Genomic DNA, 57,671 nt, shown 5'->3' on the forward strand with positions numbered 1-57,671 from the left:
AGGAACGCAAGAAGGCAGGACTGTTGTCCGCTCCGGCGATAGCGCTGGAAGACAGCAAACCAAAGAACTGACCCACAAGGTCAGACAGGTGGGGAATTTTCACCCGCGCCCAATTGGGGATTTTTCAGGCGCCGTTGACAAGGGTGCAGTAGCATCCGATTCGATATGGGCCGTATGGGTTAACTGCGGCCGTCAGCCTCCCTCGTAGAGCACGGCAGTTCTAATGGCGGTTACTATGGTCCACCACGTAGACGCGATGGGGCCAACTGGCCCCTTTTTTGTGCTCAGAGAGCACCGATCCGCCGGTTCTAGTGCGTCAAATTCACGTTCCAGCGCCGGGTAGCTTTCCTCGATCTGTGTAAGGAGCCCACTGGTGACAATTGTCAGCTGGCCCTCCTGTAGAATGTAGCTCGCCCCTAGTTTTTGCGCCAGTTGGCGTTTGGTTCTAGCGTCACTGTGGGGCAAACGAGCGTGTGCGGTTGCGGCGAACTCCAGTGTGTCGGCAACCACGCGCCAACTTGACCGTACTGAAGCATTCACATCGCGCTCTTTCGCTTGCAAGCCCTCCAGTTCGCGGTCGAGGTACTCCTTTTTCATTTGGTATTCGTTGTCGTCTATTAGTCCGGCCAAGCGCAGATCGAGCAATCGTTCCATTTGCTGCCGAACCCGGTTTCCTGCCGCGCGCAAAGTGGCTCGGCGAGTCTCGGACTCGGTTTCATCGGCCGCAGCCAAGCAATCGATCTCGTTCTTGGCGAACTCCACGAACTCCGGCCGCACTGTGATACCGCGGAGCCTGTCCGCTATCTGTCCTTCGAGTGTCTGCTCGGTGATGCTATTCTTCGACCTTCCGGTGCACTCGCTGTTGGTGCAGTAGTAATAAACATAGTCCCGCATACCCCCAATGCTACGCACCAGCTTTGACTTACGCGTACCGCAAATGTACCGGCCGCAGGCCCCGCAGCGTACGGTGAGACTATAGGCGAACTCCTGTGTACGGGGCGCGGGCTTCCTCAATCCGAGCAATTCAAGCACTCGTTCGTGCTCATCCCAGGTTATCACCGCCGGGTGCTTCCCTTCATACAGCCTGCCACAGTAGCGGAAGTAGCCTGAATAGAACGGATTCTTCAGTATCTTGTAAAAGCCGGCGCGGGACAGTTTGCCGGCGGGCGTACGTCGGCCCGGCTTCGTGCGGTAGCCCCATTCATCATTCAGGCGGATCAGTAGTTTTGGGACCGACGTTTGCCCGGCCAACGCGTCCTTGAACAGACGGGTTATGAGCGGGAGTCGCTCGGGGTCGGCGACCACCTCTCCGCCCACGTTTCGGTAGCCTTCGGGCGCCATATGCGAGCACCACCCCCGTTCAGCGCGGCTCTGCATGCCGCGATTGACATTTTGGACCAGTTCACGGATGTACTGGTTAGCCTGCCCAGTCTCGATGGAGAACAGCAGAGCATTGTCGCCTGGTAGAAAGACCCGGTCCACCGTGCGAATCTCCTTGATAGCCTCCTTCTGCAGTAGCCACTGGATTTGACCGCTGTCGACGGGGTTTCGCGAAAGCCGATTCACATTCCAGCACAGTAGCGCGTCAGCCTCTCCTCGCTCGAACATCCGAAGCATCTCTGCGAAGACCGGACGTTTCCCAGGTTCTTTTGCTGACATCGATTCTGTGAGTTCAGTGATCAGATCCATACCAAATCGGCTGGCGATGTCGCGCATCACCGAAATCTGATCGTCAAGCGATTGAACTTGGCGATCTTCACGGTCGGTCGACTTCCGGGCATACAGCAGGTAACGTAGGGGCATAGCACGTTAGGTGAACAAAATGAAGTAGATCGGTGCAGAGGGCGAGGGCATCCTTGCTGCTTAGTCGCACACCGAAACGCGACTCGTACAGGTCCCGAAATCTCTCGACGGCCTGAGCACTTGGCACTGGCAGTTCCATTTCTTTCCCTTCGCTTAGTGGTATCAAGCAAAGCATGTAACGCCAGGCATTGGCGCGCAACCACGGTCGCGGGCATGCAACGAACGTTGCCAGTATGCAACCATCTGAATTCACCGGCCGCGCGGGCTTAGCGGCTAAGCAAATGACTTTGTGCCATTTCCATGTCTGACATGGACTTTCCGCAGTGTCAAGGTTTTGGATTACTTGATTTCATGACTTAGTCATGATTTCGTGCTTTGCTGAAAGAGAGAAGGCGAACGAACTCATGTGTTTGGAGTTGTTCGGCTGCAACGCCTTTTGCACGGTCCGGTGATTCCCGCCATTTTTGTAGGGAACATTCGTAACCTAAAGGAGGGGCATGACGCATACGTTCCCACGTTTGCTATACAATCGAATCTGGGCGGTGATGCAGCACACCGCCCGCTACAGCTTTGAGGGCCAGGCTCGGCTAGCAGTCGACGCCGGCGTCTCCAAGTCCGCAATAAGCCGATTGCTGTCCGGTGAGTCGGTTACGTCTTATCCGGTCATTTTGGCGGTGGTGAGCTCGTTGGAGAGGCATCTGGGCCGGAAGCTCGATCTGCGCGAGGTCATCTCGACCGATGACACCTATCCGACGTTTTCGGTATGCCGACTGGTCGGCTGCAAGGGCTGTCTGCCGGAAGAGGCCTACGACGATGAGGGAAATCGTACGGCGGCGTTTGCCGGCGTGAAGCCTGGGGAATGGCGCACGACCAAACCGTTGAACGGGGAGGCACAGTGAGGGCCAGTGTCTCGCTGGAGCCTGAGCTGCGGGAACGGCTGCTCGACCTCAGCTACCATGGTTTTGAAGAATGCGTGCGCGAACTGCTCCTGGCGCTTGGCTACCAGGACGCGCGCCTGATGCGCCGGACCCACTGGCGCCAACGCACCACAAACGGCGGCTTCGATGTCGCCGCCTGGTGCGTGAGCGGAGTCACCACAGCCACAGTACTGGTCCAAGTCAAGCAGTACGCGCGCCCCGTCAGCCGTCGCTTTGTCGACGAGCTTCGCGGGACCTTGCTGCGGTCCCATGCCCAGCATGGACTGATCGTGACCCTGTCTACCTTCGCCCGCCCCGCACGGGAAGCCGCGGGCCGCGATATGGTCGCGCCGATCCGTCTTGTAGACGGCGCTGAACTCATCGAACTGCTTGTCCGGCACCGGATTGGGGTCCGCGAAGACGATACCGGTGATGTTGGGATTGATACCGATTATTTCAATCGTCTGGCCGCCGAGTACCCGGCGCGTCCAAAGAACGGCCGCCTACCCGCGAACCATCCCGCCCGCGCGCTGCCGGTATGGCAGTGGAGCGGGTGGCGGCCGACGGGAGGCGGAATGATGTTTCGCACCCACGCCCTGGTCGCCGTGAGTTCGTTATGGTTGCTCCAGACGGTGCCGCCAGGCATCACCGCCGAGAACGTCGGATACCTGTCTGTAATCGCCGTCTTTGGCGCGATGCTTCCCGATCTTGATGCCGCCGAATCCACGATCCGCTCGCTTAGCATGGGCGGGATCCGACCCTTTGCCTTGCTGTCCACGATCGTCCACCGTACGTTCGGCCACCGCGGCCTGCTTCATTCGCTCGTCGCCGTCGCTGCAATCGGCGTTGCGGCCATTTTTCTGGCGCGCTGGTGGGGCTGGCAGCCGTCGGCCGCGCTGTGGCTCGGATACGCCAGCCATCTGACCGCTGATGCATGTACGCGAAGCGGGATTCCCCTGATTCCAGGGCGTGCCCAGCGCCTCCATTTGTTGCCCGCCACCCTTCGCTTCGTGACCGGTTCGGTGGCTGAAGACGTGCTCCTTCCGTTTCTGGCTGCCGCCGTTCTACTCCTACTGTTAACCCGCGCACCCGGTGCCTGATGCTCCGGAATGGCCGCCGACGCGGGCGCCTCCGTGCACTGCGTTAGCGGCTAACCATGCCCGTCTGTAACCATGTTTGAATGCCCGAACCAACAAACCAATCCGACAGGGATCCTTCGTCTGTGTTGTCGTCGGAGCGCGAGGCGAATCCTTTCGTCGTGCTGATGCGTAAGGACAACCAACAACGCGACGGCAGCTTTCGGCCGGTGGCATCGCTGGCTGTAACGAGCGCGTTGCGGACCTCGGGCCTTTGGCGTGCGCTTCCGCCGGAGGAATTCAAGAATTTGATCTTGCTGCTCACATACCTGTCGCCAAACGGCGACTGCCTGGCAGCGGTGACGCACCTTGCCGAGGCGATGGATGTCTCAGAATTCAAGGCGCGCGTCCGCCTCAGCCGACTGGCCAGATTCTCTTGGCACGATCAGCCGCTTGTTATCCAGATCCCCCGTGGGGGTAGCCTGGACGCCTTCGCACCAGCACCATTTCTAGTCCGCCACGAGGAAGCTCCGGCCGTCGCTTCGACAGCCACCGAGACCGCCGAAGAGTTTCCTGGACGTGAAGCGGTTATACGTCACTCGCGAGAGACGTATGCCAGGCCGCGGGCGGAAGTCGAACGGGAGATCGCAGAGGCCAACGGCTGGATCGAGCGGAAGGATGATGGCGAAGCAAGAGCCGCGTTGGTTCGCCTGGGTTTCAGTAACGAAGGCAGCGCCGCGCTCGTAAGCCGGTACGGATCAGCGCGGGTACTTAAGCAGGTCGAATGGCTGCCCTACAGGCACGCCAAAGACCCGATCAGGTTTCTGATCGCCGCCATCGAGCACGGCTACGAGGCGCCGCGAGGCCTTGCCCCACATGTAGAACGCCCGGATACCAGCCAGCCGAAATCTGCGTTGCCATGATCGGCGATCCCTTCGTCCAACTTCCCTCCAGACTCATCGATCGGGTGATGCCTAACGTCACTGACACCGAGTGGCGGGTTTTGTGCGTAGTGGCGCGCGCAACGCTCGGGTGGCGCAACCCTGACGGAACCAAGAAGAGCAGGGACTGGCTGACGCAGAGTCAACTGAAGCGTAGGACGGGCCGGGCTAGCGCAGCGGTAAGTAAAGCGATCGCGGGTCTTGTCGAACGAGGCTTGCTGCGCGTGAGCAGTGAAGATGGACGCAATTTGGATAGCCGCGAAGAACGCCAGCGCAACCACGGTCGAGTCTTCTATGAGTTATCCACAGACGTTCAGCACGATATCGACCGACCATGAGAAGGACCGCTTGGTTGTGTATCATTAAAGCGAACACAGAAATCCAAACACAACAAAATATAGAGATAACAATAGACAATAAGGCGTGGGGATATGTGGATAACTCACCGCACCGCACCGCTTCGCTTGGAATCGCTCGCAAATTAGAGACCAATCGCACGGCAGACCTCCGTGCCTAATCACTGATGAACGCCCTGCGAACAACCGTTTGCCTAATAGCAGGTCTTCGTGTCAGGATGTCTTGCAGAGGCCACAATGGACTCAAGTTGGTGGCAACGAAGGATACTGAGTTTGACCGTTCTAGACTGAAGAGTGGCTATCGGACTCGTAGATGGAGGGTGGATATATATGTCAAGGCGCGCAGTCGTACTGCTTAGCGGCGGGCTGGATTCTACAACGACGCTTGCGATCGCGAAGAACGAGGGGTTCGAGCCGTACGCTCTGACGTTTCGGTACGGGCAGCGCCACGCGTGTGAGATTGACGCGGCGCGACGCATCGCCGTGCAGTTGGGTGCGGCACAACATGTTGTCGCAGAAATCGATCTGCGCGAATTCGGTGGATCCGCCCTCACCGACGATATCGACGTGCCCAAGGGGCGTGATACCGCCGCGATGGCGGACGGCATCCCGATCACGTACGTGCCGGCCCGCAACACCGTGTTTCTCTCCTTTGCGCTGGCCTGGGCGGAGGTCCTTGGGGCCTCGGACATCTTCATCGGGGTGAACGCGTTGGACTACTCCGGTTACCCTGACTGCCGACCCGAGTTCATCGAGGCGTATCAGGCGATGGCGAACCTTGCCACGCGCGCAGGTGTCAAGGGGGGCTCGCGGCTGACCATCCATACACCCCTTATCCAGATGAGCAAGGCGGATATCATCCGCACCGGCCTTTCACTAGGTGTGGACTACGCGGGTACCAGCTCATGCTATGACCCATCCCCAGATGGCGCCGCCTGTGGAGAGTGTGACTCGTGTCTGCTCCGCAAGAAGGGGTTCACGGAGGCCGGACTTCCAGACCCGACGCGTTACAGCAGCGGTGAGGACGAATGAGTTACACCGTCAAGGAGATCTTCTACACCCTCCAGGGAGAGGGGGCTAATACCGGACGCCCGGCCGTGTTCTGTCGCTTCGCCGGATGTAATCTGTGGACCGGGCGCGAAGCCGATCGATCGTCTGCCGTGTGCAAATTCTGTGACACAGATTTCATTGGCACTGACGGGCCGGGCGGTGGGCAGTTCGCGACGGCCGATGAACTGGCCGGAGCTGTAGCGGCGAACTGGCCCTCAGGCAGTGACCGTGCTGGCCCGCTGGTGGTATGCACCGGTGGTGAACCCCTCCTGCAGCTGGACGAGGCCGCCGTTGCCGCCTTTCACCGCGCCGAATTCGAAGTGGCCGTGGAGACGAACGGGACTAGACCCGCCCCCGAGGGAATTGACTGGCTGTGCGTTAGCCCCAAGCACGGTGCCGACCTTGTACTAATATGCGGACAGGAACTAAAGCTTGTGTACCCCCAGTTCGGCGCTGAACCGGAACGCTTCTCTCACTTGCAGTTCGACCACTATTACCTGCAGCCGATGGACGGGCCTCTGCGGGAACGCAATACGCAGTTGGCCCTGGCATACTGTCTCGCGCATCCGCTGTGGCGACTGAGCCTGCAGATGCATAAGTTCGTGGGGATCCCGTGATGACAGTTTTCAAAGAATTCGGGTTCGAGGCGGCGCACCGGCTCCCGAATGTGCCGGAAGGTCACAAGTGCGCCCGATTGCACGGGCACTCGTTCAAGGTCGCCATTCACGTGGCCGGACCTGTGGGTGAGACGACGGGCTGGGTGGTGGACTTCGCCGAGATCAAGGCCGCGTTCAAGCCACTCCTCGACCGCCTGGACCACTACTATCTTAACGAGATCGACGGGCTAGAAAATCCGACAAGCGAGAACCTCGCGCGGTGGATCTGGGTCCGCCTCGCGCCCAATCTTCCGGGCCTCTCACGGATCGTGGTGAACGAGACCTGCACTTCGGGCTGCGCGTACGAAGGGTACGATTCCAGATGATCCTCGAGGACGTCCAGAACCACACCGATACGCGGGCGATCGACCTAGATCAGGTCGGGGTCTCGGACCTTCGATATCCCATTGTCGTTCTCGATCGGAAACAAGGCGAGCAACCCACGGTTGCTACGCTCACAATGTCGGTGAGCCTGCCCCATCACTTTAAGGGCACTCACATGAGCCGCTTCCTGGAAGTGCTCAACGAGCATCGCGGGGAGATTACGGTTCGTACCGTGCCGATGCTCCTGCGAGACCTGAAGACCCGGCTGGAAGCGGAAAGGGCCAGGATCGAGGTACGATTCCCGTATTTCCTCGAGCGAGCGGCCCCGGTAACCGGGGCGACGGCGCTCATGGACTTCGAGTGCGCTTTCATCGGCGAATCGAACGCCACCGATGACTTTCTGCTGCAAGTTCGCGTCCCCGTTACCAGCCTCTGCCCGTGCAGCAAGGCTATTAGCGAGTATGGCGCCCATAACCAACGTGGATACGTAACAATCGAGGTGCGGAGCGTCCTTGCGAATGACGGTCACCCCGAGATCGTCTGGATCGAGGAGTTGATTGATATCGCGGAACGGTCGGCCTCCGCGCCGGTCTATCCGCTACTTAAGCGACCCGACGAACGGCACGTCACAATGCAAGCCTACGACAACCCGGTGTTTGTAGAGGATATCGTACGCAATGCAGCCGTCGCGCTACAGGGTGACCATCGGGTCGCGTGGTTCCGCGTGCATGTTCTGAATCAGGAGAGCATCCACAACCATGCGGCGTTTGCCGAAGTCTCGTGGTCTCGCCCTGAACGATCGGACGATCAGTGAAACCCAACACGCGCCTCCTCAACATCACATCGTGTACGGGCGAGAATGCGGCTACCAGCGATCATGTCACTCACGCTGGAAGTCTACGACTACGGACACCAAACGCTTCGCAGAACGGCGTCCTCTGAACAACAGACGCTCACGCAACCGGTCGGTGGTACTTAGGCGGCATTCGTTAGTTCCATTTGGCTTCTTGCGTACTCTTTGAGCTTCGCCAGTATGGACGAAGAGCCCCTTCCGTCGGGCAGGAGAAGAGGGAGGTTCTTGGGCCTGTTGTCACGGATACAGTCCGTCGCCGGATGTTTGGCGCTGTCGGTTGCCATAACGAAAAGATCCGCCCCTACTGCAAGGGCTTTCAACGAGGCGGTGCATACCTTGTCTCTGTTCGTCCTGATCTTGCAGTTTTTGTTGTACTGGCGGATAGTGTCCACTGCCGATCGGGCGGCACCGTCCGTCAATGTGTAGAGGACTATTGTACCAGACAGGCGGGAGATCACCGCAAGGCTGTCTTCCGCCCTCTCGTCCAAAGCGGCTTCGTCCGGTCGCCGGAAATACTCAGCTAACCCACATGCCTTGGCTAATGAGCGTAGCACCGCCGCGTCCTCGTCGATCAGCCACCCTTGCTCTTGGTATCCCCGCGCATCGGTGAGGACAGCCTGAACACATTCTGTCCGGGCCTCTTCGTCACGGCATGTGTTGTATGTAAGAGCCTGCAGGCAATCCAAGATAGACGAGATCGCGTTTGGCGCTTTGTTCACAGACCAGAGTCTTTGTATGTCCGACACCAGACCGCGGTAGTCCCCTCGGTTCACGTTCAACTGGAGAATGGCATCGACTAGCGTACCATAGAGAGAAAGGTACTGCTCAGGTGGACGCGTGTCGATGTCTGTCGATACTACGTCCAGTGTCGTCAGAAGTATTCGGTAGATGGTGCCGAACTCGCGGCGCGGAAACTCCTCTTCCGCCGCAAAACACCGGATAAGGTATGGTAGTGCTGAGAGGAACTGCGGATTCATGGCATCTGCATTCGCCATGAGCTGTTCGAGTTCCTCGAGTTCCTTGGTGTGGAGAACAAATGTGTGGTCCACTCCGCGTGCAGCGATGTCCTGGGCGATCTCAGCAGCACGCAGCCATGTGGGATCGCGCTGTAAACGTCGGAACCAGCCAGGCCAGTCGCCAGGCATCGCTTCAGGCACGACTCCAATCGCCTGCTCCGACGCGCTGATCCGCTGGTACATCTCGAGGAAGGTGGCGTCCATGAGCAGTTCATCAAGATCATCATTCGCCAGAGCCTCCACGGCACTAGCGGCGAGACGCTCGACATCTGGGCTTCGTAGCGTCGACGCGCAGATAAGCAGGAGGCGCGTTCGATCTATTGATGGAGTCGCGCTAAGGGCACATGCCGTCGCCCCGTCCAGATTGAACTCACCCAGTGCGATGCGAGCTTCAGCAAGTGAGTCGAAGGGTACAGGGCTTCTCTCCTGAACGAGAGCAGCGATGGAACGAAGATAACCATCGTCGGGCAGAGATAACCCGGGTGCCTCGAGCAGTTGGTCGCGAAGGTCCAGCCGAGGGGGCTCGGTACCGACGGCAAGGAGCATAAATGACTTGACCGTCTCGGGAGCGGGAAGGCGCCCCCAGGTCTCGAACAATGCCGGTGCCCTAGGCAAGACATGCTCATGGAAGTGTCGCACCGCGCCTTGTGGGTCTGCTTGCTGCTCGAAGGGCTGCAACTCGACTTTGTACCACGCCTGGATCAGGGCTCGGGTCACGGCCACGGGACGCTGGATATTCAACAGGTCATGGCGGCGCGAGCAGTCAAGCACCTCAGGCCATAGCCCGAGTGTGCTATAGAGCTGGACCTCCAGAAAAGCGAGATTCAGGTGACCGAGTTGTCCTTGTGCCGCGATGGTGGACAGGGCGGAATCGGCGGCGGGCCGGTTGTTGTCCGCAAGCGCCATCTCGAAGTGCCGCAGGAGTCGGCCTTCAGCGATGTGGATGGCGGCCACCCTTCGGTTTTCGGTCCGGCGCACATTCCACATTAGCTCCAAGGCTCTCAGTAAGCGGTGACTCTGTGGATCGGCCGGATCCCGACGGAACTTGTAAGCCGTGAGGTCCAGTTGGAGCAACGCACTTTCCAGAGGGTCATTGGGGTCCAGTTCCGCAGGTACGCCACGGAACGTGGAGAACGACGGTCCGACGAACGCCAACAACTCCTCACGCAGTTCACGCATTTGTCTCGCCGACTCAGCCACAGCGTACCACTGCAGTCGGCCTTCGGCGCTCCTTGGCAGAACCATAGGGAAGCCCAGTTTGCGGAAATCGTCAATCCATGCCCTCGTAGGGCTGGCAATCGGGCTAGTATAACTATCTAGCCTATCCCACTCGATGTCGTTGCCTGGCCCGAAGAAGCGCTGGAGGAAACCAATTCGTCCCGCCTGCTCCATCATCATGGATCGAGTTCCTCCCAGTGTTGCTCTAGCGACAGTCGGTGCTCTGCGATCCTCCCCGACTCCGTGATGAAGGTCGCGCGCTCCTTGAGAACGGCAATGCCGTTGTGCGTGAAGTTGAATGAGCCGAAGAGGTAATACCGGTCGCCTAGCAACCCCTTTTCGTGCAGCGACGGCGTACACTTGATATGGATCTGCGCCGGAAGACGATCCTGTGCATCTGTCATTCGGTCGAGGAACGCCTGGTTCCGGTAATCCTTGCGTGCCAGGACGAGAACTTCGGATCCGGTTTCCGCGAGGCGAATGAGCGCCCTAGACAGGCGGATGGGGACTCGGTCCCAGTCGGGTACTAGGGAGCTGAATTGGCCCGCCGTATTATCGAGGACAGGGATATCGGTAATCCACGGCGAGATGAGGAAGATACGCCGACTAGGCGCGAGCAACTCGGCCGCGAAAACCGATTGAAGGAGTCGCGCGATCTCCCGCGTTCCGTTCCACATGCGGATGTCACGGCTGGATTCCGTCACTGCAGGACCTCCCTTAGGTGTAGGGTGGCCGACCGACCGCCGTGGATACGCTCGGCGCGGACAACGTACGGAAAGAGGCGGAGGAAATGCAACTCGATCGGGTTTACGACCATTCGGAGAATCGCCACTTGAAGAACGTCGCTGTGGGTAGCACCGGCGAAGAGACGGACGCTTCCTCGTGTCGCCAGGGCCTCGCGCGCCACTTCTTCCCAGTCTGGGACGGCTGGATCATCGACAGGCACGTACAGAAGGCATGCCCTCAACTCGGTGAAGAGGAGAAGCGGGTCAGGCCTGGGGAAGTTCGCGTAAGGGTTGTAGACCTCGAGGGATTTCTCCCGCACCACGCTGCCTCGAGGCCAGAGCAATGCGTAGAGGATGGAGGCGCTCTCCTGCGAGGAATCGCCGCCGCCACCGACCGAACTTAGGATACGTGATACGTCATCCGCGATCTCCGGGTTCCGACTGGCACAGTAGCAGAAAACCCGGGCATCAATTTCGACACCAAGGCGCTCCTCTTCCGCAGCCCATGAGTCCAACAGACTCGACAAGAGGGCGTCCGTGTCTGGACCGGTACCCGGGCGCAGCACGCGAGCATTGAGCGCCGTCATGACTGGGCGGGTCACTAGGACCCCCAATTCGTTCAGTACGTTTGTTAGGATGCCACGCGCTACGTCTAACTCGTGATTGTTTTCGGCCCGCCGCACTTGTGCAAATGCCTCCTGGAGAGCGCTGCTTGACTGACTCAGACGCGCCGCATTCGTGAGTTCCTCGTCCACTACCTCGTGGTCGGACGGGCTCAGGGCCATTTCAGCGAGCAGGTAGAAGTAGCGCGGGTCCGACCGATACTGCTGATAGATCTCCTCGACCACGCCGGTTCCGCCGAGGACGGTCTCCGTTATCCAGATCGCCGCGAGACCTTCTGGCAACTCCTCTCCACCAGAAGGAGGTGGACCGGGATCTATGTCCAGGCACAATTCGCCTGCCTGATTTTGCGGGGTAAGAGCATAGCACGCCTGCTGAAATGCGGCGCCCAATGTGAGCGTGAAGCGTTGCCGAATCCACTGCTTGTCAATCGCTACCGCCCCGTGCAGGACCATCGCTAGGCGGAGGAGGCGGTCGCGTACGTTAGTATCCTGGAATAACGACAGCAATCGTTGCTGCAGCTTGCCAGTTGGTATCTCCTCAATGCCCTCGAATCCTTCATCCTCTTCGTCATTCACGGGCAAGGTCTGGAAGATGCTGCTCAACGCCTCCGATACGGACCGATCCCACTCTGGCGTATCGGAATAGTGAGAGATGGCTTCCCGTAGCGTGACTTGGGATCTGCCGGCCCTGGCCAAGAGCATCGAAAGGAACACCAGTGCCAGCCAGTCGAGTAGGAAAGCGTTCTGCTGTGTCGCTTTCCGCAATTCATCGTCATTAGTCACGCTATCTCGGAAATACGCTGTCCGTGATGATCGAAGCACTTCGGGGTTGCTGAGGGCCCTCCCGATCGCATCGTCGGAGATCCGACACAGGAATCGGATGCCATCTACGCACTGTTCGAACCCGACGGCCGCTTGCGCTCCGGGTTCGCCCCGATCTTCTGGCTCCGTAAACCGGATGGTAATGCTCCGGTCTGCCTTGCCCCTGCGGCGAACGTCAGCGCGGGAACCCAGGGAGAACCTCCGCACGACGGACGGACGAGAGAGGTTGTGGGTGCAGAACCGCACGTCCTGGATGAAGCTATCGAAGCCGCACTCCGATGGAACGCCCTCGTTTTCCCCGATATCATCCGCGAACACCTGTGAACGCCATTCCATTCGTGCGTTCGAGGAGGCGAGGACATTGTCAGGCTTTCCCATCGGACAGAGGGCGGTCTTGATCGCCCACGGACGGACGCACATGACATCATTAACGCTGCCTCCTAGTCGCACCTGAAATGTGCCGACGGACTCGTAGGGCGGCGCGCAGTAGGCGTCCACCATCATCTCCTGTAGGTCCGGGCCATCCAGTTCGGGTGGGGCGACCCAATGGGCGTCCTTGGCATGTCGCACGCCAAAACGGCGGGTCACCCGCCCGGGAGGGAGCGTCCGCAGCGCCTGCCCAAGGTCTACGGCCCACTCTCCCGCGTCGCCGTTACCAAAGGCGGGGGTCGTGACGACCACGTCCGGGACATTCAGATCGCTGAAGAGATTATCCGGGATAAACTCGTGCAGAGGCACGGAAGGGCGGTAGTACTCCTGGGCCGATTCGTCGGGCCGGGTGCGGACGTAATTCCACTGGCTGGAGAGTCTGCGCCAAACGGTCGGCAGAACCGCTAGAAGCAGCGGCCGAGGTGGCTCCCAGAACAGCGCGCTGACCTCGTCTTCGGTCAAGCCCAAGGCTGCCGACAAATGCATTGCGAGCGCGTCGCGCTTGGGTCCGCCTTGGAGGACGTCGAGCACGACGCCACAAATCCAATCTTGCCGCTGGCGTTGTCTCGCGTCCTTCGCCGGCTTGACGAGGTCGTCCCACACGCTCCCCGACACTCCCATGGGGAGTAGCCGCGCCAGCCATTCCATGAAGGCATACGTGGCCTGGATGCGCAGCACGTAGCGGTTACGAATGGGAAGGGCGCGGCGCTCGATCACCGGGTCGAAGAGCTGGTCGTAAGCCTGGTAAGCAAGGCGGTCGCGCCCGTAGTCCGACAGAACGACCACCGTCCAGGGCCGCATTTCCCGCGATCGGCCGGCGCGCCCGCGCCGCTGAAGAAAGGACGCGGGATCCCGTGGCGCCTTGTGCTGGAGCACTGCGCCCACACCCTGGTCATTGTATCCGACCTCGAGCGAAGGCGTCGCGATAATGACGTTGCACGCTTCCTGCACACCCGGGTCTTGGGAACTCGTGCGTCCGACTTTGAGACGGTTGTCCCTGCCGAGGTCGTGCCCTATGTACTCGCAGATGTCCCAACACTGCCCCGCATCGAATCTGAGTGCCTTCTCCGGCAGTTGCGCGGCACGAAAGGATGCGAGCGACTGCTTCGAGGTGTATGGCTGGCCGAAGCTATTGCGTCCTTCCGCGTCCAGCAGATCGTGGAAGAAACGGTTCGTCACATCAAGGTCATCCGTGAAGGCGAAGACCTTGTGTCCATAGATCCCACCGCTGATTCCCTGTCCTGGGACGTCTAACACCCTTGGGAGCAGCATGGCCGTCTGGATCGATGTGGCAAGCAGGGATGTCTGCGAGACGGGGTCGCCCCGAAGAACGAGATGATACTCACGTCCCTCCGGGAGCAGTTCTTCGCCGGCATCCAACACCTCAACGGCATCGTGCGGAACGCCAAGCATGTCCGAGAAGAAACCCTGAGGGTCCGCCAGCGTCGCGGACAACCCGACGAACTGCACATTCTGCCCCACTAGATGGCGCCAACGCCGGATTAGGAGACTGACCTGCGCGCCATGTACATCGTGATATGTGTGAACCTCATCGAGCAATAACATGGACGGGGAGCGATGTGAAGGACGGTTGATGCCGAAAAGCCTCCAAGCCCACGTGTTGCTCATCTCACGGTTCAGCATTTCCGTTGTAGTGAATAGAATATCTGGCGGGGTCTTCTCCATCCGGGAGCGGGTAAGAATCACTTCTTCATGACACACTCGGCCCTCGCACCCGGGCCGGGTGCATCGCAACTCCTCTACGCCGGCGAGACGTTGCTCATCGCGCCACACCATGTCGGCGTCACAAGGTTCCGTCTTGCCTGCCACAGGATCGGTGACGCGCATGGCGGGGCAACGAAGATATGGGCATACGCGGCCGGTCTTCGCGGGGTCTGGCTGCCATCCGAAATCCCATTCGGCACGGGTCGGCGTATCGCCAAAATAGGCACCAAGGATGACCTTTCGTCTGGCGGGAGAAGAAATAGCTACGGTATCCGTCCGCCGGGCCTCCCGATAGGCCTCGGTGAACTGGTCCTTCAGTAGTTCCCGGCGGGGGTAGACTGCCAGGGCCTGCGTCCAGGACTCGGTGGCATCCAGACCACGGACCACAGACATCAGGCATGGCAGATAGAATGCCAAGGTCTTTCCAGTACCAGTCCCCGCACAGACGATCATCGCCTTTGTGGGGCCGCCGATGGACCCGAGGAGACGGGCTGCCGCGCGAACTTGAAACCGGGAAAAGCGGAACGGGCCAGAACCGCGGTGAGCAAGCAGAGCCTCGTACGTGCGCTCTTCAATCGGACTAAGCCGGCGGCGCTGGTTGATGAGGTCTAGAGCTGCCTCCGGCAGAACGTCACGAGGCGGGTACAGGCGGGGCCGGATCGCTACCCTGTAATCCGAAACGAGGTTGGGGGCGGTGCGCCAATCGTTCCATGGTAGAATCTGCTTCAGCCGAACGATGAGGCGAACCGATTCTGCAAAGCGTGTACGGTTGATGCGCCGGGTGTCACGCCGTATATCAAAAAGCGATCGGCGCTTGCGCAACCACGCTATCAGATCCTCGGGAGAGGAAGTTGAAGGGAATGCCTGGGCTGCTTCGATTAGGTCGTCGTCCGTGAACCCACCGTCCAGGAAACCCCACGTTAGCAGTTTCCACTCGTCAGCCTCAAGACGATCGAGGAGTGCAAGTGCTGAGCGCTCAAGTTGTTCTTCGTATTGTGACATGGAAAGTGTTCGACAGAGAATGGGCCTTCAGCCACTCTTGGACCTTGTCGGTCAGGATATTGAGTGCGGCTCCGCCGGAGGCAGCAGCACGTAGGAACTTCAGCACATCGTCAGGCAGACTATCACCCGAAAGACGATCCCACTCAATCGCTAATTGGTCCACGGCATTCCGAAAACGGGTGAACTCATCCTGTCGACGAGGGTAACGCACTCCAGCCTGTCCTACGTCGCGCTGAAGCCGGCGGATGTTCGCAATGTCCGACTGGAATCGCGGGAAGCGCTCCAAGGTATCTAGTACAAGAGGATCCATTGAGACGTTATGAAGACCATTGTAGGAGCGCCATGCGTCCGAAAGGTTCTCTGTGAGCTTGGCGGTGAACTCGCCAAGCTCTCGAAAGAAATCGCGATTTCCAGACAGATCGCCGTAAGCCAGAGTATCTTCATGCACCGCCGCACGAATCTCACGAGTTCTTGCTAGAATCCGGCGAGCCCAATCATCAGGTACCTGGACAGGAACGTCATTGCTCTGTAGAACATGAAGGGAGTTGGCGGCGGAGCGTAGGCCGGCCACAGCATCATCGACCTGTCCCCGACGGGTTTGCATTTGCTCGATAAGCCGACGGTCCTGGCGCAGGGCTTGGAGTCTGTTCATGTTCTGTTCCAACCTGCCACAGAGTTCAAGAAGCATGTGCATCCTCCTGAGCAATCATTGAGCAGAGATCAACCAGTGTGTCGAATCCTGTCCGGATAGCGGCCTCCTCGCCACCCAACGTCGCGCCACCCGAAGTATGTTGTATGTCCTGAATGACGCGATCCTCAGTTGCCGTCAGTACTCTTCCTAAGAGATCCAGGAATCTGCGCGTTTTCTCCATGGGGATATGCAAGTCATCGCGACCCAATATGTCCAACCATTCGTTGAGCTGACTGGTTGATGAAAGGGAATTCATCGCTTCGAGAGTGGGACCTAACGGAATGGCCGCGAATTCCTTTGCCGAGTCGATCAGCGCCCGTGGTTCTGGCATGCCACCAAGGGCCGGTACGACACCCATGCCGGAGGCCGTGTGCAGTACCTTCTCCACAGCGGAAGCGAGTGCCGTCTGAGAAGTCCCCTCGGACACGTTTCGACGCAGTGTGTCGCGCCATTCGAAATATCGAGCGCGTTCCTGAACCACGGCGGTCTCTAAAGCATCATCGACCTTCTTTCGAAGGCGCTCGATGTCGCTGTACTCAGACGGCAGTGGAGATGGAATGCACGTCGACGGCAGAGCCAAACGAACAGTCTTCTTCAGGAGCGATAGCAAGGGGCCGGCATCTACTATTTGGGCCGGCAGTGCACCGCCCTTAGTGCAACTAGCGCGGGCCTTAACGATCCTGCTGACTTTGTCACCCAATTCCACGAAATCGCGCAAGAGTGCTTTCCAGACTGGTGAGCGAAAATCCGGGATAGACTCGCCTTCCCAAGGCGCGAACAGGCTGTCTATCTGCTTCTCAGGTTCGGATGTTGATGTGATCCGGCCGCGTAGGCGGGCCCCAATGGCAAGCAGTTCGACTGCAGAGGACAATGGGTCCCATCCGGAACCGGTAGGGAGATCACGGATTTGGCTGAGCACGTGCTTTGATATGTCAGACAGGAGTCGAGCGTAGGCGCGTTGGTAGCGTGCTCCTTCCTCAAACTGCCAGTGACGGTGCAACTGATGTTGGACAAGCCCTTGGAGAGCGATCGCCGTCTGAGTGTTGTCCCAACCAGCGAGAGGCAATATGACGGAAATAGTGGCTTGGCTGACTTGGGTCGATTGCCGTTGGATATTGATGCACAGCCGCTTGAACAGGCGTCCGTCTCCTACAAACGCATCTTGCGCCAACATCTCTGCGTCCCAATCGATGTATGCCACAGTGGCTTCGAAGAGGGTTGTTCGAAGATCCTTGCTAAGGTCGGGTGACAGATGTCCGCCGTTGGCCCACGCATCGAGTTCCTTTACCCCTGGTAACGGTTCTCGCTGACCGTGAATGGGTTTGTCACGCTCGACTACAGTAGGCTCTGGATCCCGCTCAGTTGCGCTGTAACTTGGTGCCTCTCCGGGATTATCCTCGAGTGGTTTCAGGCCAAAGCCACGAAAGACGCCATCAGGTACGCCTCCCAACTGCTCCGGGTTGCCCCAAAGTTCGTAGACGGTACGATACCGACCTAACATGTCAGCAGGGACCCTTCTCTTGAGCTGATCTTCCTTACTGGCAGGCATGCGTCCCCGGCCGAAGTGCGTGAGCAAAGCGGTGGGAGGGAAACGCCCTTCTCGCAACGCCTCGGTATCATGGGCCAAGACGTGTTTCAGCACATGATCTATCAGCACGCGGGGGCTGAAATAGTCGGCATGCTCACGACTCTCAACGGCGCGCCGGAACATCTCATCCAGCGCGGATTCCGTGAAGGGGTATACCCCATACTCTTTACCGTTACCAAATGTACGATGGCACACCTCTTGGTGTGGGCAGCGCAGACAAGCATTGGGCGGTGAAGAAGGCGGCTCGGCCTGTTGGGAGCCGACGGCCCACTCCTTCAATTCACCCTGGTTTACTCTTACGGCATTCAGGTACCGGGCGGCAAAGGCCGCGAGATCCCCCCGAGTGATAACACGGTGGACACCAACACCTTCCAGGTCGAGGTTCACCGCGAGGTCGACCCGGTCCCGTACGTTCTCTTTGAGCACGGCGTAGAAACCCGGCGTGACGGCCATCGCCGTGCGCAGAACGCAAAGCCGGCGGTCACCCTGAACTGGGCGCACGAGAACGGCTTCAAGCAACGGTTGGTCGATTCCCTGCAAACGGGCGAAGTCCTCGATAAGCAGGACCAACTCTCGTCCTTGCGTCGCCAACGTTTCCCGTACCTGGAACAAGAGGTCATTCACGTCTTCTCGTCCCAGGTTGAGCATCTGTCGCAACGCGGCATCGAGGTTGCGGTTCATCCAGTCGACAACGGTCTGTCGATAGGTTTCGGATCGCAGGCTGCCGTAAACGTTTCTAGCCTTCTTGCCAAGGTCGGCGATGTTGAGTTGCCATCGGTCCAACGCCAGGTCCGTTGTCGTGAACTGACGACGGCTCTCTTGCCGTTCCGCATCCGTGCGTCCGACGGCGTGGCGTGCTAGTTGATCGACGATGCTACCCTCGGCGAGAAATGGTCGCCGAAATGCCGCATCGTTTAGCAGGGCCGGCAGTTCTTCGACGAGTTCCTCGCGGGCCTCGGCCGCTTCGCCAGTTAGTTGTTCGTCCCCGGACCGGGGCCCGTTCGGCCCAACGGCAATGGCAAGGTGGCTCAACAGCAATTCACGCGCAAGTGCGGGGCTAAGATCGTTGGATGTCTGCCGAAGTCTGTCGCGGAGGGCGTCAAAGGTCGCGCCTTCCATGCCCTCCAAGATAAGCTCGACAACCTTTTTTAGGTTTGTGTTCGCTCTAGGAACGAGCACAATGTGACGGTCTGCTGTGCGGGGTGTCGTGACCGAAAGCCATCGTATAAGATGGGACTTTCCGGATCCTGGCCAACCTTGAACCATAGCAAGCACGTGGTTTTTGTCTGCATCTAGGAATGCAGAACGAAATCCCTCCTGAGTCAGGATGGGGCCGCCCGTCTCCCCAGCGATGACGTTCGCCTGACGCATCCGCATCGGGGAATGGACGGCGAGAAAGACGTCATCCTCTACTTGAAGCGCCTCAGTATCCATCACGCGCGGGATTCGTTCCGTTTTCCAGCACACATGGTTCTCAAAACTAGTGCTTTGTCCATCCGTCATAGCACAGACCCTCCTGTGTAGCGGACGTGCGTGATGCGGTTCGTGCTTCGTCCCTCCCGAAACACCACACCGCCTGCGTCAGCAAGATGCAGTAACTCCACCTCGGCTCGCTCTTGTAGGGACAAGAACGCGTTGGCCACCGTCGGAGCCAGTGTTTCATCAAATACTGCTGGCTGCTCCCAGGGCTCATCGCGTCCAAACGACCCGCCTGGTAAAACGGGGCAAAGATCGGCAAGCCTATCACAAAACGGAATGATAGGTAGCGCATCATCGTTGACGCCCGAGAAAAGGGTCGGCAATAGGGTGCTGATGGTGGTCGACGGATCGGGAACCAGCGCCTTGCCTACGCCGGGAGAACTGTGCTTCCACGCAAAGCCCAAGTACACGGCCCAGAATCCAAAATTGCCATAGCGTACGCCGCTCATTAGGCCCATGCGATTATCTCCAGTCTGTTCCCGCAAGGCCTTGTCGAGTCCGTTCTCCGTCCCCACGATAACAGAGGGCTCCTGCGCCATGAACCATGCAAGCAGTTTGGCCAGGTCATGATTCTCCGCGTTCTCCGGTGAAAAAATCAGCTGTCGTAGGACCGCACGTAGTCCGTCGGTAGTGAAGTGACCATTGGGAAAAGCGGCTCGGACGGACGGTGTCAACACATACCGGCCCTCAACCAACGTTACGAGACCCAGTTTTGCCGCTTCAGTCAACGTCTGCTTAATCATCTCAGGTTCGCTGGAGTCGAGCAACGACGGTGGTGACATCAGAGCGATAAGCCGAGTTCTGTTTTCGCCTTCAAGGGATGCGGTCAGGAGGTAACGTACCACACCGGCGAGGCGACTCGGTGTGGGAGCTGTGGTATTCAAGACGCTCAAAGCACTTCCCTTTCTTCGAACTCCTCCAAATGAAAATGGGGACAGGATAGAAGGTCGCGGAGGAGGCAGTCCGGCTTTTCCGGGTCTCGCGCGTTCTCTGGGAGAACTAGAATAGTTGGTGCCCGGCGAGTTTCCGAGGAGCGAAGTGGATACCGTGGGATCACTGCGTTGCTGGCATGGAAAACGACCGTCGGAACGCGAGGTAGATCTAGCGAATATTCAGTGGCGCAGAAGATGGGGCGCCGGGCCAATTCCGGGCGTTCTTCCAGCAAGCTGTCCCAAATACCCGATGGAGCGACGACACATTGCACACCCTCGCCGATACACCATCGGAGCAGTCGTGACATACGTCGACTATGGTGGTCCCGTGATTCTGTAACAGGGTAGAAGAGTCCTAACCAAGGGGTACTCGCGCAGATCGTGGCAAGGCGTGGGCCGCAAGACTGGCTTGGTGCCCACGGGGGAGGAGGTGTAGGAGGAGAGATGATAACGGTGCCGTTGGCAACCTTGCGGCAAAACGGACACCCACCGCAACAGAGGGAAACTGAAACTTCGGGCCGCCGGGGTTCACTACGTCGAGCAGGTATATCATATGCCCGCTGCAGTATCTCTCCGATGCAGCAATGCGGGTGGAGCACGTTTGTCATGAACTCCCATTCCAAGTTACCGCGGCGTTGTGCGTCCTCCCTCAGCGGTTTGACCCTTCGCTCCCAAGCTTCTTCGCGGAGGTGGTCCGGAGCTAGAACCCGCACAACGCGCCAACGACCTTCAGGCGTTGCTCCTTCCGATTCTGGCGACGGGATCGGCGGTGGATCATCGTCCAATTCCAGCATCCCGGCGCGAGACATTAGCGTCAGGGTGCGGATGTTCCAGTCCTCATTCAACTCACTTTGCATGTCGATGTCCTCTACTGTATACCCCGGTGGGACATCAACCGGCACTCTAAAACGGTCCGGGTCTTCGGTTCTCTCTTTGTTGTCAAACATCTGGGCCCAACGCTGCAGCCCTCGCTCCAGGCCAATCAAGCGCCTTTGGCCCATGCTGTGCCCGGTCTTGACGTCTTTTCCTGTGTACGCCATTAACGAGATCGATGCGCGGCCATCGCGCCCGCCACGCCCGACCTCTTGGTAAAAGCGATCTAGCGTCTCTGGAACGCATGCGTGTACGACCGCACGCACGTCATCTTTGTCCACACCAAGCCCGAACGCTGAGGTAGCTACCACAATGTCCAGTTTCGCGGCGGCCCACTCGCGGATGATCCGCTCCCGTTCATCGCGATGACTCTTGCCGGTCATCACGGCGAACCGCCGGTAACCGGCGCTTGCCAGGAGTTCCCCCCAGCTTTTCGCATCATTCACTCTGGTCGTGTAGAGAATAAGCGGGCGTGGGAGGTGGCGGAGTGCCTCCATCAGCCGTTCCTGCTTTACGGATTCCGATTGACACGACGCCAGCCAATAGGCCGGCTCTGGGCGCACTTGGGCAGCCGAAACCATGGCGAATGGACCTGGCGTGCCGAACAGGCCCTCAAGCATGTCAAGCGTCGTTTCGGTGAGTGTTGCAGAGAGCAATGTGGTGGTGAATGGCGAGCCTGCGCACTCGCGTAGTAGACGGCGGCGAAGTCCTGCCATTTCCTGGAATGGCGAACGGAAATCGTCGCCCCACTGGTCAACCATGTGGGTTTCGTCCACGACAAACGCCCGAATATATCCCTGTCTGGCCGCCCTGTAGAGAACCGGCTTCAGGCTGCCAATCACACTCTCGGGGGAGGTAAACACAATGCCTTGCGTCCCATCAGCAATTCGTTGCCGAATTCCGAGATTGCGAAGCTTGCTCTCATCGTCAGAACCGGCGAAATACGCCGTAGGATGAGGAAAGTGCGGCGCCAAGGTCCGAGCTTGGTCGAGGCACAGCGCGGTGGTGGGAACAACCACCACAACGACTCCTCCCCCATGGCCAGGCATACTTGGTACCAAACTCTGGATGTGCGCGCAAAGGCTCTTCCCGCTGCCTGTTGGCAGGTTTACGACGAGTGTGGACCCGGGTGGCGCCGAAAGGACAGCGCGCACCGCCTGTCGTTGCCCCGGACTAAGGTAGGTGCTCCGTCCGAGTATCTGGAGAAACGGATCACCTGTCACTCGCTGGTCTTCGCGTCGCGTTTTCTCTCCACAAGCCGCGGCGTCAAGCCCTTCATCTGGAATGTGACGTAGCCAATCGGGTCGCCAGGGCCTCGCCCGGAGCTGCAAAAAGCCCGACGCGGTCGCAAACGCATCTACACCGTGGAGTGCCCAAAGGTCCTTGTCTGGCCATCTGTCCTCAACCGGCACCGTCAAGACAGCTCCGGCACCATGCGGTCGGGTGGATTCGTGGCGGATCACCTGACGAACCAGAGCTGCGCGGTCTGCCGCCGAAGTGCGCTCAGATCGGAGCGCAGAAAGCAGACGCCGGTAGCATCGTGTTTGGCAAAGGGTCGGGTCCCCAATTTGGTGCCCACTTAAGACATCCCGCACGTAGGAGAATTCGTCAAGTTGCGTTGTTGGCATCATTTTGAAATGGGTTTCGCCCCGACAGGACGACAAGACCGATTGCGTCAACGACGGTCATGGGCCGGCTCAGCCCCTCGATTAGGGCCGTATATACACTTCGCTCCGATTCGATTCGCTCCTCCTGAGCGCTGAACGTAGCACTCGATATATCACGTTGGAGTCGTATCGCCTGCCTCAACTGCTCCGTTCGGCGCTCTAGTTCTTGGGATGCTCGTTCGCTAGCCGCACGACACTGGTCCTTGAAGCCGCCGTGATTACGTATGCGAGCTTCCGCAATGTCGCGCACTTCCACGCATTGCGCTTTCCATCGGTCCGACGAGAGTATTTCATCGACGGCCCAAAGACGGCTTGGGCGAAGGTTGTAATCGCTACCACCCTTATCGTGGGCTAGGTAGGGGCGTCGTAAGGCGTTTATTACCACTTCGCGTTGTTCTACACGCATGCTGCTATTGATGAACAGAACCTGGCGGGAAGGTGGGAACCAGGCGTCCGCTTGTCGCAACAGCGGCTTTTCCGCACTCATGGGCCAGTTCGCGTTGGCCAACGCCTTGCGCAAAGGTACGGGATCCGCGCTGACAAGATAGTCTACTTCGAAGAACGTGGCTACGAAATCCTCGCCCAAGCCGTTGAGGTGGCGCCACATAGCATAGGCCCGCCCTCTGTCGTCCCACTGAACCAACCGGGCGACCGCATCGATGAAAGGGTCACCCAAGCGGAATAACTGGAGATCATGTGACTCGCACGCCAAGGATCGATCAAAGGTTCCGTTTCCGGGTTGAAGATCCTCCAGGGTTGAGGTCATGGCGGTTGGCAACAACGTGTTAGGGTGACAGTAATAGTGGACGACGGCCCCTTCACGCCCGGCATGGGGCAACGCGCGCCGCCCGAAGTTCAGTCGGTGGACCAGCCACGCCTCTAAAGCCGCTTGCATCATACGATCCTGCTGGTCCTGAACAATGAGAGTTGGCCAGGACGCCGTTCCCTCTCGGTTAAAGGCATCGATCTCGTCAAGGGCGGACTGTTCGCGCAATGAGTACCGCTCCTGGTCAATGCCCTCCCGGACTTCGGGTATCAGATTGAGAAGGCCCGTCGCCCCCTCCATAAGCGCCATCTCGCGGACCCTTGGCATTACGATATCGCAGTAGAACTGCAGGTCCGCGGCTGATCGCCGAAAGATACCGAAACCTTGGTCTAGAAGTTGGAACCAGGCATCTTGTAACGAGAGAGCGTGGTCGCTGCCGACGAATACGCGGGCCGGGACGCTCGTATTGCGCCCAATCCGGTCAAGGCGGCCGATGCGCTGCTCCAGGCGGTTGGGATCCCACGGAAGATCGAAATGGACAAGCAGGTCGGCAAACTGCAGATTGATACCTTCCTCGCCGGATCGGTCACACACAAGCGTCGCTGTGCCAGTTGCCGCCTCAAATTCGCGCAAACGCTTGTGGTTTTCCGCGGGAGACGCGTCCCAGGTATGGGCGAACACCGTGGCGGGACTCGTACCTGCGCGCAACCGGTCCGCAATCTCATGCGCCGCCTGTGTGAAGGAGGTGAAAACCACGCTGGTCCGGTGCCCGCTTTCACGCGACAACTTGACAGCGCTCACAACGGCATCAACCTGGTCCCAGGCGTCCGGTTCTTGATCAAGCGCATCCAGGAGACTACACAGGAGGTCATCTTCACCCGGAAACGTCACCGGAAGGGACACATCCTCGGCTGCCCACACCCCCAGAATGTCCTCAAAACGCGCCTGATGGCGTACCGTCGCCCTGCGGCAGTGAATGGCCTTTTCCAGCAGGTATAGATACGTACCAGAGCACTCGAGCAAACACCGGAAGATGCGAGAAAGGCTCGCTCGGTAGCCAGTGTCATCGCGTCGGTCCAAAACCGCCGCGGCTGCGCCTTCACGCCACTCCTCCAAGAGGTCCTGGATGCGGGTGCATCTGATATCGACATCGTATTCAGGGGTGACGGGTGAAGAGCCGTCCTCCGGCGCACGATTTCCGAGGGCCTCCCGCGCTTGACTAGATCGCGAAGTTCGGATCATCCGCCGGAAAACGCGATGGGTTTCGCATATGTGAACTCGGACCGAGCGAATGAGCGCGTCCACCCGGTCACGGTCCAGTTCAATCGCGTCGCAACACTCCTGAAGATCGATAGAACGTGCCAGTACCCAGTCATCACTCGCGAGGAGGTCCCGTAGTTCTACCAAGGCCAGACGCAACCTGAGCCGGCTCATCCCCTCGTAGAATGCCAGCAGGAACTCGCCGATCCGCTGGCGATCACAGATGCGCTTCTGGAAGGATGCCACGTCGTCGAGTCTGTAACTCTCGGGTTCGAGCAGATGAAGCATTCCAAGGAAGTCACGCTCGTGATGAAGGGCAGGAGTTGCCGATAACAGCAGCAAGCGAGGGGCCGCGTGTGATAGGAGGCGGCATTTCTCGTAGAGCCACGCTCGGCGTGGATCCCGAAGTGCTGCAGCCACGTGTTGAGCTTCATCGATAACTACTAGATCGAATTGACCCAGACTGGCGTCTAGCAACTCGTCTGTGGCCCGAATGACGATCTGGGGGCTGTCAGGGTTCAGACGGATCTTGTCGCGGAGTTCCGACCGCCATTGCGCTTCCAGTAGTGGCGGTACGATGACTAGAACGCGAGCCTTGGGATCATCCAAGAGGAGTTGGCGAATGATCACGCCGGCCTCAATCGTCTTCCCGAGTCCGACCTCGTCGGCGAGTAGATACCGTTGAACAGGATCTTCCAGTACTCGCCGTGTAACTTCCAACTGGTGAGGGTACAGGCGGATGCGGGAGGAAACAACGCCCGTCAAGCCCCTGACGGCCGCCCGCTGTTCGACAAGGGACTGCTGGAAAGCAGACCGAGCTGAGTGGAAGAACGGTGTCTCGTGAGCCCGGTAGATGAGGGTTTCCACAGGATCGCCGGCAAGTTCCAAACAACGAACGTAAACGCCGGTCTCAGGTATCAGTTCACCCTTCTTCTCCGGAAAACTGACTTCGAATTCAATATCCTTCGTCTGCGGGTCGGTTGCCACATCAGTGATTCGGCCCATACGCCAGTTGCGTTCGTCTCCATCTGCCGGGACATAGCACCGTGTCTGCGCCGTGGGTAGCCCACGGCGCAGAGAGCTTACGGGGACCGTCTCGACATCACGCCGCGATACCGAGATAAACCACTCAATCGTTGCGATCGAACCATGCGTCGACAGGAGTTTCGCGAATCCCCTCGCGTCTTCCTCAACGGTGACGAAACATCCAGGACGTAATGTTAGGAACGAGGGCATAGTTGGGTACTCTGCTGCTGTTGAACGGTAGGAGATGCGGTAGCGACCATCGATTCAGTTGCGTGTCATAGGCATGGTGCGTTTGGATGGCCTCTGGTGTCAACGGGCCGTTACCGATTGGGGTGTCCGCGAGAGCAAGCGAGGTGACCCTGTTGAACAAGCACCTCGATGCGAAAAGCTCAGCACGCGGGGAACTTCACGCCGCCCTCTCCGTCACGCGGGGGATTTCCTTTAGGGCATCACCCATTTCGTTCGCGCTATCACACAACTGTGAATGAGTTGTAAAGCGGCTTTCGCCGTCACGGCCATTTCACAGGGCAAATAGTGACGCGGTGCCCAGTAGTTCCTTGTCGGTACACTTCGTCGGCACCTATCATTCGGTCGATCGGTGCCGGGGCAACCGCGCCATGGGCGGCGAGCAAATGGCTTTTCAACTTTGCCGTAGGCAATTCCCTTTCGGGGCTCTCACGCTGCCAGGTTGACTGCGTCCGGAGATACTGCTGTTTTCGCCCTAATCACTCCCCGAGAACACACCACACAGGCACTCTCGGCACTTGGCGCACAGGCCATCAGCCCCGTGTCATCCAAGTGGTCAGGCTAATCAGATTCTTCGAGATGTTCTGAACCAAAGCCCCGTTGCCACGACCGACACCATCGATGTCGGCCTTATGCTTACTGCCGGATAACATGGCCGACATATGCAGGCTTGCGACCTTTCTCCGCGCGGATGCTTACAGAGTATTGACCGAGAACCACGCGCCAGGATGCAATGGGCACTACTCGCGATCCACCGTTACTCTTCCGCCAGCGCTGGATCCGGAATCTGCCAATCGTTGTGGTTGCCCTCCAATTGACGCCGGAAATGGTGGGTCAGTATCCTGACGTCCCGATCAGTGTTCTGAAGTTCATTCCACAGACGTTCTTCTCCGGCAGCGAACCGCCATCGTCCGGAAGTCCACGCACAGTGAGGTCTCAAGCCGTCCAGCGCCTGGGCGACAAACGGAGGATTCCATGCGGTGTCGAGGCGGCGCTTGGCGTGTAGGTGATCCATCACATAGCCGAGGGCGACGATTCCGACCCCGTGGGTGAGGCGACTGCTCTTAGGCGGCAGGTCCCACGCCTCAGGGAAGGCCAAACGCACGCCTTCCCAAAACACAGACACCAGTTCAACCATGCAGTCCATCGTGGCGTCTCTCGGCAGGTGATTGTCTTGAAGCGCAAACAACGCACCGTCGCTCAGGCTGTTGAAGACCATTCGGCGGACAGAGTTGTCTTTGATGATGCCTACGGCACACGTTGGCGTCTTGATTCGCTGGTACAGCGGCGAGGACGGATCACGGTTCAGTCGAGCTGTCAGAGTGGCCGCAATGTGCTGTTTTGCTAAGGCAGAGGGAAGGTGTCCATCGACTTCAGGAAGCAGTTCGTAGATGAGTCCTGATGGCAGAGGCTTGGTACGGTTTACGAGCACAAATTGCTTTCGTTGGTCCGCCACATCTGGGGAATGGAAAGCAGTCACGAAGACAGGGAAATCGCCGTGTGCGCAACTCGCTATGGCCGCCAGTCGTTGCTGACCGTCGACAACGAATCCACAGGGCACTTGCCCGTCCCCCGTTTCCGGAATATCGAGAATACCTCCACGTGAGACGCTGCCATTCACGTGTTCGGGTGTGAAGGCCTCGCGCCCATCAAGGGCGACGATGATCGTATTGGGCAGCACGGCGTTCACATCGTCAAGGTACTTTCTAATTTCTGCAATGTGCGTCACGACTTCCGGTCGCTGGTAGCCAATCAATTCTTCGGTGGTGCCTCGTCCCACGCGCGAGATATCCGCAACGCGCAGGATCTCCTCGGCCGTCGCCGCGAATGCATACACTTCGCGTCCGGATGGTTGTGATATTCGCAGGGCGTCAAACCGCATTGATTGGTTCCTTCTGACTGTTTCGTAAATGTTGGAGTTGCCGATGGAACTCCCAAAGATTATGGAATCCGCGCCGGCGGTTGCGGTTTGAGCCGCGGAATATAATCACCTCGACTCCGCATTCACTACACACGCGACAAGGACACTTCTCCCAAGGTCGGTCCTCCAATGTATGCCGATATGCATCTATATGCACCCGCGAGTTGAACTCCTGACCATATTCCACAAGAGGTTCGAGTGTCTTCTCGATAGAGAGAGTTCGTGCAGCATAGCTTCGCAGACCGCGTAGGGAGGCTTCCTCAAGGTCACGGAGACGACGCGACTGTTTGCGCCCCTCGAGAATCTGTCCCTTAAATAGTCGACTTTCGTCAGCGTGAGGTATTCGGATAGCGGTGTACCAGTCGTTAGGAGCGAGGTAGTTCCTCGTATGGTCCTTAAAGGCGCGGAGCAACGGAGACGTGCTGTCCAAGCTTTCAATGTTGTACTGAGTGAAGTGCTGTATGTCGTTGGCCTTCGTAAATCCAAATAGATGCAAGCGAACACTCGGCTCTACCTCCCGTACGGCCTCCAGCACATGGTGAATCTGGTTCACCCTGAGAGGTACAAGACCGCCAATCGCGACGTAATCGAAGCCGATGTCAACAAGCCTTGAGACTGCAAGCGCATACGATTTGGGGCTCCAGCCTTGCGCGACCCCTATTGGTTGGAATGGGACCTGCTGAACCTGACATGCAGCGTGAAATTCGCGTGCGAGCCTAAGGGTAAGGTCATAACGGCGCCTCCATTCGCCAGGTACGAGGTCTTCGAACAGGGCGGGGCCATCCAAGCTTTCATCATAGTGGAGGATGACGTGATCAATCGACACGGCGTGCGTGAAACCGCACTCGACGTAGTACTCGATCATGTCCGGGACAGTGTAAATCGGTTCCAGTTCGTTCACATATGAAAATGCTCCGCAGTCACCCATGATGGCGCCGTTGCATTTGTCCAAGTCGTAACGCAAGAACGCGCGGGCGCCTTCCCGCCGAAACCGCATACTCTGCGCCGTCGAGTACTTTCCCTGCCATCGATGATCACCCACCGTTGCCCGAGACACTAGAATGCCATCGTAAGGCGGCGGGGTGAAATACTCGTGCGCGTAAACATCGTGCCGTTGGACCTGGCGGTCCGGGCTGTGTTCCTCACGCTCAAAATCGAACCCCGGATCAATGTAGTCAAGGCTGTCGGCGAAGAAGAACTTCATTTTGTCACATTACCACGCCTTCAGTGATTGTCGGTCGTACACGGTTTACCTGCTCAGTGAAACGGGATTGCTCGCACTGCAAGCCGGAATCGCGAAATTCGCGGAGGAGGCGAGAAGCGGAAGCACCAGGGTCTACCATCAACCGCTCCTTGATAAACGACTCGATTTCCTCGGGTATCGGTTTTCTCCGCATGAGCCGCGGACTCTCGGATGGCTGGGTGGACAGGCTATCCCGTAGGGCTGTCTCCAGTTCGTCACGCTGCCATCTCCCCTTCTGCTTGATTGTCCGGATAACCCATAGCGCAACGCGTTGGTTAATCGTCGCGCGTGGTCCGGGATCAACTCGCTCATAGGTAATGGGTACTGGAAGAAGGCAAGCCCTCAAGGGCCCCTCTACTGTTGATGGTCGTATGCCAACCGAGACCACCACCAATTGTTGCGGGCCACACATTCCTGCCAACTCAGATATATCATCCCGAATCGCTCCGATGTAGTCGCTACCGCAAACTATGAGACAGAGGTCGGCGCTTTGGAGTCTCGACAATGGGGCGGCTTCTCCGGACCGAGTCGCGTTAATCGCTTTCCACCATCTCCGATGCCGCTCGCCCATTGTACCAGAATCTGTGAGACGATTGCCCACGCGGTCCAATCCAGGGGCGAAGGTGGCTGAATAGCCAGGCAGGGCCTCTTCTGATGATACCAGTCCGAATCCTGCGGAAATGACCGAGAAACGGACCTCGCCAAATTCCGCGGCCAGTTCTCTGGACTTGATGCTGAGATTCCACGCGCCACCCGCGTATAAAGCGCTCGGCGTCGCTCGCACGTCCCCGGATCGACATCGCTCCAGCCATTCGGCTGCGACTGCCAGGCTGTCACCACGACGAAGCCGATGAAACTCCAGACTATCGGTGCTCAAACGCTTTGAACTGGTGCAACTGGCTACAAGATTGATGTTCACAGCTTCATACTAGTACATCGGCACGGATGTAAACCATACGTTAACCATACTTATTTCATACTAATACCCTCGGTCGTCTGAATCGATAGTTCGCCCATTCAGCACATATGACGGATCAACTCCGAGGGCACTGCCCAGAGCTCGAAGCGTCCCGTTTCGAGGTCGCTGCGTTGAGCCTCTTTCGATGTCTTTGATCGTCGGTAGCGGAACTCCGGACTTAACAGATAAGTCCATTTGGGTCCAGAGTTTCGAGTCACGCAAAACTTTCAGTCTCTTTGCTAGGGTCTCTTGAAGCATGCTTACTACACTGTTGGCGACTTGACGGTATATAAACGGTCACCACACCTATTATGTAGAATCCAGCGAGTCCAACGCGTTCGCGAGCGACTTTCAGGCATTTCTTCCGATGTGGGCTCACGCGAGCATCGCGGCGGTGCGCACTGGAATCAGTGAATTCGTCGAGGTTCAGTGCGGTGAGAACGGCCGCCCAACCACATCGAGTTGCACGTGTTTCTCAGACCCAACCGTACAGAACATCGATGGGTGTCGATGTTCACCGGACGCTTGTCTTGGTTGATAAAGCAACGTTGTTTCTGTAAATTGGGTGGGTGTATTTCCGGATTTCCTATTAGTGTGAGTTGAAGTTGACGTAGCGTTTGTCGGTTTCCCAGTCGTCGGAGATCTCCATCAGGGTGGCACTGACCAGGCGGAGCAGAGACTCCTCGTTCGGGAAGAGCCGTGCCACGCGTGTGCGCCGGCGTATCTCCTGGTTCAGCCTTTCCAGGCCATTGGTGGTCCTGAGGATCTTGCGGTGGCCTTCCGGGAAATCGAACACCGTGAGCCCCTCCGGCAGATTTTCCTCCAGCCAGGCCGCAAGCTTCGGCGCCGCCTTCTGGTACTTCGCCACCGTAGTTTTCAGCCGCAGGTCGGCTTCCTGCCGATTTCCGGCGTTGAAGACCAGGCGGATATCGCTTGCCACCTCTGTCTTCATCTCCTGCTTAGGCACATACGCCTGAGCGTTCTTTTGCAGGTGGAATTGGCATCTCTGCCACGGCAAGCCGCCCAACACGGCCGTTCTGGCCACCTTCAGGCCCGCGTGATCGTCGCTGATCACCAGCTGCACACCACAGAGCCCACGTTCCGCCAAGGACAGCAGGAAATCCCGCCAATGCACTTCGTGCTCACTCAGGGATACCGAAACACCCAGTACCTGCCGGTGTCCCTCGACATCCACGCCCACCGCCACCAGAACCGCGGCGTCCTGTACGCTGCCGTTTCTGCGCACTTTCTCATAACGGGCGTCCAGAAACAGGTACACACACGTTCCCAGTGGACGGCTCCGCCACGCGGACAGCGTGGAATCCAGCTCCGCCGCAGCGCGGCTTACCTGGGTGCTGGTAACCTCGACCCCGCACAACTCCTCGGTGATCCTGGCCACCTTACGCGTGGAAACACCCTGAACGTACATCTCCGCCAGCGCAAGCTTCAAAGCGCGCTCCGAGCGAAGCCCTTTCTCCAGAGCCTGCGGGTAGAAACCGCCTTCCCGCACTTGCGGTATCGCGAAAGTCACTTCCCCCACGCGGGTCTGAACCGTCTTCGGCTTGTAGCCATTCGCATGGCCTACACGCCCTGCGTGACGCTCGTACAAACCCGCGTTCATATGCCGCTCGCGCTCGGCCTGCATCGCCGCGTTCACAACCACACGGATCGCGTCACCGATGCCGTCCAATCCTTGTTCACAAATCTGTTCCAGAAACCCCTCTGGCAGGCTAGAATCTTCTCGGTAGGCCACGGGTGTCTCTCCTTTCTCTGGTTTCATCAACCGAAAGGTAACACCCGGGCCTGCCACCCCGTGCTAGCAGGCAGACCGCAATCCCAATTTACAGAAACACTGTTGCACTACTTCTTGGTTTGTTTGCAGCAAGCCTACTCGATAAACACCGACATCAATGTCTGCGATATTGGAAGTGCCTTGAACGATCGGTATGGCAGTGCTGGCGGCTCGTAAGGATGGTACCTGGATGGAATCATCGAAACAGATGGGCTGAGGTTTTCGGGATGGGTTGGCATTGCGGCAACGCATACCTTGAACAATCTGGACCCGGCGATGTTCCGCATGTCCGGCGTGCCGGAGCGGTCCAGACCCGTGTAATACTCCACCTCTGATCTCTCAACTGTCCTGATTGGCATCGCGTTGGTCCTGGGTGTCCGCTTCGGCCTCACGGGAGTAGGGCAGAAGGTTGTTCACCAACCGTCATCCACACATGGGCGAGCGGACCGTCTGCCGCCACGGCAGAGAGCGTTGTGGCAAGAAACGGGACGCCGCTGCCCTTGACAACCTGGAGCAGGTGGCGAAGCCTGCCCTCCCCGGTCGTCACGATCAGCACCCTGAACGACGCCGCTCCGTATAACTCGAGGAACAATCCGCCGTCGAGGTACCGTTCGTAGCCTGTCGCCTTGCTCCCGAACTGCCGCGCGCTTGTATGGCCAAGATCGATCTCCAGGAAGAACGGGAATGACTGTCCGTTGGCTTCCCGCTGCAACGAGATGTAGGCATCCGGCTTGAACACTTCGCGCCGCCACGCGCCGCCGCCGACCCGGACATCGTACTCGTGCCGGCATAGGACCTCCGGCAGCCAACGGCCAATTCGCACTTGGGACTGTGCGGCCACAGATCGGCGGGCGGCCAAGTAGAAGTCGACAATACCTAGGGTGTGCTCCCAGAAGGTCGGCGTCGGGCTCTTGCGCGTTAGCTCACGTACTGAGCCTTCCTCCCACTGCAAGCGACGCGCTACGATCGGCACGGCTGCCGCGGCAATGCTATAGATGGCCTGCCCGACGTACGCCGCTCCCGGTGGATAGGACCGACGCAGGTACCCGTGATCGAACAGGAGGCGCAACCGCGTGCTGCAGCGGGTGAGCGAGCCGAAGTACAGCTCCTGGATCTGGTCACGCCGCATGGCGCGGTGGACGAAGAGATCCGCCAGCAGCGTTTCGTCGCGCTCCGTGAGGACAAGTCCCGCCCGTGCTTGGCGCCAGAAACGGCTACGCGGCAAAGCGTGGTCTTCGGGCATCACGAACCTCGTACGCGGCCGTTCGGCCGCGGGTCGGACTGGCCGCCAATCCGGCGATGAAGGCGGATCGGCGGGCCAGCTCAGCTTCCACCTCGGAACTCTTCTGGTCGAGACTCTCGCCGGCGATACGGCCAATTTCCTTGATGGATTCGCTGCTCACTGGTGGATCGGGCGAGCGCGGAACTCGGATGCGACAGCTTTGACGACCCCGGCGCACCACGAACGCCTCACCCACGCGCTGCGTCATGAGCGCCGTGCGCAGGCTCTCGCGGTCGGCATCGGCGACAATTTCGCGGGCCAATTCGCTGGCATCGACGGCGCCGGTCTGGAACAGCAGTTGTGTTCCGACATTGTTGCGAACGGCTTGCCGCAGACTGGCTGGCAGTTGCGAGAGGTTCTGGTGCGAGAGTGTGAGGCCGAGGCCAAAGCGCCGGCCCTCCGCGACGATCGCTTCAAACCTGTCGCTGGCCATGGTTTCGAACTCGTCGATGTAAAGGTAAACGGGACGCCGATCTCCTTCCGACTGGTCAACCCGAGCCATCATCGCCGCTTGCAAGGCTGAGACGATGAGTCCTCCGGCCAGGTGGGCGGCCTCGTGGAGGCGGTCCACCGCCAACGAAACGAGGAGCATGGCCCCCGGCTCGCCGTTGAAGAAACCACCCAGATCGAAGGCCTCACGTGCGCCGAACAGCCGCCGAAGCTGCGGCAGGCACAGCAGTGGGGTGACCTTGTTGAGCACGGGAAGGCGCCATGCCATTTGCTTCTCAGGGGACAGCGCGTTGTACCGCTCGAAGAATCCGCGCACATACGTATCTGAAACGCCGGCGAGAACGTGTTCACGAAATGCATCGTTGGACAGCAATGGCTCCAGTTCAAGCAGGGTCCACCCGGTCTCCGCCAAAACCATGAGGGCGTTGCGCAACGTCTCATCCAACTGGACGCCCCAGCTATCGGCCTGTGCCTTGATCACCGAGAGGACGTGCAGGGCCCGACCGTACGGATCACCCGGCCCGGCGAGCGGGTTGAACGGCAGGACGACACGCTCATCCCGGAGGTCCAGCATCGCCAGTCGTCCGCGTACTTTCTCTGGCCCAACCGCCGCCAGGCGCCGCAGCACTCGGTCGACGAGGTCGCCTCGCAAGTCGATGACGCAGAAACTGTGGCCGGCAGCGATGTCTCCTTCCAGTAGCCGGAGCAGGCAGTTCGTCTTGCCGCTGCCAGTAGCACCCATGAGGTAGACGTGTTTGAGCCGTGCCTCGCCGGTCAACGATACGTATTGTGGTCCAGTCGGCGGCGGACCCTTGGGCAGCACCGGGATTGTTCTCCCCAACCGGATAGATCCGGATTTGGGCAGTTCCCCATAGATGAATCGGGCCAGGACTTCGAGGGCGCCAAGCAGGAGGGCAACCACCAGGATGGAGGTAAGTAGAATTGATATGTGCTCTACCGACATCATCAGGTTTGAGCCTCCAAGCGTTTCGCCTCGCTCTGAGCGCGGAAAGCGCTGGTAGCACCCCGGATAACCCTATCCGGGGAGTTATCCGGGGCCTAGCGGCTCTTCGATATGTTCTTCTTGATGCCATCCATCGGACTGTATTGCCGGTGTTGCCGCTCAACGTCGGCATCCGCAAGCGCGACGTAGTGGTTGGTCATCTTCAAGGTGGTGTGCCCCAGCATCTTCTGCAGGGCGAAGCCGTTTCCGCCGTTTCTCAAAAAGAAGACGGCGGCGGTGTGGCGGAAGGTGTGAGGTGAGCAACGGGTGGCCTGGATGCCGGCGACACGACCGAGTCTTGCGATGAGCTTCTGCAGCCCCGAGCGAGTCAGCCCCTCCCCGCTGTTGGTGCCGCGGTCTCCGAGAAAGACGGCGTCGGCCTCGTCGCGTGGGTCTTCCCGCAGGTACTGATAGAGCGCCCGTTTGGTGGCCAGGCCGAAGTAGATCGGCCGGCTCTTTCCACCTTTGCCGTGGACGGTCAGGTGGCCGTTCTGGAGGTCAACCATTTCCAACGTGAGCCCACACAACTCCGAGGCGCGGATACCGGTGTCAACAAGCAGTGCGACAATGGCTTCGTCGCGGCGCGGATGGTTGGACCTGCGCGCGGCGGCGAGCAGCGCCTTGATTTGGGCTTCGGAAAATGGCTGGATCTGGTCGGGGCGCGAGATCGGCACGCGAATACCCTCGACGGGAGAGACCGTCAAAAGCCCTTCGTCTACGAGCCAACGGAAGAACGTCCGCACGTGAACGTAGTATGTCTGAACCGTACTGGGACCGACCGGCTTGTCGCACTGGGGATTGCCCCAACGCCCGCCTTCGTCTTCGTGTCCGTGGTTGAGGTAGGCCAGGAACTGGCGGATCTCCGCAGCGCCGCAACGTTCGTAAGCGCGGTCCTTGAGGAACCAAACGAGCTTGTCCACCACCATGCGGCGGTTTCCAAGCGAGCGGTCCGATAACTGGCGAATATCGCCGTCGAGGAGCCAACCTTCGACGGATCGCTCAAGCGAGCGAACGTCTAGGTCGGTCTGAGGAATTGCGCATTGAGGCTCCCTTTTCTGCATTTTGCCCTCCAGAACTGAGTTCGGAGGGCAGCGGGATGCCCGAGGAGTAGCCCCTTTTGAGCACAGTGGCCGCCGTGCTCAAAAGGTATGGTGGACCTGAAGGGATTCGAACCCTTGGCCTCCTCAATGCCATTGAGGCGCGCTCCCAACTGCGCCACAGGCCCCCAACACGCTTATTATATCAATGGCGCGAGCGTGTGTCAAGGAACGCCGCGGCAACCCGCCGCTGCGGGTTCCGAGCCGGTGGCAGAGCCGATCGACCCCTTCTGATCGCCTATACCTGCTAGGTTGTCGGAGTTACCGGAGTCCATGCTCCATCGGCAGCGCTGCTCTTCACGGCCGCCTTCAGAAATGCGATGCCGGCGGCGCCGTCCACCACATCGGGGTGCGGATAAGCAGCCTGAACGTCCTCGCCGTTTCGCCGACGGATCTTCAACTGAAGCGACTTGTGGAGATTCGCCAGGGCTTCGTGGAATCCTTCAGGGTGGCCGGCCGGCAGCCGTAAATACGCCTGCATGCTGGCCGGAAACGCGGAATACCCCGCGCCCAACCGGTAAACCTTCACCGTTCCGTCCGGACCGAAGAAGCGAAGGCTCATGTGGTCCAGCATCGTCCACTCCACGGTAGCCTTTGTACCGATAACGCGGAAGCCGTTGTCGTTCTGCGCGCCGATGGTCACCTGTGACGCCGTGACCGTGGCGATGCCGCCATTGTCCAATCGCGCAAGAACCGTGAAATCGTCGTCCAGAGCCCGATGCTCAACGAACGTCTTCAACCGGGCCTGCACTTCGGTGGCGGTCCGCCCCGTTACGAACCGGACGAACTCGTAGGCGTGCGTTCCGATATCGCCTCCGCACCCGGAGGCGCCCGCCTTGGCGGGGTCCACGCGCCACGAGGCCTGTTGCGATCCGGAGTCCTCGGCGCGATCGGCCAGCCAGCCTTGAGGGTACCACGCCTCAACTTTGCGCACTTCGCCGGCGGCGCCGCTCAAAACGAGTTCCCGGGCCAGCATCACCATCGGCAAGCCGGTGTACGAATACGCCACGCCGAACGGGAGGTCGCGCTCGCGGGAGATGTGGACGAGGTCCAGCGACTCAGCCAGCGTCAGGGTGAGCGGCTTTTCGCACAGCACGGGGAAACCGGCTTCCAGTGCGGCCCTGGCAATCGGGTAGTGGGAATCGTTCGGCGTAACGATGGTCACGTAGTCCATCCGGACATCACCCGGAAGCGCAGCCTCCTCGCGGATCATCGTGACGTAATCCGGATAGCCGCGAGTGAAGTGCAGGTCCTCCGCCGATTTCATCGACCCTGCCGCGTCCGAGCGGAGTGCTCCAGCGGTCAATTCCGCCGTGTTGTCCATCAGTATGGCTGTACGGTGCGGCGCCCCGAAGAAATTCGCCGGTCCACCCCCACCCACCATGCCCACTCTGAGTTTTCGCATCGCTTCCCTCCCTGTGTATCGTGTCAGACTCCAAATGCTTCGGCGGAGCGAAAGCCCCGCGCCCAATCCAATGCGGGCATCGGCCTCTTGCCCGAAGGCTGCACCGTGAGAAGTTCGAGGGCGCCGCCGCCGGTCCCAACGAGCACCCGCTTGCCCGCGATGCCCACGGCGCCGGGCGCGCCGGGCGCCTCAGACGCGGACGCCGCGGCCCATACTTTGAATTCCCCCCCCCGCCACAGGGTCCATGCGCCCGGTTTCGGGTTCATCCCGCGCACAAAGCAATCCAGCGCCGTCGCAGGGCGCAGCCAATCGATCCGGGCGTCTTCCTTCTCGATCGCCGGCGCGAGGGTGGCCAGACGGGGATCCTGCGGCTTCGGTGCGACTTCGCCGCGTTCCCACCCCGCAATCGTGTCCACCAGCAATCGCGCCCCGACGGCGGCCATGCGTTCGCCCAGCGTAAAGGCATTATCGACCGGCAGAATGTCCATTTCCGCGGCTGCCAGCACAGGCCCTGTGTCCAGTCCGGCCTCCGCGATCATCACGCACACCCCGGTCCGCGGGTCCCCGTTGATGATTGACCACTGGATGGGGGCGGCGCCCCGATAGGCGGGCAGCAATGAGCCGTGCACGTTCCAGCAGCCCAGCCGTGGAATATCGAGGAATGCCTGCGGTATGATTTGCCCGTACGCAGCGTAGGCCACGATGTCCGGCGCCAGGCCGCGTACCGTTTCGTGAAGGGCCTTGTCCTTGCGAAGGCGGACCGGCTGATAGACCGGCAGCCCATGGCCCAGCGCCGCCGATTTCACCGCCGACGGCAGCAATTCGCGCTTCCGCCCCACGGGTTTGTCCGGCTGGGTCACAACGCCAACGACCTCGTGGCCGGCGGCCAGAAGGCTTTCGAGGCTCGGAACGGCGAACGGCGCCGTGCCCATAAAGAGGATTCGCATATTGGTGATCGGGCGATTCATGCGCGGGTGGCGCGCCTTGCCGGCAGGCTGTCGCTTGACCGCGAAGACGACCGGTCTTACTATAACATAGCCCGCCGCTCACGTCCCCAACAAGCGTGAGTCCGCGCGGGCAGGAGAGCAAATATGAGCACTGTCGGCATAACCGTTATCGCCACGGACCGGCCGGGATTACTGCGGGACCTGGCGGGCTGCATCGCCGACGCCGGCGCCAACATCGAGTCCATCCATCATTCCTCCGCGGCCGTCGCCGAGATCCACATGGACGTGTCCGGAGACATGGACGACAAGGCGCTGTGCTCGTCGCTTGAAGAGGTGCAGGGCGTCACCTCGGTATCGATGCGTGACTCGATTGCTTCCATCTTCGGGAAGCGCGTCATCGTCATCGGCGGCGGCGCGCAGGTCGCGCAGGTTGTGCTCGGCGCCGTGTCGGAGGCAGATCGCCACAACATACGCGGCGAGCGCATCAGCGTGGACACGATTCCCCTCGTCGGCGAGGCCAAACTGGCCGAAGCCGTTCGGGCCGTTGGAAGCCTTCCGCGCGCGCGTATCCTGGTCCTCGCCGGCGCGATCATGGGCGGCGAGATCACCGAAGCCGTTCGCGATCTGCGCCGCGATCACAGCGTCCCCGTGGTGTCTCTCAATATGGTGGGCAGCGTGGTAGACGCGGTAGACCTCGTTGTGTCCGATCCTGTTCAGGCGGGCGTCATGGCTGTGATGGCGATCGCCGACACGGCAACGTTCGACATCACCCGCGCGAAAAATCGGAGACTATAGTCCCGGCGGCATCCCACAAGCCGGACGAAAGAGGGGCCCCTGCCGGTTTCGGCAGGGGCCCCATTGGTTGTCGATTGCGTGCTCAACGAACGCGCTTGCGCAGGAACGGTACCGCGGACAGGACCGCCGTGGCGAGCAGGGAAAGCGTTCCCGGCTCCGGAACCGGGGGGGTTCCGGGAAGGTTTGAGTCCGTGAGGGCGGTGCCGTACTGGAACCGCACGTTGCTGATATCACTCAGTTTCAGAGTGGGGGCCGCGAGGTCCAGGTGAACACCGTTGTTCACCAGGACAGCCGCCTGCATGGGACCGTTCGCGTTGGCGGCAATCCCATTGATCAGGCCGTAGTCCAGGCCCTGCAGATGCTGACCGTTGGCCGCGAAATTTCCAGAGCCGAACAGCCCCAGACCCGCTGCGCTCACGCCGGCGTTGGTACCGGCAGGACCGGAGAATCCGGCGTTATAGCCCCATTCCTGACCGATCGAAAAGGCCGGCGGGTTGGTGTAAACCGACCCGGGAAGCAGGCTGGCCGTTAACGGGGTCAGCGTATTCCCCGGAGCCAGCGTAAAGAGCAGCGCGCACAGGGCATCGCTGTCCGCCTTGCCCGGGGCGCCCGTGTTGATCAAGTCTATTCCCAAAACACCCGCGTTCAGGGTCAGCGTCACCTGCGCGGCAAGGCCGCTGCCGGTTCCGGGATTTGTGCCGCTTCCTGTGTAAGTTACAGTTTGCGCGGACAAAGCCGAAGTGGCCGCGAAGGCCACGCCAATCACCGTACAAATTGTTCCAAAGCCCAGTTTCATTCCTCACCCTCCATAGCTGTGCTGCCAGTTAGCACACTGCCACCATGATTGGCGGTTAAATAACCGAGCAGGCACGTAACGTGCCAATAACCGGGCGAGCTCAAAAACGTTGGGCTTTGCCGGCATTTCGGGCATCAATCCGTGTGAAGCCTACGCGCGAACGAGGCATAAAAGATGAGGCGGCTTGCCGCCGGCAAACCGTGCTGTACCGCGAAAGGCTCTCATGGACATCGCAGACCTACTCATCCTGGCCCCGCAAATGGGCGCGTCCGACCTCCACTTGACGGTCGATGCCCCCCCCTCACTGCGCATTCACGGCCACATCAAACCAATCGACGGCGCCCCGATTCTCACCCGCGACACGATACGAGCGATGCTTTACGACGTCCTCACCGACCAGCAGAAGGCACGGTTCGAGGAGCATCACGAGCTCGACTTCGCCGTGGAAATGGCCAACGTCGGGCGATTCCGCGTCAACGCTTTTGTCACCCGAAACGGCGAAGGCGCCGTGTTCCGCACGATTCCAACAAAGATCAGGTCGTTCGCCGAGCTGGGGCTTCCCGAGATCGTCCGCACCTTGTCAAGATGCGACAAGGGCCTCGTCCTCGTCACCGGACCCACCGGCAGCGGAAAATCCACCACGCTGGCGACCATGGTCGACATGATCAACGAGGAACGCAAAGATCACATCCTCACTATCGAGGACCCGATCGAATTCGTGCACTCACACAAGGGCTGTATCGTCAACCAGCGGGAGGTGGGGCCGCACACGGACAGTTTTGCGAACGCATTACGCTCCGCACTCCGCGAAGACCCCGATGTGATTCTCATCGGCGAAATGCGCGACCTCGAGACGATCGCCATGGCGATTACCGCCGCTGAAACGGGGCACCTTGTGTTCGGTACCTTGCACACAATGGGCGCGCCCCAGACGGTTGACCGCGTCATCGACGTCTTTCCTACCGACCAGCAGGCGCAGATCCGTGCGCAGTTCGCAGAAGCCATCCGCGGCGTCATTTCCCAGATTCTGGTGCCCTCGAACGATGGCAAGGGGCGCGCGGCGGCGATGGAGATCATGGTCGCAACGCCCGCCATACGAAACCTCATCCGCGAGGGCAAAACCTTCCAGATGCACAGCGTCATCGAAACGAGCACCCGCGACGGTATGTGTACGCTCGACCAGAGCCTCAAGTCCCTGGTAATGAGCGGGACAATCACGAAGGAAGACGCCCTTCACAAGGCATTTGATCCGGACGCCTTCGAAGTGCCGGATGAAGGCGACGGTCACGAAGACGCATTCTCGTTCGGTTCACCCCGGCCGGGTACGGCGCAGCAAAACGGCGGATCAGCGACACCCGGGAAGCAACCAACCTGGGGCAAGCCCATCAACTACTGACAAACCCGGGAGCCTGGATATGGACGAACCTGACATCCTCATGGACATGAATGAATCGCAGACGAACCTGCCGCTGGACAAGATGCTTATCCGTATGGCGGAACTGGACGCGTCCGACCTCTATCTCAAGCCGGGGTCACCGCCAACCTATCGGCTGAACGGCGTGAACACAACTTTCGACGACAAGGTTCTTTTCCCGGAGGACACCGAAGCGCTCATCACTCCCGCGATGTGCGCCCGGGACCAGCGGATCTTGGCGGAACGCCACGGCGCCAACCTCGCGCGCAGCGTGCAGGGCGTGGGCCGCTTCCGCATGAACGTCTACCGCCAGCGCGGATCCGTGGCGCTGGTCGCCCGCCGCATCAAGACCGAGATTCCTTCCCTCGATAACCTGCAGTTGCCTGACATTTTGAAGGAAATGGTCATGCAGCGCAACGGACTCGTTTTTGTGACCGGCGCCACGGGCTGCGGCAAATCCACCACACTCGCCGCCATGATCGACTTCCGCAACGCCACGGTTCCGGGGCATATCGTCACCATTGAGGACCCGATCGAGTTCCTTCACCCGGACAAGAAGAGCATCGTCAGCCAGCGTGAACTCGGAGTTGATTGTCCGTCGATGGAAGACGCGATGAAGGACGCGCTGCGCCAGGCGCCGGACGTCATTCTGGTCGGCGAAATCCGGGATGCGGCGATTATGGAACAGGCAATCGCCTTCGCCGAAACCGGACACCTCGTCCTCGGCACGCTGCACAGCACCAACGCCAACCAGACGATGGAGCGCATCATTAACTTCTTCCCGCAGGACCACCATCAACAGACATTGATGCAGCTCTCCTTGACGCTTCGAGCCATCGTCTCGCAGCGCCTCGTGAACCGCGCCGACGGGAATGGCCGGATCGCCGCGGTGGAAGTCCTGACCGCCACGCAGCGCGTCCGGGACCAGATCAAGAAGGGCGAGATCGACGCGTTGAAGTCAACGATGCGCGTCAACCAGGAGGAGGGCATGCAGACGTTCGACATGTCACTGTTCGATCTCCAGGATGCCGGCCTGATCACGAAGGAAACCGCCATCGCCAACGCGGACAGCCCGGCGGATCTCCGCATGCAGATCCGCGGATTCACGGCGATGTCGATAACGTAGGTGACGGGGGCCGCCCGGTGAGACGGGCGGCCCTCTGTGACTCCGTTTTGCCGTCGTTGCGCTCGCCGGCTAGCGGCTGGGACCCGGCTTCGCGTTCAGGAGTTGCTCGAGACGCGTCAGACGCGCTTCCAGTTCATCCACTCGCGCCGCCTTCGCCTCGAGGACGGCGATGCGCGCGTCCTTCTCCTGGATCTCCCTTTGCTGTGCCTTGATGGCCTCCACGGTGATCGGAACGATGTTGGCATACGCCACCGATTTGTAGCCCTGGGCATCCGCGCTCACGAGTTCCGGAAGCACTTTCTCAACCTCCTGAGCGATGAAACCCACCTGCGGCCCGTCCGCGAAGCCGTGTTCCGGCCACTTTGCGCGATTCCAGTCGAACGAAACGCCGCGGAGATTCAACACGGCCCCGAGGGCGTTGTCGAGGGTCCGCACGTTCGTCTTGTAACGGGAATCGGATGACAGGACGACTCCGTTGGCGCGCACATTCCCTCTGGCATTGATATCGCCCTGCACATCCAGCGGGTACCCGGGAGCGTTCGTGCCGATACCCACTCCGCCGGAAGCGCGGATGAGGAACTGGTTGACGTTGGTCGAAGCGAAGTCGGCGAACCCGCTGTCTCCCCATACGAAGGCGCCGTCGTGGTTCGCCTTGGCGTGGTTGCCGGCGGCAAAGGAGTAAATGCCGGCCGCGGTATTGTTGGCCCCGCCCGGCACCGTGGACTCGGCGCCGCTTGCGCTGTTGGTATACCCGCCTCCGATGACGGCCCATTGCCCGCTCATCCTGTGGTTCCAACCTCCTCCGATGAAGCCCGCGCCACCGGTGGCCTGGCTGTTCCAGCCGCCCGCCACGGTGTCGTAATCGCCGGTGGCGAAGTTGGCGGTCCCACCGCCCACTGTAGTAAACCGCTTTGTGGCCTGATTCCCCACCCCGCCCGCGATGGTGCTGCCGCGCGCGTCATTGAGGTCGGCGTTGCCGTTTCCTACCGTGTTGCCCGAACCTCCACCGATCGTTCCGTAGTGGTCGGTGATGGTGTTGACATTGTCCACGTAGGAGCTGTTGACGGTATTTGTGTACCGGATCCCCCCGCCGGCGATGGTGGCGCCCGCGACGCCGGGGGTGATTGCGTTAAGGCCGTACCCGTTCGCGATATTGACAGAGGTAATCTGATAGGTGCTGTCCGGGACCTGCACGTACTGCATAAAGAGGGACCGGCTGTTATTGACGCGCGCCGTGAAAGGCTGATTGTCCGTGGTGCCGATGAAATTGCTGCCCGGGTTCGTGCCCGCGTTGCCGGTGAGGCTCCACCCGGAACCGCCGCCCGCCGCCGCGGTCGTCTGCTTCGTGCCGTCCGGGAAGATCAGGCCGTTACCGGCGCCACTGATCCGGGAATCGCCGAGGACATCCAGCATCGAAAGGGGGGCGTTCGTGTTGATCCCAACGCCGCCTCCCGCTCGGATGAGGAACTGGTTGACGCCGGTGGAGGTGAAGTCCGCGGCGGTGTTATCGCCCCAGACGAACGTGCCATCGTGGTTGGACTTTGCACGGAGCCCTGCTGCGAATGAGAAGGCGCCGGTTGCCGCGTTGAAATCGCCGCCGGGGATAACGGCGCTGGAGCCGCTTGCGATGTTCGCGTAACCGCCGCCAACCGCGGCATTGCCTCCGGTCGCCTGGTTCGCCCGTCCGCCGCTCACCACGGATTCATATGTGCCGGTGGTGTTGTCGCGGCCGCCGCCGATAGTTGAAAAGTCGCCCTGCGCCTTGTTGCCGCGACCGCCCGCCACCGTTGTGTACTGCTGCGGCGCCTGGTTGGACTGTCCTCCGCCTACGGCGGTATAGAAGTTGCTCGCCGTGTTGGCGCTGCCGCCCGAGATCGCGGAGCCAACTCCGCTCGCGGTGTTGCCAAGCCCGCCACCCACAAAGGCGGCCTGTCCGCTGGTGTTACCGTAGCCTCCGCCCACCGTGCCGAACTCGCCCGTGACGCTGTTCGGGAGGTCGGTGCCTGCGACGCTGTCCATGCCTCCGCCGGAAATCGTAGCTCCAACCACGTTCGCGATGGAGTTGACCTGGGACCCGCCGAGGACGTTTGCGCCGCGATATTGGCCGGTTGCGTTCTCGGCGTACGTAAGCCGCATCGCCTGGAAGCCATTGGATTTCAAGACGAGCGGCTGGTTGTCAATGGTGCCGATGAACTGGGTTGCGGGATCAGTGCCGGAATTGCCGCTAAGGGTCCAGGAAGCCCCGTTGAGGGCGCCCGGAGCCACACTCGCGGCATAGTTGGCGTACGGCACGGCTGATAACTGCACGCGTGGCGTCATTTCGGGATCCGTTCCAACCTTGACGCCTACGTAATATGGCACGTTGAATGGGATCGCAGCGAAAGCGACGGGATCGCCGTCGCCGATGGTGGTGGCAAGCAGGCCGCCCGTTACGGAGACGGTCTTCGCTTCCGAATAGACCGCGGTACCGCCCGTGGCGACCGCGTAAAGGGCGACAGTGATCGGCTGAGAGGCGTTGGTGACAGGTACGCCGACAGCGGTTTTCAGTACTGCCTGGAACGGAATGGCGCGAGGGGGGTCGGCGGAAGCGGCAACGGCATAACCGAGGATGGCGGAGACAACCGCCAGAACGCGAATGGATCCGTGGCGCATTATATTCTCCTAGTAAGAGTGCAGCGCCTCAAACGGCAGATGATGCTCCGTTCGCACAAAAGTCGCTTAGGGCTGCGTATCAGGGCCGACGCTGATGAGCTGCCGGCTCCCATAACCGATGACAATACAATACTATCACGGCTGGTTGTTAATCGCACAGGCGGTTCTGTGTTTTCGTGAGGAGAAGGGCCAAAAAAAAGAGGCGGACGGGGCGATGGCCGCAGCCCTGCGTGATGGTGCGTTTGGGGCCGGCAGGGCAGGTTTATCGTCCACTGGCCGCAGCCCACTACCGTGTGCTACCAACCCCCGAAGAGGTCGCTCCAGTACAGCTCAACGCGATCGCGCAGACCCTCCGGTATGCGCGGTTCGAACGGGAGCGTTTCCCGCTGCATTGCATCGGCCATGACCCGCGCCGTTGAAGAGACATGCGACGCCATCACCGGGAGCGAGACCCGGCTCATGTCGTCGTCGGGGCGATGGTTAAAGAAGCGCCCGCCCGTGCAGTTGTGCCTTCCCAGGTACAATCCGGGAATTCCTGCGGCGACGAACGGAAAATGATCGGCGTACGGCACGATCCCGTGATTGAAGCGTGGGTAGATGCCCTCTTCGCCGAAGAACGGCTTCAGGTACGATTCCAATTCGCCAGGCCCGTTGCACACGATCTCGGTCCACCCCAACCACGACGAGTAGCTGTCCAGGTTGAACATGAGCCGCCCTCGCCTGGCGATCTCGCCGCGGTGGCTTCGCACGTAACATGCGCTGCCAACAGACAACTGCTCCTCCGCTCCGAAACTGATGAGCCGAACCGTTCGTTGGCGGGGCAGCGGCGCAAGCACACGGGCAAGCTCAAGCAGACCGCTCACGCCGGACGCATTGTCGTCGGCCCCTGGTGAATCCGCCTGGGTATCGTGGTGCGCGCTCAGGTACAGGATGTCGCCGTCATCGTCGGCGCCGGGGAGCGTCGCGATGACGTTGCTGGAGGCTCCGGGTTCCATGCCTCCGTCAACGATCAAGCGGGCGGATGTGGCGCCCTCGACCTTCCACCGCCACGCATCCATAAAAGCAACGTTGACAGACGGCCGGGCGCCCAACGCCTGCGTGTAGGCGGGGAACATACCGTCGGCAAGCGGCGTGGTTCCCGGGTAGCGGATGTCAACGATGAGCAGGAACGCAGGCTCCACGTCCATCAGGTGCCGGTAGTGCTCTCGCGACTCGATATGCGTACCCAAATGGACGACCGCCTTGCCCCGCAGGTGTGAGAGGTCAGACCGCTGATAGTCGGTAGGGGCTTCGAAGAACACAATGGGCGCTTCAACCGGCATACCCTGCGTCCCGGGAGTGCTGCTGAACAGCGAACACGCAAACTCGTGCCACGACCCGGCGATGCACACCTCCAAGCGCTGCGACTGTACGCGCCGCACGTTGACCGGAAACGTCTCCACCGCCACATCCGCGCCGGTGGCCCGGAACTCGTCCGCCACATACTCGCAAGCCGCCGTTTCCTCAGCAGTCCCCGCAAGGCGGACGCCGATGTCACACGTCAGGCGCCGCAAATGTCGTTCGAGATGGCCCTCTGAAATCCGTTCCACTTCGCCTCCCTACACCGGTTTGTCTACCCGACACCCGCCACCCGTCACTCACCGCCCCCTACCCCTTCAGGCCGGTGGTCACAACGCCCTCGATAAAGTACCGTTGGAACGCGAAAAAGACGATCAGCACCGGCAGCGTGATGACCGTACTCGCCGCCATCACCTGCGTGATATCCGTTCCCCATGCGTTCTGGAAACTCACGAGGCCCAACGCGAGGGTTCGTTTGTCCAGGCTGTTCAGATAGATGAGCGGTCCCATGAAGTCGTTCCACGCCCCTACGAAGGCGAACAGCGACACCGTTACGAGGACGGGAGTCGCCAGCGGCAGCATGATGCGCCAGTAGATGGTCCACGTGCCGCATCCGTCGATGCGTGCCGCGTCCTCCAGGTCGTTGGGCAGGGTCAGAAAGAACTGGCGAATCAGGAAGATGAATGTGGCGCTGCCGAAGAAGGCGGGCACGATCAGCGGCAGAAGCGTATCGTACCAGCCCAGGCTGCGGAAAATGATGAACGCCGGTATCATGGTCACCTGGCCGGGCAGCATCAGCGTGGCGAGAACGAGTATGAACAGCGCTTCCTTCCGCGGGGCGCGCAGCCGGGCGAATGCAAACGCCGCCATAGAGGAGGTCAGTACCAGACCGATGACGCTGAGAACTGTGATGACAAGCGTGTTGCCGAGATACGAGGGCCACGGCGCCCCCGCATACGCGTCCACGTACCCCTTCACGGTCACGGGGTTCGGCCACAGGTGAATCCCCGGCTCCGCGACCGTTTCCGCCAGCTTGAACGACGTGCTCAGCATCCACGCGAACGGAAACGCCAGGGCCAGCGTCCCCGCGAGGAGCAGCGCGTAATACCACCGGGGCGCGGAGTCATCGAAACGGACCTTCTTCATTTCGATGTCCCTCCTTCGTAATAAACCCAGCGCTTCGCCCCGACGAAATTGATGAGCGTGATGACAAGCACTATCACAAAGAGCACCCACGCCATCGCGCTGGCGTATCCGATCTTCAGCCACTGGAACGCATTATTGAACAGGTAGAGAACGTAGAAAAGCAGGCTGTCTTCCGGTGCGCCGGTCCCCGCGGTCATTACGTAGGCCTGGGTGAAGACCTGGAAGCTGCCGATAATACCCATCACCAACTGATAGAAGATCACGGGCGTCAGCAGCGGCAGCGTAATGTGCCGGAAGCGGCGCCACCCGCGGGCGCCGTCCAGTTCGGCCGCCTCGTACAGCTGAACCGGAATCCCCTGCAGGCCCGCCAGGTAGATGAGCATTGCGCCGCCGACGCCCCAGATCGACATGATGACGAGAGCGGGCTTGGACCAGACCGGATCGGAGAGCCAGCCCGGTGGGTCTGTGACGAGCGGCAGCCAGTGAAGGCCGTTCGATAGCGCCGGTCGGATCGGAAGCATGAGAAACTTGTTCAGAAGGCCGGTCGTCGGATTGAACAACTCCTTCCACAGGAGCGCGGTGGCGACACCCGATACCACCACGGGCAGATAGAACAGCGTGCGGAAGACGCGGATGCCGGGCAGTTTCAGGTTCAGCAGCATCGCCGTCGCGAGTCCGGCCACGACCGCCATCGGCACGGCCATCACCGAGTAGACGGCCGTGTTGGCGAGGGCTTTGAGAAATCTCGGGTCGTTAGTGAACAGGTCCGTGTAGTTGCGAATGCCAACCCAACGGCCCGGGGTAAGCACATCCCACTTGCTGAAGCTCAGGGCCAGCGACGCGGACACGGCGCCGAACGTCAGGAGCAGAAAGCCGATGAGCCACGGAGCCAGGAAACCGTAGAATTCCAGCGCTTCCCGCCTGTCCCGTTTGGAATGCCGCGTGGCCCTGCCCACGCCCGCCGTAACGCCGCCGATCATCAGGGCCAACACCATGCCAAGGAATCCCAGGACCCTCGTCCACCGAATGGCCGGGAAGGCGGACATGTCCTCATTGCTGCGAGAGAGGATGCGTTCGCAGTCATGGGCCGCCGCATTAAGCGCCTGTTCCGGCGTCTTTTTGTGCTTGAACGCCAGCTCAATCTGCCGGTCAATCGCGTCCTGCATCTCCATGTAACCCGGGACGACCGGGATGCTCCTGCCGTACGGCAGTTCGCGCACGAAAGGCCCCAGCAGCGGATCGTTCGTGTAAGACGGGTCTGTCGCGGCCGAGATACGGGCGGGAAGGCGCCCGCTTTGGGCGCAAACGGCCAGAAGCTGTTCCTTCGCGGAGGCGTACTTGATGAACTCCCACGCGGCCTCTCTGTGCCGGCTGCCCCTCGGAATCACGAGGGAGTTGCCCACAACCTCAATCACGTGATCGCGGCTCGTCGGGACGGAGGTTACGCCATAGTCGAGGTTAGGGAAGTACCGCTTCAGGTCCGGGATGCGAAACGGGCTGTCCAGGCGCATCGCGACCTTCTGCATGCCGAACGAGTCGGAAGCGGCGCCCGAGAACTGCGCGCCGAACGCATTCAGCGCATCGTAGTTCCCGCACATCGTGTCCATCGTTTCCACCCAGTAGGCGAGGGTCCGGACGCCAACCGGGGACTGGAAAGCGGGGTGCCGGGCGTCTCGCGAGAGCAGGTCCCCGCCGCTCTCCCACAGGTATTCGCGGAAATTGCTCACCTCCGCGTAGCCCAGTTGAGTCAGCCGTCCGGCGCTGTCCTTCTTCGTCAGGCGGAGGGAATACTGGCGCAGCTCATCCCACGTCCGGGGCGGCCGGTTCGGATCCAGGCCTGCCTCGCGAAACATCCGCTTGTTATACAGGAGGGCCTGGGGGGACAGCACCCAGGGCAAGCCGTACAGCTTCCCGTTATATGTGTTCTGGGCGACGGATACAGGGTAGAACGCGCGCAAATCCACGCCGTCGCGCGCAGCGAGCCGGTCGATGCGCTCCAGGCCCTCGCGGGCCATCAGTTCTCCGCCCAGGTCCGTGTAGAACCGCACGACATCCGGGGGAACGCCTCCCGCAACGCTCAGCAGCATCTTCTGTTGAATCTGCTGCATCGGCATCAGCATCCCGCGCACTCTGATGGTAGGGTGGGATGCATTGAACCGGGCGACCATCGCGTCGATCGCGATTTTCTCGTCGTGGCTTGCGCCGAACCAGAACACCACGTCCTCGGCTGCGCGCGCGGGGATCGCGCCCAACAACAGGGCCAGAACTAACGCACAAAAGGGATTTCTCACGCTTGTACGGTAACCCCGCGCCGGCCCGACCGTCAAACTCAACCGGCTATCGTGATTGAAGGACCACCCGATGCGGCAGCGATCTCACCCACGGTGGCGCACGGTCGTCCACGCTCCACGAGCGCGGAGAGCAGGGCCTCGTGGCGTTCCGGCGATACAGCCATCAGCAGACCGCCGGACGTCTGCGGGTCGCAGAGAGACATGACCGTCGTTTCGGTCACGCCGTCATCGATGGAGAGGTGGCCCGCGAGGAATTCGCGAGTCGCGTACGCCCCGCCCGGGAAGCCTGAGGTCTCCGCTAGCGAGGTGAATCCGGTGTAGTACGGCACGTTGTACGTGTAAACGATCGCCGAGACGCCCGAACCGGACGCCATTTCCCACAGGTGGCCGAGAAGGCCAAACCCCGTGACGTCGGTGGCCGCGTTCACTCCAACTTCCATCATGGCTTCGGACGCGGCTCGATTCAGAGTCGCCATACCGTCTGTCACGGTCCGCACCACATCCGCTGGCGCCAGGCCGCCTCGAAGTGCCGTCGTGATAACGCCCGCGCCAAGGGGCTTGGTGAGGACCAGGCGATCGCCCGGCTGCGCTCCGACGTTGCGAACGATCCTGTCCGGGTGGATCGTTCCCGTGATGGCGAGGCCGAATTTGATCTCGTCATCTTTCACGGAATGCCCGCCGACCACCGCAACGCCGGCCTCCGCGGCCTTATCCGCCCCACCCCGGATGATCTCCGTGATGATGGTTGGATCGACGTTCGCCGGCTGGCAGCAGAGGATGTTGAGAGCGGTTCGTGGCGTGCCACCCATCGCGTACACATCGCTCAGCGCATTGGCCGCCGCCACCTGACCGAAATCGTACGGATCGTCGAGGATCGGCGTGAAGAAATCGACCGTGTTGACGAGCGCCAGGTCGGGCGCGATGCGGTACACCCCGGCGTCATCCGCGGTATTTGTGCCAACCAGCAGATTGGGGTCTACGTTCTCAGGCAGGCCGTGAAGTAGTTTACGCAGATCGGCCAGGCCGATCTTGCTCGCGCAGCCACCACACGGCGCCAGACTGGTCAATCGAAAGGGATCGTTGTTGGACATAGCACCTCCAATAAGGCACCGGTAGTGTCGGCGTCCCCGCCGACATCGCCCACGGTAGTGTCGGCGTCCTCGCCGACAAACGAAATGCAACGCCACGGTAACGTCGGCGTCCTCGCCGACATCGGTTCTGGTTTGTCGGCGTCCTCGCCGACAAACGAAATGCAACACCAAGGTAACGTCGGCGTCCTCGCCGACAAACAATTTCCGACCGTGTCGGCGGGGACGCCGACACTACCGTGAATACCGGCACGCTGATAATCCCGCGTAAACGGGACTTGGACGCTATCCAACCGGGCAGTTCGGGTACACCCACGGGTACCCCACAATATCGGGCCATCGCCTCTTTGGATTGCCGGCGACGTAGGCCGTCTTCTCCCGGTATTCGGCCTCGTCGCGAACTATCCTGTCGTAATAGTCCTTCTGCCAGATCGGCGGCTGGCGGCCGGCCTTAGCCAACAGGTGCGCGGTATATGATTTCCAGTCATGGACTATTCATTGAAGGGACCACTCAGCCGAAGGGCAGATCACCACATGTACGTGATCGTCCATGACGACGTACGCATGTAGCTCATACCGGGCTCCGTCGAGCGAGGAGATCGATGCGGCAACTATCTGCCGTTCTGCGTTCGACATCACCGGCTGACCGCTGGTAAGATTCCAGGTGACGAAGTACACAGCGCCATCCAAACGCCAATGCGGGAGCGCTCGTGGGCGGTATATATGGAACGACTCGTCCATTGAAAGTCAGGGGTGAGCCCAAAGTCCGACGCCGGCAACATCCCCCACGGTAGTGTCGGCGTCCTCGCCGACATACGATTGCATCATCCACGGCGGCGGCGGCGTCCTCGCCGACATACGATACCATCATCCACAACGTCGACGGCGTCCTCGCCGACACACGATGGCATTATCCACGACGCCCGCGTCCCCACCAACACACGATGGCATCACCCCCAAATCGGATGCGGCCACACCTCGGCTTCGGCGCCGCCTAAAGCTCGTGTTCTTTGTGGCCTTCGGCTTCCAGCACGGACTCGGCCACATACAACGGCGCCTTTGTGCGGACCGCAATGGCGATCGCGTCGCTGGGGCGGCAGTCCACATCAATGGACTTACCATCATCCGCATTGGTCAGCGAGAGTTTTGCGTAGTAGATGCCGTTGTACTCGTCGTCAACGGTCACCCGGTCCACGCTCCAGCCCAGTCGGTCGATGATGACGCATGCGAGGTCGTGCGTCAGGGGCCGGTTGAAAGCCCGCCCCTCGATCGCCATCGATATGCTGTACGCCTCGTGCTGCCCGATGTATATGCGGAGATTGCGGTCGCGGTTGTCCTGAACGGCAACAAAGTACGCGGCCTGGCCGTCGTGGGTGTGCTGCTCGTACACGCCGACGATGTGGACCTCTTTTTCGTTCAGCGCGCGCGGACGTCCGCTCTCATCCTCGGCCTCCTGGCCCGGATCAAGCGGAACGGCATCGCCGAAGAGATTCTCCAGGTTGAAGTCAAATGGCTGACCTGTGAACTCCACGCCGAACTCGTCGCCCCCCGGATTGTCCCAGTCTCGTTCGCTCATGACGAGCCTCCCAGCAGACATTGGACGCGACCGGCGTCCCTGCATGTCATGTTATCCCCCCGAGGGCTGGAACGCACGCCTACATGTCAACGTTTTTTACGGTTTTGTTGATGATCTGCAGGAATTCGCGATTGTTCTTGGTATTGCGGATGCGATCGAGCAGCAACTCGGTCGCTTCGATCGTTCCAAGGGCCGCCAACACGCGGTGCAGAGCCCACACCTGCTTGAGTTCCTCGTCCGGGAAGAGCAGTTCCTCGTGACGTGTTCCGGAACGTTTGACGTCGATGGCCGGGAAAATGCGGCGCTCCTGCAGGGTTCTGTCCAGAACCAGTTCCAGGTTGCCGGTTCCCTTGAACTCCTCGAAGATGATATCGTCCATGCGCGAGCCGGTTTCGACAAGCGCGGTGGCGATGATCGTGAGGCTTCCGCCCTCTTCGATGTTTCGCGCCGCCCCAAAGAACCGCTTCGGGCGGTAGATGGCCGCCGGGTCGAGGCCGCCCTGCAGCGTCCGTCCGGACGGGTTCACCGTCAGGTTGCTCGCGCGGGCGAGACGCGTCAGGCTGTCGAGCAGCACAACAACGTCCTTCTTGCTCTCCACCAGGCGCTTCGCCTGTTCCAGCACCATGTCGGCCACGCGCATGTGATTCTCGGGTTGCTGATCGAACGTCGACGCGACGACGTGTCCCTTCACTGCGCGACGGATGTCGGTGACTTCCTCGGGGCGCTCATCGATTAACAGGACGATGAGGTCGCATTCGGGGTTGTTCGTCGTGATGCTGTTGGCGATCGTTTTGAGAATCGTCGTCTTGCCGGCTTTGGGCGGAGCGACAATCAAGCCGCGCTGCCCTTTGCCGAGCGGCGAAATGAGGTCGATGATCCGGGCCGCCAGGTCGTTTGTGCCTGTTTCCAACTGCAGGCGCTCATCGGGGTAGATGGCGGTGAGCTGGTCGAAGTCCTTCCGGCGCTTTGCGTCCTCAGGGTTCAGGCCATTTACAGCCAATACCCTCAGCAGGCCATGGTACTTCTCATTGTCCTTCGGAGGACGTACCTGCCCCTTAACGAAATCACCGGTACGCAGCCCGAATCGCTTGATCTGCGATTGGGAGACGTAGATGTCATTGCTGGTGGGGTCAAATCCGTGTTGACGGAGGAAACCCCAGCCGTCCGAGAGAATCTCAAGTGAGCCGGACCCCAGGATGAGGCCGCTCTTTTCGGTCTCGCGTTCCATGATCTGGAACACAAGATCCTGTTTCGTCAGGTCCTCCACGTCCTCGATGTTCAGTTCTTTCGCTACGGACAACAACTCAGTGATGTCTTTTGCTTCGAGTTCAGCGAGTTCCATGCTGGTGTCTTCCCCTCCCTTGGGAGGCCTTTGTTGGGTTGGTCTACGTGCCGCCATATATCTCCGGTTTCAACACGCCGATGCAGGGCAGGCCGCGGTATCGTTGATCGTAATCAAGACCGTAGCCCACAACGAATTCGTCCGGGACCGAAAACCCACAGTACTTCACGGCGATTTCCACTTCGCGCCGGCTCGGTTTTTCTAGAAGGGTGCAGATGTTGAGGGATGCCGGTTTCCGGGCTTCCATCAGTTGAAGCATGTAATTGAGTGTCCTGCCGCTGTCGATGATATCTTCAACGACCAGCAGGTGCCTGCCTGTGACGCTTTCCTCGAGGTCCTTGGTCAATCGTACGATCCCGGACGTCTTGGTGGAGGCCCCATAGGACTCGAATGCCATAAAATCCACGGAGCACGGTATGCTCACCGCACGCATGATATCCCCGATGAAAATGAACGCGCCCCGCAGGACACCCAGCATCGTGAATTCGCGCCCGGCGTAATCCGACGATATCTGTGCCGCCAGTTCCTCGACCCGCGCCCTGACCTGCTCGGCGGAAAACATCACGTAGGCCAGGTCGTCTTCTTCGGTTCTCTGGATCAATGACATAACGTTTGACTTTGGGAGGAATGTCCGCGGTTGCACAAATCTGCAATCGCAGCCTACTCCCACTCGATGGTGGCCGGCGGTTTGCTGGTGACGTCATACACCACACGGTTGACGCCGCGCACCTCGTTGATGATGCGGCTGCTGATACGTTCGAGCACATCGTACGGAAGACGCGCCCAGTTTGCGGTCATCGCATCGTCACTCGTAACCGCGCGCACCGCGATCGGGTAGTCATAGGTCCGGGCGTCACCCATCACCCCCACGCTGCGGATCGGCAGCAAAACCGCGAAAACCTGCCACAGTTCCCTGTACAGCCCCGCCTTCCGGATCTCATCCGTGACGATCGCGTCCGCGTCCTGAAGTATCTCAACCCTGTCCTTGGTCACTTCGCCGATGATGCGGACGGCCAGTCCCGGCCCCGGGAACGGGTGCCGCCAAACCAGGTCGGAGTGGAGGCCAAGCTCCTCGCCAACGCCGCGCACCTCGTCCTTGAAGAGGTAACGGAGCGGCTCAAGCAGTTTGAAATGCATCCGCTCCGGCAGGCCGCCAACGTTGTGGTGGCTCTTGATCATCGCGGACTTGCCGAGGCCGCTTTCGATGACGTCCGGATAGACAGTCCCCTGCGCCAGGAAATCAATCTGCCCAAGTTTGAGCGCCTCTTCCTCGAAAACGCGGATGAACTCTTCGCCGATGATCAGCCGTTTACGCTCCGGATCCTCAACGCCGGCCAATCGGCGAAAGAACCGCTCCCGCGCGTTCACGTACACCAGGCGTCCGTGCAGATGCTCGCTGAACATCTCGGAGACTCTGTCACCCTCTCCCTTGCGCATCAGCCCATGGTCCACGAATATGCAGGTCAGCTGCTCTCCGACAGCGCGGTGAACGAGGGCCGCGACCACGGATGAATCCACCCCGCCGCTCAGGCCGCAGACCACCCGGGAATCGCCCACCTTCTCCCGGATGTCGCGAAGCGCCGAGTCCACGAACGAATCCATGGTCCAGTTGCCGTCGCACCCTGCCACGTTCAGGAGGAAATTGACGAGAACGTCCTGTCCCCACGGCGTGTGAACGACTTCCGGATGGAACTGAACACCGTGCAGGCGGCGCACGGGGTCCATCATCGCGGCTATCGGGGTTGTAGCGGTAGAGGCGGTGATCTCGAACCCTTCCGGCGCGCCGGTCACGTGGTCACCGTGGCTCATCCAGCCCACAAGGTTGCGGTCGAGGCCGGCAAACAGCGGATCGTCCGCGATCACGTGCAGTTCGGTGCGGCCAAACTCCTTGCGCTCCGACGGCGTCACCTGCCCCCCGAGCTCGAACGCCATCAGCTGCATTCCGTAGCAAATACCCAGCACGGGTATACCAAGTTCAAATACAGCCGGATCGCAGTGCGGGGCGCCGGGTTCATAGACGCTCGAGGGGCCACCTGTGAGAACCAGCGCTTTCGGGTGACGGGCGCGAATTTCCTCCGCGGGTGTATCGTGTGCGATCACCTCGCAGAAGACGCGTGCTTCACGGATGCGTCTGGCAATCAGGTGGCCGTATTGAGCGCCAAAATCTAGTACGAGGACGGTATCCATGAGTGATTGACAGTCGGAACGAAATCAGGAGATGGCCCGCGATCGGAGAGAGGTAAGGCACCTTGCGCCTTCATCCTCGACGGATCGGGGCGGGCAAACGCCGTTGAGTGATACCCAATCTTACGCGTCGGGAAACCAACGGCGGACAACCGCGGGCTATTCCGGGGAGCGGCCCTGCGGGCACACCCCTCCGAACGCCGAAATATGTTTCAAAAATACGGGCTCAGTGAGCTCAGGCGATCTGCGGTTCGCGAGCGGTTCGGAGGCCCGCTTCGATCTCCGTCAGTTTGCTTTGCGCGCGGGAAAGCATCCGCTGCGCATCTGCGATCGGGTCATCGGGATTCTGATGCAGAGATTCGATTCGAGACAGCACAACGATCCCGCCGGCCACGAGGGCGGCGCCGGCGAGGATGTAAAGCCAGTTTATGTTCGAGCACCGCGTGTTTTCTGTCGCATTGGACATGGTAATCGCCGCTAGATCTTGTAAACCGTCGTCCCGCCGCCGAAATCATCCGTGCCGCTCTGGGAATCCAGAACTCGCTGAACGAAGTTGATGAGTTCAGTGGGCTGGAACGGCTTGGTCAGGTAGCAGTCTACGCCGGATGACCATCCCCTGAATACGTCCGCGTCCTGCGCTTTGGCGGTGAGCATGATCACAGGTATACTGGCGGTTTCCGGGTTCGCCTTCAGCTCGTTCAGGACCTGAAAGCCGTCCTTGCGCGGCATCATTACGTCACAGACGATGAGATCGGGGCGCTCCAGCGCAACTTTCTCCAGCGCCTCCTCACCATCGTAAGCAACCGTCACCTGATGGCCCTGGCGTTCCAGGTTGACTTGCACCAGGCGGGCAATGTGCCGCTCGTCATCCACCGCGAGTATTTTCGCCATTTACAATCTCCATCTTGAGCGGAATCAGCAGTCTGTGGGAAATGGCTGACAACCGGCCCCGCGCGTCTCCTGCGAGGCCCCGCCGTTCCAAGTATACAATTCCACACAAGCGCGCGTCAATCGGCGTGGCAGGCGCCTTGGCCCGCCACGCTTGGATCGCAGATTTGAACCGCTTCAAGCCCTCGGCTGATGCGCCGGACACAATGCGCGGCCATACCGCGCCGCACTGAAGTCCGCCTGCCCCTTTGTCAGCGGGCGCGAACACGTGCCGCACGTCGATGCTGCGCCGCCGCCCGGCAACGGCCCCGGAACCGGCCTCGATTCCACCCCGGCCGCCGGAGACTCCTGCCGGACGACCGGGGTGTCCACAAGCCGGTCGCGTTCGTCGAACTCGGGGGCAAACTGGGTGCCGTACCCGAGGACTCCCAACGCGCGGCCGATCGCGCCGGTTTCGGCCTTTTCAACGAAATCGCCGAAGTTTCGCGCGGTCTCCATCTTTGTGCCGGATGACATCAGACGGCCCTCGGAATTGTGGATGGCCGCCTGAAACACCGCGATCCCCTTCTCCACGTCCACCGAAACCGGGTGCGTGTCGATGCCCCAATCGGGGTGCTCGTCGCGGAACCAGACGAGACGATAAGCGACGGGCAGGTACTCGCGCCCGCCCTGAACCCGTATCAGATGCTTCTTGACGTTGAACGGCATACCGGCCTCCCTTCCCGATACGTCGGCGCGGATTGCGCCACTGGGAAGATGATACCACCGAACGCGCGTTCGTGTCAACCGTTCGTCACATAATATCGGCGCACCCCTCTTTGCACCGTTCCATCCGCATTCGTCCGGTCCACCTGGAGCCAATGACGGCCGTTC

The 57,671-nt window shown here is 60.2% G+C and carries 43 protein-coding genes and 1 tRNA gene (1 of these 44 running past the window's edge); 10 read left to right on the plus strand and 34 right to left on the minus strand.

Going from position 1 to position 57,671, the window contains the following annotated elements; translation table 11 throughout:
- Positions 1 to 192: 192 nt before the first annotated feature.
- Positions 193 to 1,803 (minus strand): recombinase family protein, encoded by a 1,611-nt coding sequence (locus VGM51_12620; protein HEY3413878.1) that lies wholly within the window; start codon positions 1,801 to 1,803, stop codon positions 193 to 195.
- A gap of 497 nt (positions 1,804 to 2,300) precedes the next feature.
- Between VGM51_12620 and VGM51_12625 the strand changes: the two genes are divergently transcribed.
- The 7 genes from VGM51_12625 to folE2 all read left to right on the plus strand — a co-directional run bounded on the left by VGM51_12625 (position 2,301) and on the right by folE2 (position 7,937).
- Positions 2,301 to 2,702, plus strand: coding sequence for a helix-turn-helix transcriptional regulator (locus tag VGM51_12625; protein HEY3413879.1), 402 nt, complete (start codon positions 2,301 to 2,303; stop codon positions 2,700 to 2,702).
- Positions 2,663 to 3,820, plus strand: coding sequence for a restriction endonuclease (locus tag VGM51_12630; GenBank protein ID HEY3413880.1), 1,158 nt, complete (start codon positions 2,663 to 2,665; stop codon positions 3,818 to 3,820). Before VGM51_12625 ends, VGM51_12630 begins: the two co-directional genes overlap by 40 nt.
- 122 nt (positions 3,821 to 3,942) lie before the next feature.
- Positions 3,943 to 4,719 (plus strand): hypothetical protein, encoded by a 777-nt coding sequence (locus tag VGM51_12635; GenBank protein ID HEY3413881.1) that lies wholly within the window; start codon positions 3,943 to 3,945, stop codon positions 4,717 to 4,719.
- A gap of 704 nt (positions 4,720 to 5,423) precedes the next feature.
- The gene (gene queC / locus VGM51_12640; protein ID HEY3413882.1) at positions 5,424 to 6,125 is read left to right on the plus strand and encodes a 7-cyano-7-deazaguanine synthase QueC; all 702 of its coding nucleotides are present in this window, start codon (positions 5,424 to 5,426) and stop codon (positions 6,123 to 6,125) included.
- Positions 6,122 to 6,760 carry a 7-carboxy-7-deazaguanine synthase gene (gene queE, locus VGM51_12645; protein HEY3413883.1) on the plus strand — a complete coding sequence of 213 codons (639 nt, stop codon included), beginning with the start codon at positions 6,122 to 6,124 and terminating at the stop codon, positions 6,758 to 6,760. Before queC ends, queE begins: the two co-directional genes overlap by 4 nt.
- Positions 6,760 to 7,125 (plus strand): 6-carboxytetrahydropterin synthase QueD, encoded by a 366-nt coding sequence (queD, locus tag VGM51_12650; protein ID HEY3413884.1) that lies wholly within the window; start codon positions 6,760 to 6,762, stop codon positions 7,123 to 7,125. Before queE ends, queD begins: the two co-directional genes overlap by 1 nt.
- Entirely contained in the window at positions 7,122 to 7,937 is an 816-nt protein-coding gene (folE2, locus tag VGM51_12655) for a GTP cyclohydrolase FolE2 (GenBank protein HEY3413885.1), read from the plus strand. Before queD ends, folE2 begins: the two co-directional genes overlap by 4 nt.
- Before the next feature lie 161 nt (positions 7,938 to 8,098).
- Here the strand turns inward: folE2 and dpdD are convergent, their stop codons facing one another.
- The 18 genes from dpdD to fmt form a co-directional block, all read right to left on the minus strand.
- Positions 8,099 to 10,390, minus strand: a complete 2,292-nt coding sequence (dpdD, locus tag VGM51_12660) for a protein DpdD (protein HEY3413886.1) — start codon at positions 10,388 to 10,390, stop codon at positions 8,099 to 8,101.
- The gene (gene dpdK / locus VGM51_12665; protein ID HEY3413887.1) at positions 10,387 to 10,914 is read right to left on the minus strand and encodes a phospholipase D-like domain-containing protein DpdK; all 528 of its coding nucleotides are present in this window, start codon (positions 10,912 to 10,914) and stop codon (positions 10,387 to 10,389) included. The genes dpdD and dpdK overlap by 4 nt, the downstream gene beginning before the upstream one ends.
- Positions 10,911 to 15,536 (minus strand): protein DpdJ, encoded by a 4,626-nt coding sequence (gene dpdJ / locus VGM51_12670; GenBank protein HEY3413888.1) that lies wholly within the window; start codon positions 15,534 to 15,536, stop codon positions 10,911 to 10,913. The genes dpdK and dpdJ overlap by 4 nt, the downstream gene beginning before the upstream one ends.
- On the minus strand, positions 15,511 to 16,224 hold the full coding sequence (locus VGM51_12675; protein HEY3413889.1) for a hypothetical protein: 714 nt from the start codon (positions 16,222 to 16,224) through the stop codon (positions 15,511 to 15,513). Before VGM51_12675 ends, dpdJ begins: the two co-directional genes overlap by 26 nt.
- Positions 16,214 to 19,318 (minus strand): protein DpdH, encoded by a 3,105-nt coding sequence (gene dpdH / locus VGM51_12680; protein HEY3413890.1) that lies wholly within the window; start codon positions 19,316 to 19,318, stop codon positions 16,214 to 16,216. The genes VGM51_12675 and dpdH overlap by 11 nt, the downstream gene beginning before the upstream one ends.
- Positions 19,315 to 20,187, minus strand: a complete 873-nt coding sequence (gene dpdG, locus VGM51_12685) for a protein DpdG (GenBank protein HEY3413891.1) — start codon at positions 20,185 to 20,187, stop codon at positions 19,315 to 19,317. The genes dpdH and dpdG overlap by 4 nt, the downstream gene beginning before the upstream one ends.
- Positions 20,184 to 22,730: a protein DpdF gene (gene dpdF / locus VGM51_12690; protein ID HEY3413892.1), complete on the minus strand. Its 2,547-nt coding sequence runs from the start codon at positions 22,728 to 22,730 to the stop codon at positions 20,184 to 20,186. The genes dpdG and dpdF overlap by 4 nt, the downstream gene beginning before the upstream one ends.
- Positions 22,708 to 26,028, minus strand: a complete 3,321-nt coding sequence (gene dpdE / locus VGM51_12695) for a protein DpdE (protein ID HEY3413893.1) — start codon at positions 26,026 to 26,028, stop codon at positions 22,708 to 22,710. Before dpdE ends, dpdF begins: the two co-directional genes overlap by 23 nt.
- A 793-nt stretch (positions 26,029 to 26,821) precedes the next feature.
- On the minus strand, positions 26,822 to 27,946 hold the full coding sequence (dbpB, locus tag VGM51_12700; GenBank protein HEY3413894.1) for a DGQHR domain-containing protein DpdB: 1,125 nt from the start codon (positions 27,944 to 27,946) through the stop codon (positions 26,822 to 26,824).
- Positions 27,936 to 29,189, minus strand: coding sequence for a tRNA-guanine transglycosylase DpdA (gene dpdA, locus VGM51_12705; protein HEY3413895.1), 1,254 nt, complete (start codon positions 29,187 to 29,189; stop codon positions 27,936 to 27,938). The genes dbpB and dpdA overlap by 11 nt, the downstream gene beginning before the upstream one ends.
- A gap of 1,586 nt (positions 29,190 to 30,775) precedes the next feature.
- Positions 30,776 to 31,939: an IS256 family transposase gene (locus tag VGM51_12710; protein ID HEY3413896.1), complete on the minus strand. Its 1,164-nt coding sequence runs from the start codon at positions 31,937 to 31,939 to the stop codon at positions 30,776 to 30,778.
- 134 nt (positions 31,940 to 32,073) lie between these two features.
- A complete protein-coding gene (locus VGM51_12715) occupies positions 32,074 to 32,337 on the minus strand; it encodes a hypothetical protein (protein HEY3413897.1) in 264 nt (87 codons plus the stop codon).
- A gap of 29 nt (positions 32,338 to 32,366) precedes the next feature.
- A complete protein-coding gene (locus tag VGM51_12720) occupies positions 32,367 to 33,221 on the minus strand; it encodes a replication-relaxation family protein (protein HEY3413898.1) in 855 nt (284 codons plus the stop codon).
- Positions 33,193 to 34,488, minus strand: a complete 1,296-nt coding sequence (locus VGM51_12725; protein HEY3413899.1) for a type IV secretion system DNA-binding domain-containing protein — start codon at positions 34,486 to 34,488, stop codon at positions 33,193 to 33,195. The genes VGM51_12720 and VGM51_12725 overlap by 29 nt, the downstream gene beginning before the upstream one ends.
- A gap of 281 nt (positions 34,489 to 34,769) precedes the next feature.
- On the minus strand, positions 34,770 to 35,774 hold the full coding sequence (locus tag VGM51_12730; GenBank protein HEY3413900.1) for a tyrosine-type recombinase/integrase: 1,005 nt from the start codon (positions 35,772 to 35,774) through the stop codon (positions 34,770 to 34,772).
- A gap of 88 nt (positions 35,775 to 35,862) precedes the next feature.
- A tRNA-Ala gene (locus tag VGM51_12735) sits at positions 35,863 to 35,938 on the minus strand.
- A 119-nt stretch (positions 35,939 to 36,057) separates the two neighbouring features.
- The gene (locus VGM51_12740) at positions 36,058 to 37,215 is read right to left on the minus strand and encodes a Gfo/Idh/MocA family oxidoreductase (protein ID HEY3413901.1); all 1,158 of its coding nucleotides are present in this window, start codon (positions 37,213 to 37,215) and stop codon (positions 36,058 to 36,060) included.
- 23 nt (positions 37,216 to 37,238) lie between these two features.
- Positions 37,239 to 38,183: a methionyl-tRNA formyltransferase gene (gene fmt, locus VGM51_12745; protein ID HEY3413902.1), complete on the minus strand. Its 945-nt coding sequence runs from the start codon at positions 38,181 to 38,183 to the stop codon at positions 37,239 to 37,241.
- A gap of 123 nt (positions 38,184 to 38,306) precedes the next feature.
- On the opposite strand from fmt, the gene VGM51_12750 reads away from it, so the two are divergent.
- Complete coding sequence (locus VGM51_12750; protein ID HEY3413903.1) at positions 38,307 to 38,957, plus strand: DUF5612 domain-containing protein; 651 nt, start codon at positions 38,307 to 38,309, stop codon at positions 38,955 to 38,957.
- An 82-nt stretch (positions 38,958 to 39,039) separates the two neighbouring features.
- Here the strand turns inward: VGM51_12750 and VGM51_12755 are convergent, their stop codons facing one another.
- Positions 39,040 to 39,753: an XDD4 family exosortase-dependent surface protein gene (locus VGM51_12755; protein ID HEY3413904.1), complete on the minus strand. Its 714-nt coding sequence runs from the start codon at positions 39,751 to 39,753 to the stop codon at positions 39,040 to 39,042.
- Between the two features lie 223 nt (positions 39,754 to 39,976).
- Between VGM51_12755 and VGM51_12760 the strand changes: the two genes are divergently transcribed.
- Both VGM51_12760 and VGM51_12765 read left to right on the plus strand, forming a co-directional pair.
- A complete protein-coding gene (locus VGM51_12760) occupies positions 39,977 to 41,149 on the plus strand; it encodes a type IV pilus twitching motility protein PilT (protein HEY3413905.1) in 1,173 nt (390 codons plus the stop codon).
- 19 nt (positions 41,150 to 41,168) lie between these two features.
- Positions 41,169 to 42,293 (plus strand): PilT/PilU family type 4a pilus ATPase, encoded by a 1,125-nt coding sequence (locus tag VGM51_12765; GenBank protein ID HEY3413906.1) that lies wholly within the window; start codon positions 41,169 to 41,171, stop codon positions 42,291 to 42,293.
- A 69-nt stretch (positions 42,294 to 42,362) separates the two neighbouring features.
- On the opposite strand, the gene VGM51_12770 is transcribed toward VGM51_12765, so the two are convergent.
- From VGM51_12770 to VGM51_12835, 14 genes are all read right to left on the minus strand, one after another.
- On the minus strand, positions 42,363 to 44,945 hold the full coding sequence (locus VGM51_12770; GenBank protein HEY3413907.1) for a tail fiber domain-containing protein: 2,583 nt from the start codon (positions 44,943 to 44,945) through the stop codon (positions 42,363 to 42,365).
- Between the two features lie 296 nt (positions 44,946 to 45,241).
- Complete coding sequence (locus tag VGM51_12775; protein HEY3413908.1) at positions 45,242 to 46,534, minus strand: M28 family metallopeptidase; 1,293 nt, start codon at positions 46,532 to 46,534, stop codon at positions 45,242 to 45,244.
- Positions 46,535 to 46,592: 58 nt separating this feature from the next.
- Positions 46,593 to 47,429, minus strand: coding sequence for a carbohydrate ABC transporter permease (locus VGM51_12780; GenBank protein HEY3413909.1), 837 nt, complete (start codon positions 47,427 to 47,429; stop codon positions 46,593 to 46,595).
- A complete protein-coding gene (locus VGM51_12785) occupies positions 47,426 to 49,720 on the minus strand; it encodes an extracellular solute-binding protein (GenBank protein HEY3413910.1) in 2,295 nt (764 codons plus the stop codon). Before VGM51_12785 ends, VGM51_12780 begins: the two co-directional genes overlap by 4 nt.
- A 38-nt stretch (positions 49,721 to 49,758) precedes the next feature.
- Entirely contained in the window at positions 49,759 to 50,811 is a 1,053-nt protein-coding gene (selD, locus tag VGM51_12790) for a selenide, water dikinase SelD (GenBank protein ID HEY3413911.1), read from the minus strand.
- Positions 50,812 to 51,093: 282 nt separating this feature from the next.
- Positions 51,094 to 51,267: a hypothetical protein gene (locus VGM51_12795; protein ID HEY3413912.1), complete on the minus strand. Its 174-nt coding sequence runs from the start codon at positions 51,265 to 51,267 to the stop codon at positions 51,094 to 51,096.
- 535 nt (positions 51,268 to 51,802) lie between these two features.
- A complete protein-coding gene (locus VGM51_12800; protein HEY3413913.1) occupies positions 51,803 to 52,384 on the minus strand; it encodes a bifunctional nuclease family protein in 582 nt (193 codons plus the stop codon).
- A 79-nt stretch (positions 52,385 to 52,463) separates the two neighbouring features.
- On the minus strand, positions 52,464 to 53,726 hold the full coding sequence (gene rho, locus VGM51_12805; GenBank protein HEY3413914.1) for a transcription termination factor Rho: 1,263 nt from the start codon (positions 53,724 to 53,726) through the stop codon (positions 52,464 to 52,466).
- A gap of 43 nt (positions 53,727 to 53,769) precedes the next feature.
- A complete protein-coding gene (gene hpt / locus VGM51_12810; GenBank protein HEY3413915.1) occupies positions 53,770 to 54,333 on the minus strand; it encodes a hypoxanthine phosphoribosyltransferase in 564 nt (187 codons plus the stop codon).
- Positions 54,334 to 54,386: 53 nt separating this feature from the next.
- A complete protein-coding gene (guaA, locus tag VGM51_12815; GenBank protein HEY3413916.1) occupies positions 54,387 to 55,913 on the minus strand; it encodes a glutamine-hydrolyzing GMP synthase in 1,527 nt (508 codons plus the stop codon).
- Positions 55,914 to 56,145: 232 nt separating this feature from the next.
- Positions 56,146 to 56,376, minus strand: coding sequence for a hypothetical protein (locus tag VGM51_12820; GenBank protein ID HEY3413917.1), 231 nt, complete (start codon positions 56,374 to 56,376; stop codon positions 56,146 to 56,148).
- An 11-nt stretch (positions 56,377 to 56,387) separates the two neighbouring features.
- The gene (locus VGM51_12825; GenBank protein HEY3413918.1) at positions 56,388 to 56,801 is read right to left on the minus strand and encodes a response regulator; all 414 of its coding nucleotides are present in this window, start codon (positions 56,799 to 56,801) and stop codon (positions 56,388 to 56,390) included.
- Between the two features lie 174 nt (positions 56,802 to 56,975).
- Positions 56,976 to 57,506 carry a hypothetical protein gene (locus tag VGM51_12830; protein ID HEY3413919.1) on the minus strand — a complete coding sequence of 177 codons (531 nt, stop codon included), beginning with the start codon at positions 57,504 to 57,506 and terminating at the stop codon, positions 56,976 to 56,978.
- Positions 57,507 to 57,580: 74 nt separating this feature from the next.
- Positions 57,581 to 57,671 carry the end of a hypothetical protein gene (locus VGM51_12835; GenBank protein HEY3413920.1) on the minus strand. 1,322 nt of this gene lie beyond the right edge of the window, so the window shows 91 of its 1,413 coding nt (coding positions 1,323-1,413); its start codon lies beyond the right edge, outside the window; its stop codon occupies positions 57,581 to 57,583.

It is taken from the genome of Armatimonadota bacterium, from assembly GCA_036504095.1.
Classification (GTDB): domain Bacteria; phylum Armatimonadota; class DTGP01; order JAKQQT01; family JAKQQT01; genus DASXUL01.

Coding starts and splice junctions, on each gene's coding strand:
- VGM51_12740 (HEY3413901.1), bottom strand. CDS start 37,215: ATGCGAAAACTCAGAGTGGGCATGGTGGGTGGGGGTGGACCGGCGAAT.
- dpdE (HEY3413893.1), bottom strand. CDS start 26,028: ATGCCCTCGTTCCTAACATTACGTCCTGGATGTTTCGTCACCGTTGAG.
- queD (HEY3413884.1), top strand. CDS start 6,760: ATGACAGTTTTCAAAGAATTCGGGTTCGAGGCGGCGCACCGGCTCCCG.
- VGM51_12830 (HEY3413919.1), bottom strand. CDS start 57,506: ATGCCGTTCAACGTCAAGAAGCATCTGATACGGGTTCAGGGCGGGCGC.
- VGM51_12800 (HEY3413913.1), bottom strand. CDS start 52,384: ATGAGCGAACGAGACTGGGACAATCCGGGGGGCGACGAGTTCGGCGTG.
- VGM51_12760 (HEY3413905.1), top strand. CDS start 39,977: ATGGACATCGCAGACCTACTCATCCTGGCCCCGCAAATGGGCGCGTCC.
- dbpB (HEY3413894.1), bottom strand. CDS start 27,946: ATGCGGTTTGACGCCCTGCGAATATCACAACCATCCGGACGCGAAGTG.
- dpdF (HEY3413892.1), bottom strand. CDS start 22,730: ATGATGCCAACAACGCAACTTGACGAATTCTCCTACGTGCGGGATGTC.
- queE (HEY3413883.1), top strand. CDS start 6,122: ATGAGTTACACCGTCAAGGAGATCTTCTACACCCTCCAGGGAGAGGGG.
- VGM51_12720 (HEY3413898.1), bottom strand. CDS start 33,221: ATGCCCGAAGACCACGCTTTGCCGCGTAGCCGTTTCTGGCGCCAAGCA.
- VGM51_12630 (HEY3413880.1), top strand. CDS start 2,663: ATGGCGCACGACCAAACCGTTGAACGGGGAGGCACAGTGAGGGCCAGT.
- VGM51_12620 (HEY3413878.1), bottom strand. CDS start 1,803: ATGCCCCTACGTTACCTGCTGTATGCCCGGAAGTCGACCGACCGTGAA.
- folE2 (HEY3413885.1), top strand. CDS start 7,122: ATGATCCTCGAGGACGTCCAGAACCACACCGATACGCGGGCGATCGAC.
- VGM51_12730 (HEY3413900.1), bottom strand. CDS start 35,774: ATGCAGAAAAGGGAGCCTCAATGCGCAATTCCTCAGACCGACCTAGAC.
- VGM51_12820 (HEY3413917.1), bottom strand. CDS start 56,376: ATGTCCAATGCGACAGAAAACACGCGGTGCTCGAACATAAACTGGCTT.
- dpdJ (HEY3413888.1), bottom strand. CDS start 15,536: ATGTCACAATACGAAGAACAACTTGAGCGCTCAGCACTTGCACTCCTC.
- hpt (HEY3413915.1), bottom strand. CDS start 54,333: ATGTCATTGATCCAGAGAACCGAAGAAGACGACCTGGCCTACGTGATG.
- selD (HEY3413911.1), bottom strand. CDS start 50,811: ATGTCCAACAACGATCCCTTTCGATTGACCAGTCTGGCGCCGTGTGGT.
- dpdD (HEY3413886.1), bottom strand. CDS start 10,390: ATGATGATGGAGCAGGCGGGACGAATTGGTTTCCTCCAGCGCTTCTTC.
- VGM51_12625 (HEY3413879.1), top strand. CDS start 2,301: ATGACGCATACGTTCCCACGTTTGCTATACAATCGAATCTGGGCGGTG.
- rho (HEY3413914.1), bottom strand. CDS start 53,726: ATGGAACTCGCTGAACTCGAAGCAAAAGACATCACTGAGTTGTTGTCC.
- VGM51_12755 (HEY3413904.1), bottom strand. CDS start 39,753: ATGAAACTGGGCTTTGGAACAATTTGTACGGTGATTGGCGTGGCCTTC.
- VGM51_12750 (HEY3413903.1), top strand. CDS start 38,307: ATGAGCACTGTCGGCATAACCGTTATCGCCACGGACCGGCCGGGATTA.
- VGM51_12825 (HEY3413918.1), bottom strand. CDS start 56,801: ATGGCGAAAATACTCGCGGTGGATGACGAGCGGCACATTGCCCGCCTG.
- dpdA (HEY3413895.1), bottom strand. CDS start 29,189: ATGAAGTTCTTCTTCGCCGACAGCCTTGACTACATTGATCCGGGGTTC.
- VGM51_12765 (HEY3413906.1), top strand. CDS start 41,169: ATGGACGAACCTGACATCCTCATGGACATGAATGAATCGCAGACGAAC.
- dpdH (HEY3413890.1), bottom strand. CDS start 19,318: ATGACGGATGGACAAAGCACTAGTTTTGAGAACCATGTGTGCTGGAAA.
- fmt (HEY3413902.1), bottom strand. CDS start 38,183: ATGAATCGCCCGATCACCAATATGCGAATCCTCTTTATGGGCACGGCG.
- VGM51_12770 (HEY3413907.1), bottom strand. CDS start 44,945: ATGCGCCACGGATCCATTCGCGTTCTGGCGGTTGTCTCCGCCATCCTC.
- VGM51_12715 (HEY3413897.1), bottom strand. CDS start 32,337: ATGCCAATCAGGACAGTTGAGAGATCAGAGGTGGAGTATTACACGGGT.
- VGM51_12780 (HEY3413909.1), bottom strand. CDS start 47,429: ATGAAGAAGGTCCGTTTCGATGACTCCGCGCCCCGGTGGTATTACGCG.
- queC (HEY3413882.1), top strand. CDS start 5,424: ATGTCAAGGCGCGCAGTCGTACTGCTTAGCGGCGGGCTGGATTCTACA.
- VGM51_12675 (HEY3413889.1), bottom strand. CDS start 16,224: ATGCTTCTTGAACTCTGTGGCAGGTTGGAACAGAACATGAACAGACTC.
- guaA (HEY3413916.1), bottom strand. CDS start 55,913: ATGGATACCGTCCTCGTACTAGATTTTGGCGCTCAATACGGCCACCTG.